Annotated in this window: 52 protein-coding genes (2 of these 52 only partly in view); 26 read left to right on the top strand and 26 right to left on the bottom strand. The window is 63.1% G+C overall.

The features are described 5' to 3' along the window. The 5 genes from SB822_RS21955 to SB822_RS21935 all read left to right on the top strand — a co-directional run. Positions 1-373, top strand: partial view of a hypothetical protein gene (locus tag SB822_RS21955; RefSeq protein ID WP_079501217.1) — the 3' portion only. Its footprint begins 299 nt before the window's first position; 373 of the gene's 672 nt are visible here — the last part of the coding sequence; the start codon falls outside the window, past its left edge; its stop codon occupies positions 371-373. Between the two features lie 241 nt (positions 374-614). After that, positions 615-1,445, top strand: coding sequence for an arylamine N-acetyltransferase family protein (locus SB822_RS21950; protein WP_410855631.1), 831 nt, complete (start codon positions 615-617; stop codon positions 1,443-1,445). A 10-nt stretch (positions 1,446-1,455) separates the two neighbouring features. Then, positions 1,456-2,133 carry a methyltransferase family protein gene (locus SB822_RS21945; RefSeq protein WP_410855630.1) on the top strand — a complete coding sequence of 226 codons (678 nt, stop codon included), beginning with the start codon at positions 1,456-1,458 and terminating at the stop codon, positions 2,131-2,133. Positions 2,134-3,072: 939 nt separating this feature from the next. Then, positions 3,073-4,794 carry a ubiquinone-dependent pyruvate dehydrogenase gene (gene poxB / locus SB822_RS21940; RefSeq protein WP_079489211.1) on the top strand — a complete coding sequence of 574 codons (1,722 nt, stop codon included), beginning with the start codon at positions 3,073-3,075 and terminating at the stop codon, positions 4,792-4,794. A 372-nt stretch (positions 4,795-5,166) separates the two neighbouring features. Continuing rightward, positions 5,167-5,424, top strand: a complete 258-nt coding sequence (locus SB822_RS21935; protein WP_039901257.1) for a hypothetical protein — start codon at positions 5,167-5,169, stop codon at positions 5,422-5,424. 86 nt (positions 5,425-5,510) lie between these two features. Here the strand turns inward: SB822_RS21935 and SB822_RS21930 are convergent, their stop codons facing one another. Next, positions 5,511-6,305: an alpha/beta hydrolase gene (locus SB822_RS21930; protein ID WP_007587155.1), complete on the bottom strand. Its 795-nt coding sequence runs from the start codon at positions 6,303-6,305 to the stop codon at positions 5,511-5,513. Positions 6,306-6,407: 102 nt separating this feature from the next. Then, positions 6,408-6,761: a DUF4148 domain-containing protein gene (locus SB822_RS21925; RefSeq protein ID WP_007744433.1), complete on the bottom strand. Its 354-nt coding sequence runs from the start codon at positions 6,759-6,761 to the stop codon at positions 6,408-6,410. A gap of 867 nt (positions 6,762-7,628) precedes the next feature. On the opposite strand from SB822_RS21925, the gene SB822_RS21920 reads away from it, so the two are divergent. The 6 genes from SB822_RS21920 to hutC (SB822_RS21895) all read left to right on the top strand — a co-directional run bounded on the left by SB822_RS21920 (position 7,629) and on the right by hutC (SB822_RS21895) (position 13,348). Further along, a complete protein-coding gene (locus SB822_RS21920) occupies positions 7,629-8,471 on the top strand; it encodes a transporter substrate-binding domain-containing protein (protein WP_042315471.1) in 843 nt (280 codons plus the stop codon). A gap of 100 nt (positions 8,472-8,571) precedes the next feature. Beyond that, on the top strand, positions 8,572-9,294 hold the full coding sequence (locus SB822_RS21915) for an ABC transporter permease (protein WP_410855629.1): 723 nt from the start codon (positions 8,572-8,574) through the stop codon (positions 9,292-9,294). A 15-nt stretch (positions 9,295-9,309) separates the two neighbouring features. Continuing rightward, positions 9,310-10,062, top strand: coding sequence for an ABC transporter permease (locus SB822_RS21910; RefSeq protein WP_007587163.1), 753 nt, complete (start codon positions 9,310-9,312; stop codon positions 10,060-10,062). A 21-nt stretch (positions 10,063-10,083) separates the two neighbouring features. Beyond that, positions 10,084-10,875, top strand: coding sequence for an ABC transporter ATP-binding protein (locus SB822_RS21905; protein ID WP_007587171.1), 792 nt, complete (start codon positions 10,084-10,086; stop codon positions 10,873-10,875). A 77-nt stretch (positions 10,876-10,952) separates the two neighbouring features. After that, the gene (hutH, locus tag SB822_RS21900; protein WP_114221650.1) at positions 10,953-12,560 is read left to right on the top strand and encodes a histidine ammonia-lyase; all 1,608 of its coding nucleotides are present in this window, start codon (positions 10,953-10,955) and stop codon (positions 12,558-12,560) included. A 32-nt stretch (positions 12,561-12,592) separates the two neighbouring features. Further along, positions 12,593-13,348: a histidine utilization repressor gene (hutC, locus tag SB822_RS21895; protein WP_007587173.1), complete on the top strand. Its 756-nt coding sequence runs from the start codon at positions 12,593-12,595 to the stop codon at positions 13,346-13,348. An 877-nt stretch (positions 13,349-14,225) separates the two neighbouring features. On the opposite strand, the gene hutC (SB822_RS21890) is transcribed toward hutC (SB822_RS21895), so the two are convergent. The 5 genes from hutC (SB822_RS21890) to SB822_RS21870 form a co-directional block, all read right to left on the bottom strand. After that, positions 14,226-14,972 carry a histidine utilization repressor gene (hutC, locus tag SB822_RS21890; RefSeq protein ID WP_410855646.1) on the bottom strand — a complete coding sequence of 249 codons (747 nt, stop codon included), beginning with the start codon at positions 14,970-14,972 and terminating at the stop codon, positions 14,226-14,228. A gap of 110 nt (positions 14,973-15,082) precedes the next feature. Then, positions 15,083-15,949 (bottom strand): amino acid ABC transporter ATP-binding protein, encoded by an 867-nt coding sequence (locus SB822_RS21885; protein WP_410855628.1) that lies wholly within the window; start codon positions 15,947-15,949, stop codon positions 15,083-15,085. 19 nt (positions 15,950-15,968) lie between these two features. After that, the gene (locus SB822_RS21880) at positions 15,969-16,631 is read right to left on the bottom strand and encodes an amino acid ABC transporter permease (protein WP_007589465.1); all 663 of its coding nucleotides are present in this window, start codon (positions 16,629-16,631) and stop codon (positions 15,969-15,971) included. A 10-nt stretch (positions 16,632-16,641) separates the two neighbouring features. After that, positions 16,642-17,292 carry an amino acid ABC transporter permease gene (locus SB822_RS21875; protein WP_007589463.1) on the bottom strand — a complete coding sequence of 217 codons (651 nt, stop codon included), beginning with the start codon at positions 17,290-17,292 and terminating at the stop codon, positions 16,642-16,644. 71 nt (positions 17,293-17,363) lie between these two features. Next, entirely contained in the window at positions 17,364-18,203 is an 840-nt protein-coding gene (locus tag SB822_RS21870; protein ID WP_007589462.1) for a transporter substrate-binding domain-containing protein, read from the bottom strand. Between the two features lie 306 nt (positions 18,204-18,509). Between SB822_RS21870 and SB822_RS21865 the strand changes: the two genes are divergently transcribed. Beyond that, the gene (locus tag SB822_RS21865; protein ID WP_007589461.1) at positions 18,510-19,493 is read left to right on the top strand and encodes an isopenicillin N synthase family dioxygenase; all 984 of its coding nucleotides are present in this window, start codon (positions 18,510-18,512) and stop codon (positions 19,491-19,493) included. Positions 19,494-19,501: 8 nt separating this feature from the next. Continuing rightward, positions 19,502-20,902, top strand: a complete 1,401-nt coding sequence (locus tag SB822_RS21860; protein WP_007589459.1) for an FAD-binding oxidoreductase — start codon at positions 19,502-19,504, stop codon at positions 20,900-20,902. Positions 20,903-20,967: 65 nt separating this feature from the next. Here the strand turns inward: SB822_RS21860 and SB822_RS21855 are convergent, their stop codons facing one another. Beyond that, positions 20,968-24,366: an alpha/beta fold hydrolase gene (locus SB822_RS21855; RefSeq protein WP_410855627.1), complete on the bottom strand. Its 3,399-nt coding sequence runs from the start codon at positions 24,364-24,366 to the stop codon at positions 20,968-20,970. Positions 24,367-24,717: 351 nt separating this feature from the next. Further along, positions 24,718-25,527, bottom strand: coding sequence for a hypothetical protein (locus SB822_RS21850; RefSeq protein ID WP_410855626.1), 810 nt, complete (start codon positions 25,525-25,527; stop codon positions 24,718-24,720). Between the two features lie 448 nt (positions 25,528-25,975). On the opposite strand from SB822_RS21850, the gene SB822_RS21845 reads away from it, so the two are divergent. Both SB822_RS21845 and SB822_RS21840 read left to right on the top strand, forming a co-directional pair. Next, positions 25,976-27,805 carry a hybrid sensor histidine kinase/response regulator gene (locus tag SB822_RS21845; protein ID WP_410855625.1) on the top strand — a complete coding sequence of 610 codons (1,830 nt, stop codon included), beginning with the start codon at positions 25,976-25,978 and terminating at the stop codon, positions 27,803-27,805. Positions 27,806-28,148: 343 nt separating this feature from the next. Next, positions 28,149-28,466, top strand: coding sequence for a hypothetical protein (locus SB822_RS21840; RefSeq protein ID WP_410855624.1), 318 nt, complete (start codon positions 28,149-28,151; stop codon positions 28,464-28,466). 78 nt (positions 28,467-28,544) lie between these two features. On the opposite strand, the gene SB822_RS21835 is transcribed toward SB822_RS21840, so the two are convergent. The 7 genes from SB822_RS21835 to SB822_RS21805 form a co-directional block, all read right to left on the bottom strand. After that, complete coding sequence (locus SB822_RS21835; protein ID WP_180723815.1) at positions 28,545-29,303, bottom strand: response regulator transcription factor; 759 nt, start codon at positions 29,301-29,303, stop codon at positions 28,545-28,547. Between the two features lie 649 nt (positions 29,304-29,952). Beyond that, entirely contained in the window at positions 29,953-30,120 is a 168-nt protein-coding gene (locus tag SB822_RS21830; protein WP_167307002.1) for a hypothetical protein, read from the bottom strand. Then, complete coding sequence (gene cydB, locus SB822_RS21825) at positions 30,098-31,099, bottom strand: cytochrome d ubiquinol oxidase subunit II (RefSeq protein WP_079489170.1); 1,002 nt, start codon at positions 31,097-31,099, stop codon at positions 30,098-30,100. Before cydB ends, SB822_RS21830 begins: the two co-directional genes overlap by 23 nt. A gap of 34 nt (positions 31,100-31,133) precedes the next feature. After that, complete coding sequence (locus tag SB822_RS21820) at positions 31,134-32,540, bottom strand: cytochrome ubiquinol oxidase subunit I (protein WP_410855623.1); 1,407 nt, start codon at positions 32,538-32,540, stop codon at positions 31,134-31,136. 1,259 nt (positions 32,541-33,799) lie between these two features. Beyond that, on the bottom strand, positions 33,800-33,988 hold the full coding sequence (locus tag SB822_RS21815) for a 4-oxalocrotonate tautomerase (RefSeq protein ID WP_410855622.1): 189 nt from the start codon (positions 33,986-33,988) through the stop codon (positions 33,800-33,802). 24 nt (positions 33,989-34,012) lie between these two features. Further along, positions 34,013-34,792, bottom strand: a complete 780-nt coding sequence (locus SB822_RS21810) for a class II aldolase/adducin family protein (protein ID WP_410855621.1) — start codon at positions 34,790-34,792, stop codon at positions 34,013-34,015. A 23-nt stretch (positions 34,793-34,815) separates the two neighbouring features. Next, positions 34,816-35,775, bottom strand: coding sequence for an urea transporter (locus tag SB822_RS21805; protein ID WP_410855620.1), 960 nt, complete (start codon positions 35,773-35,775; stop codon positions 34,816-34,818). A 247-nt stretch (positions 35,776-36,022) separates the two neighbouring features. Between SB822_RS21805 and SB822_RS21800 the strand changes: the two genes are divergently transcribed. Further along, positions 36,023-36,577 (top strand): putative glycolipid-binding domain-containing protein, encoded by a 555-nt coding sequence (locus SB822_RS21800; RefSeq protein WP_410855619.1) that lies wholly within the window; start codon positions 36,023-36,025, stop codon positions 36,575-36,577. A 115-nt stretch (positions 36,578-36,692) separates the two neighbouring features. Here SB822_RS21800 and SB822_RS21795 read toward each other — a convergent pair whose 3' ends face one another. Beyond that, positions 36,693-37,259, bottom strand: a complete 567-nt coding sequence (locus SB822_RS21795; protein ID WP_086919323.1) for a GNAT family N-acetyltransferase — start codon at positions 37,257-37,259, stop codon at positions 36,693-36,695. 265 nt (positions 37,260-37,524) lie between these two features. On the opposite strand from SB822_RS21795, the gene SB822_RS21790 reads away from it, so the two are divergent. Together SB822_RS21790 and SB822_RS21785 are read left to right on the top strand one after the other, a co-directional pair. Continuing rightward, on the top strand, positions 37,525-38,664 hold the full coding sequence (locus SB822_RS21790; RefSeq protein ID WP_410855618.1) for an aromatic acid exporter family protein: 1,140 nt from the start codon (positions 37,525-37,527) through the stop codon (positions 38,662-38,664). A gap of 93 nt (positions 38,665-38,757) precedes the next feature. After that, entirely contained in the window at positions 38,758-39,312 is a 555-nt protein-coding gene (locus SB822_RS21785) for an acyl-CoA thioesterase (protein WP_410855617.1), read from the top strand. A gap of 47 nt (positions 39,313-39,359) precedes the next feature. Here the strand turns inward: SB822_RS21785 and SB822_RS21780 are convergent, their stop codons facing one another. Further along, positions 39,360-39,557, bottom strand: coding sequence for a hypothetical protein (locus tag SB822_RS21780; protein ID WP_007743683.1), 198 nt, complete (start codon positions 39,555-39,557; stop codon positions 39,360-39,362). A 281-nt stretch (positions 39,558-39,838) separates the two neighbouring features. Continuing rightward, complete coding sequence (locus SB822_RS21775; RefSeq protein ID WP_410855616.1) at positions 39,839-40,573, bottom strand: CerR family C-terminal domain-containing protein; 735 nt, start codon at positions 40,571-40,573, stop codon at positions 39,839-39,841. Between the two features lie 178 nt (positions 40,574-40,751). Between SB822_RS21775 and SB822_RS21770 the strand changes: the two genes are divergently transcribed. From SB822_RS21770 to SB822_RS21760, 3 genes are all read left to right on the top strand, one after another. After that, positions 40,752-41,876 (top strand): HlyD family secretion protein, encoded by a 1,125-nt coding sequence (locus SB822_RS21770; RefSeq protein ID WP_007743681.1) that lies wholly within the window; start codon positions 40,752-40,754, stop codon positions 41,874-41,876. Continuing rightward, positions 41,869-43,437 carry an MDR family MFS transporter gene (locus SB822_RS21765; RefSeq protein ID WP_410855615.1) on the top strand — a complete coding sequence of 523 codons (1,569 nt, stop codon included), beginning with the start codon at positions 41,869-41,871 and terminating at the stop codon, positions 43,435-43,437. Before SB822_RS21770 ends, SB822_RS21765 begins: the two co-directional genes overlap by 8 nt. A 101-nt stretch (positions 43,438-43,538) precedes the next feature. Beyond that, positions 43,539-44,969 (top strand): efflux transporter outer membrane subunit, encoded by a 1,431-nt coding sequence (locus SB822_RS21760; protein ID WP_410855645.1) that lies wholly within the window; start codon positions 43,539-43,541, stop codon positions 44,967-44,969. A gap of 83 nt (positions 44,970-45,052) precedes the next feature. Here the strand turns inward: SB822_RS21760 and SB822_RS21755 are convergent, their stop codons facing one another. The 3 genes from SB822_RS21755 to SB822_RS21745 form a co-directional block, all read right to left on the bottom strand. Next, positions 45,053-46,156, bottom strand: coding sequence for a TAXI family TRAP transporter solute-binding subunit (locus SB822_RS21755; RefSeq protein WP_007588692.1), 1,104 nt, complete (start codon positions 46,154-46,156; stop codon positions 45,053-45,055). Positions 46,157-46,283: 127 nt separating this feature from the next. Continuing rightward, positions 46,284-47,306, bottom strand: a complete 1,023-nt coding sequence (locus tag SB822_RS21750; RefSeq protein WP_244196732.1) for a zinc ribbon domain-containing protein — start codon at positions 47,304-47,306, stop codon at positions 46,284-46,286. Positions 47,307-47,817: 511 nt separating this feature from the next. Beyond that, positions 47,818-49,326 (bottom strand): MDR family MFS transporter, encoded by a 1,509-nt coding sequence (locus SB822_RS21745; protein ID WP_410855614.1) that lies wholly within the window; start codon positions 49,324-49,326, stop codon positions 47,818-47,820. A gap of 84 nt (positions 49,327-49,410) precedes the next feature. Between SB822_RS21745 and SB822_RS21740 the strand changes: the two genes are divergently transcribed. Together SB822_RS21740 and SB822_RS21735 are read left to right on the top strand one after the other, a co-directional pair. Further along, entirely contained in the window at positions 49,411-50,157 is a 747-nt protein-coding gene (locus tag SB822_RS21740) for a TetR/AcrR family transcriptional regulator (protein WP_410855613.1), read from the top strand. Between the two features lie 394 nt (positions 50,158-50,551). Beyond that, positions 50,552-51,016, top strand: coding sequence for a response regulator (locus SB822_RS21735; RefSeq protein WP_007743670.1), 465 nt, complete (start codon positions 50,552-50,554; stop codon positions 51,014-51,016). 31 nt (positions 51,017-51,047) lie between these two features. On the opposite strand, the gene SB822_RS21730 is transcribed toward SB822_RS21735, so the two are convergent. Genes SB822_RS21730 through SB822_RS21720 form a run of 3 tightly spaced genes read right to left on the bottom strand, consistent with a single transcriptional unit; the run spans position 51,048 to position 52,904 of the window. Then, positions 51,048-51,629 (bottom strand): Fur family transcriptional regulator, encoded by a 582-nt coding sequence (locus tag SB822_RS21730; protein ID WP_079489123.1) that lies wholly within the window; start codon positions 51,627-51,629, stop codon positions 51,048-51,050. Positions 51,630-51,648: 19 nt separating this feature from the next. Further along, positions 51,649-52,275, bottom strand: coding sequence for a glutathione binding-like protein (locus SB822_RS21725; protein ID WP_007588684.1), 627 nt, complete (start codon positions 52,273-52,275; stop codon positions 51,649-51,651). Between the two features lie 2 nt (positions 52,276-52,277). Then, positions 52,278-52,904 carry a glutathione S-transferase family protein gene (locus SB822_RS21720; protein WP_410855644.1) on the bottom strand — a complete coding sequence of 209 codons (627 nt, stop codon included), beginning with the start codon at positions 52,902-52,904 and terminating at the stop codon, positions 52,278-52,280. Positions 52,905-53,059: 155 nt separating this feature from the next. Between SB822_RS21720 and SB822_RS21715 the strand changes: the two genes are divergently transcribed. Next, on the top strand, positions 53,060-54,733 hold the full coding sequence (locus SB822_RS21715) for an ATP-binding domain-containing protein (RefSeq protein WP_410855612.1): 1,674 nt from the start codon (positions 53,060-53,062) through the stop codon (positions 54,731-54,733). Positions 54,734-54,796: 63 nt separating this feature from the next. Here SB822_RS21715 and SB822_RS21710 read toward each other — a convergent pair whose 3' ends face one another. Continuing rightward, entirely contained in the window at positions 54,797-55,744 is a 948-nt protein-coding gene (locus tag SB822_RS21710; protein ID WP_079489117.1) for a phosphoribosyltransferase, read from the bottom strand. Positions 55,745-55,944: 200 nt separating this feature from the next. On the opposite strand from SB822_RS21710, the gene SB822_RS21705 reads away from it, so the two are divergent. Further along, entirely contained in the window at positions 55,945-56,493 is a 549-nt protein-coding gene (locus SB822_RS21705) for a molybdopterin-dependent oxidoreductase (RefSeq protein WP_079489114.1), read from the top strand. Continuing rightward, on the top strand, positions 56,463-57,074 hold the beginning of the coding sequence (locus tag SB822_RS21700) for a hybrid sensor histidine kinase/response regulator (RefSeq protein ID WP_410855611.1). The gene runs 1,242 nt beyond the window's last position; the window shows 612 of its 1,854 coding nt (coding positions 1-612); the start codon lies at positions 56,463-56,465; its stop codon lies off the right edge, out of view. Before SB822_RS21705 ends, SB822_RS21700 begins: the two co-directional genes overlap by 31 nt.

Raw genomic sequence — 57,074 nt, 5'->3', positions numbered from 1 at the left:
GTTGTCGCAGGTAGGCAGCACGCAGCAGTCGTTATCGCAGACGCTCACGCAGGCGTTCACGAGCCGCGCGTCGGACCCGTCGACGCCCGTCGACAAGCAGGCGTTCACCAACGGCCTCGCATCGCTCGGCCAGGGCGTGAGCCAGTATTCGAGCCTGCAGTCGAGTCTCGGCAGCGTCGGGCAGATGAATCCGTCGTCGTTGCTGCAAGCGGGCATGAATCCTCAGACGGCGCAGGCCGCGTCGTATATCGCGCAGTCCGCGCCGGGGCAGTTGCAGTCGCTCGCGTCGACGCTGAGCGCAGCTGTGCAGTTCGCGTCGAGCCATGGCATCAGCGTGCCGTCCATTGCGACCTCGGCGCTCAAAGGTTTCTGACGAGCGTTCATGATCCTCAGGCGACGCGTGATGCATTGCAGCGTCTTGCAATCCTTCATGCGTCGCCGCGCGCGATGCGATGATCGGCGCGCATCCGTTCGACCGTTCGTAAATGGGCCTTCGCATATGAGGGCTTCGCGCACGGCGCGGATCAATGACGGTACGCTGTCGCTGATCCCTACAGCGCGCATACAAGCAGGTAACCAGCGGCAACGCCACCCACGCTAACCAGGAGCACCGGATGTCCAGCACTCTTGATCTCGACCGCTATTTCAGGCGTATCGGCTATACGGGGCCGCAGGCCGCGACGCTCGATGTGTTGCGCGAGCTGCAACGCCTCCATCCGCTGTCGATCCCATTCGAAAACCTCGATCCGCTGACGGGCCGCCGCGTCGATCTGGATCTGCCTGCCGTTGTCGACAAGCTGATCGAGCGGCGGCGCGGCGGCTATTGTTTCGAGCAAAACGGGCTGTTCGCGCATGTGCTAATGCAACTCGGCTTCGACGTGACGCCGATGATCGCCCGCGTGCTGTGGGGCCGCGAACCGGACGCGATCACGCCGCGCACGCACATGCTGCTGCGCGTGACTGTCGACGATCAGCCGTGGATCGCCGACGTCGGTTTTGGCGCCGTCACATTGACCTCGCCGTTGCGGCTGCAAACGGGCGTCGCGCAACAGACCGCACACGAGCCATTCCGTCTCGTCGATGCGTCGCAGGGCGCGTTCGATCTCGAGGTGCAATCGGGCGAAACGTGGCTCAAGACGTATCGTTTCGACCTGCAACGCGCGGAATGGATCGATTACGAGGTATCGAACTGGTACACGTCGACGCATCCCACGTCGTTCTTCACGACGAGTCTCGTCGTATGCCGCGTGACACCGGAAGGGCGGCTGACGCTGTTCAACGACTGTCTTACCGCGCGTTCGATAGACGGCGAAGCGATCGAGCGCCGGATCGAAAGCGCGCACGAGCTTGAAATATGCTTGCGGGACACGTTCCTGATCGAGCTTGGCGATATCGATGTCGCGGATATTTACCGGCGCGTGTCGACGGAAGGCGCGCCTTCATAGGTCGAGCGTGATGATCGCGCGGCTGATCGTCCAGACGGTGTTGTGGCTTGCGGGCATGGGCGCCGTGCTGTTCGGCGCGGCGGGCACGCTCGCGTGGCCGGGGGCGTGGTGTTATCTGTTCGAAATGGGCGCGCTGGGGCTGTGGGTCGGGGTGTGGCTCGCGCGCCACGATCCGGCGTTGCTTGCGGAGCGGCTTGGTTCCTTCATTCAACGCGGGCAGGGCGCTTGGGACAAGTTCTTCATGGTGTGCGTTGCCATTGCGTGGTGCGGGTGGCTCGTGCTGATGGGATTCGATGCGCGGCGGTTTTATTGGTCGTCGATGCACCCATCGCTGCAGGTTGTGGGCGTGCTTGCTATTCTGGTTAGCATGATTGCTATGCGGTCGGTTTTTCGTGCCAATAGCTATGCGGCGCCTGTTGTGAAGATTATGGCCGAGCGTGGGCATAAGGTTAGCGATAGCGGGCCGTATGCGTATGTGCGGCATCCGATGTATGCGTGGGCTATTTTGTTTCTGTTCGGCACGCCGTTGTTGCTGGGCTCTTTTTGGGGGCTTGCTTGCGTGCCGCTGCTGGTCGTTGGGCTTGCTTATCGCGCAGTGCTCGAGGAGCGGATGTTGTGCGCGCAACTCGCTGGCTATGCTGAATATGTTGCGCGGGTTCGGTATCGGTTTGTGCCGTATGTGTGGTGATTTTGTTTGTCTGCGACGCTGGGTGGTTCGCTGTGCTTTGCGGTGGCATCCGGTTTGGTTTGCTTGTGAATGCGCTGGCATCCGCGTATTGCCTTCGTGCTTCAAGCGTCGCCCCTGTGCGGGGCGGCACCTACTTTTCTTTGCCGCCGCAAAGAAAAGTAGGCAAAAGAAAGCGGCTAACACCGCCAGTTCTTGTTTTTGCCTGAGGGCCCCCAGACGGTCCCACGCTTCACACGGCAGTGCCCTGGTTGGTGCTCGTTGCCAGCGCTTCGAATGAACGCCTCACCCGCTTCGAATACCCGTACTCGGGCAAGCGGCAGCGGATGGTATGTGCCGCCCAGGTGGCAAACTGTGTGTAGGTTGTCGCGTCGTATAGCTTGGCGCTCTTACAGGGTGGGACGCATGCGCTATCGGTCCGAAGTGAGGCGTGTGTGGTGCTACGACCTACACACAGTTTGCCACCTGGGCGGCAGTGGATTATCTGGCGCGGCATGTGGCGACGCGGGCGCATGAAGCGGGTGAGGCGCACCGCAAGAGCGTTGGCAACGAACATGGGTCACGTGATTGCCGTGTGAAGCGTAGGACCATTTGGGGGCCCTCAGGCAAACACAAGTGCTGGCGGTGTTAGCCGCTTTCTTTTGCCTACTTTTCTTTGCGGCGGCAAAGAAAAGTAGGTGCCGCCCCGCACAGGGGCGACGCTTGAACGGCAAACACCATAACGCGGATGCCAGCGCAGAGGCAAGCACACAACAGCAACGCTCGCGCCGCGAAGGCGCCAAACGAATACCCGCACAGGGGCGACGCTTGAAGCACGAAGGCAATACGCGGATGCCAGCGCAAGGGCAAACACCGTAACGCGGATACCAGCGCAAAAGCCAAAGCAAACCACCCAGCGTCGCAGACGAAAAAACCCCCAAAAACCCATTTCAAGGAACGCTCATGGCAAAGACCACAATCGCGGATTACCTTGCAAAAACCCTAGCCGCCGCAGGCGTAAAGCGCATATGGGGCGTCACAGGCGACAGTTTGAACGGCCTGGCGTTCAGCCTTGACCAGGTCGGCTCGATCCGCTGGATGCACACGCGTCATGAAGAAGCAGCCGCCTTCGCAGCAGGCGCCGACGCCGCATCGACCGGCCAGCTCGCCGTCTGCGCGGGCAGCTGCGGCCCAGGCAACCTGCACCTGATCAACGGCCTATACGACTGCCACCGCAACCAGCAACCTGTCCTCGCGATCGCCGCGCACATTCCATCGACGGAAATCGGCCTCGGCTACTTCCAGGAAACGCACCCCACTGAAATCTTCAAGGAGTGCAGCCACTTCGCCGAACTGATAGTGAACGCTTCACAGTTCCCCCGCGTGCTCGAACGCGCCATGCGCACCGCAATCGAGCAACGCGGCGTCGCCGTGATCGTGCTGCCCGGCGATATCGCTTTGAGCGAAGGGCCGTCGCTGTCGCCCGTCTGGAATCAGACCGCGCCGTCCGCGATCCTGCCGCCCGATAGCGAACTCACCAAACTCGCGACGATGCTCAACGACTGCGAAGCGGTGACGATCATGTGCGGCAGCGGCGTCGCGGGCGCCCACGACGAAGTGGTCAAACTCGCCGACACGCTCGGCGCGCCGATCGTCCACGCGCTGCGCGGCAAGCAGTTCATCGAGTACGACAATCCGTTCGACGTCGGCATGACCGGGCTGATCGGCTTCAGTTCGGGCTATCACGCGATGATGTCGTGCGACGTGCTGCTGCTGCTTGGCTGCGACTTTCCCTACCGGCCGTTCTATCCGCCCGACGCAAAGGTCGTGCAGATCGACTGGAAGGGCTCGCAGCTCGGCAAGCGCACGCCGCTCGCGATGGGCCTCGTCGGCACCGTGAAAGAGACCGTCGCCTCGCTGCTGCCGAAGCTCAAGCGCAAAGACGACCGCACGTTCGTCGATATGGCCACCGCGCACTATGAAGAAGCGCGCCGCGATCTCGACGAGCTCGCCACGCCTTCCGACCCCGGCGCGCCGATCCATCCGCAGTATCTGACGCGCATGATCGACGAAGCCGCCAGCGATGACGCAATCTTTACGGCCGACGTCGGCACGCCCACACTCTGGGCGGCGCGCTATCTGACGATGAACGGCAAGCGGCAGCTGCACGGCTCGTTCAATCATGGCTCGATGGCCAATGCGATGCCGCAGGCGCTCGGCGCGCAGGCGGCACATCCGGGGCGGCTGGTGGTGTCGCTATCGGGCGACGGCGGACTGTCGATGCTGCTCGGCGATCTGCTCACGGCGCGCCAGCTCGATCTGCCCATCAAGGTCATCGTGTACAACAACAGCCTGCTGGGTTTCGTTTCGATGGAACTGAAAGCGGGCGGCTATCTCGACACGAACGTCGACCTGAGCAAGACCGATTTTGCGCAGATCGCGAAAGGTGCGGGCATTTTTTCGCTTCGCGTCGAGGATTCCGAAGAACTGGAGGGCGCGCTGAAACAGGCATTCGCGCATCAGGGCCCGGCGCTCGTGGACGTCGTCACGGACAAACATGAACTCGCCATGCCGCCGACCATCGAGCTGTCGCAGGCCAAGGGCTTCAGCCTTTACATGCTGCGCGCGATTCTCAACGGCCGCGGCGACGAAATCGTCGAACTGGTGAAGACCAATTTGCGCTGATAGCCGCAAAACGACGAAGCGGCGCGTCTCGTCAGCCGATGCGCGCCGCGTTGCAGTGCAGCGAGGCGCCATTGCAGTCTCGTCGCAAAGGTCTATAACTGAAGCAGCAGTGCGGACCTCTCTGCGCAGCCGATAGTCAAACGATCAGAAACCGGCGTTTTCGCGCCGCGCTGCGCCGCCCGACAGACTCGGGGGCTTTGAGCCAATCAATCGCATATAGAACAAAAGCACGTTGCGGCGCGGGTGGCCGCTGCGCGCGATTTCACGCTTGCGGGCATCGGTCGAAACGATGCGGATGGCGCAGGCGTCGATGGGCGTCCGGCGAATCGTGATGCAGGGCGTGGCGATTCGTCTGCATGGAAGGAGTTCGACATGAAGATCCTGATGGCGTTACCCGTGGCGGGCGCATTGCTGATGGCCATGCCTGCCGCGACGATGGCCGATGACATCGCACAGAGCAGCGATGCATCGAAGGCCACGATGCAGAACAATGCGAATGCGTCGGCGCAAGCGACGACGGATATGTCGTATGGCGGCGCGATGGATACCCGCACTTCGTCGGGCAGAACGATGCAGTCTACGCGTAATTGCTCGACTGGTACGCAATGCAATATCTATTTCGGTAACTGATTCGATGAGCTGCAATACGCGCGCGGCGCGCCTTGTGGGCGCGCCGCTTCGCATTCAGCGCTCGCGTTTAGCGTGAGCGTCGACGGTTACTGCTGTGCGTGCTTCGCGGCATCCTCGATCACGGCCGCGACCTGCTGCGGACGCGATTCGTAGACCGAGTGGCTCGCGCCCGGAATCACCGTCGTGTGGCTATGCGCGCGCTCGTAGTACCAGCGCTCCAAATCGGGATTGATGATCTTGTCGCTGCCCGCGACGATGCCCCAGCTCGGCTTGGTCGTCCAGGCCGCAGCCGTCAGCGGCTGCGAGAACACTTTCGCGGCCGTCAGCATCTGCGATTGCGCTTCGAATTGCGCCTGCTTCAGCGGCAGATCCCCAGCGAAGTCCTTCGGGAACACGGACGGATTCAGATACGTATAGCCGTCATCTGTCTTTTCGATTGCGCCCGGCTGCTTCGACGTGTAGCTGGGCTTGCCCTTGCCGAGCGTGGCTTCGTCTTCGCCGACGTTCGGCGCATGGGCTGCGACATACACGAGACCGACCACATGCGGATCGACGCCTGCTTCCGTAATGATCGAGCCGCCGTAGCTGTGGCCGACGAGAATCGTCGGGCCGTTTTGCAGATCGAGGACACGCTTCGTTGCTGCGACGTCGTCGTCGAGCGAGGTCAGCGGTTCCTGCACTAGCGTGACGTGATAGCCGTCTTTGGTGAGGATGTCATAGACGGGCTTCCAGCCCGAACCGTCCACCCAGGCGCCATGAACCAGAACGATATTCTTGATGGGGGCGTGCGCGGGTTGGGCGTCCTGCGCCATCGCGCCCGAAGAGGCGAGAAGACCGGTCGACAACGCAAGGGCCGCAGCTACGTGCAACGAACTTTTCACAAGAGACTCCGTAAATCAGGAACAGAAACAGGAAACAGACCAGAAAGGGATGCGGCGCGACCCTGCGCCTGACAGTGGGGCGCAGGGTCATGTGCGCGCCATTTAGCTGCCGAAGAAAATGTTGCAGTAGCTGACGGGGCCGACACACGCGTTGCTGTTCGAAGCGGAACGCGAGGACTTGCCCGACGACGACGTACCCGTCATCGCGACGCCGCCAACTGCGTTGTTCGTCAGATTGTGGTTGTCCTGCGCAGCGATCTTCGCTTCGGCAGCCTGGATGTCGGACGGGTAGTTGATGTCCTCGCCGCGGCCCGGCTGATAGCCGGCCTGTTCGACGCGAACGAGATCGGCACGAACTTCGGCGCGCGTAACGGGGCCATTCGATTGAGCGAAGCTCAGAGCGGGAGCGGCGAGTGCGCCGGCTGCGACTGCGAGGCAAACAAAAATCTTCTTCATGATGTAACTCCAGAATGAGTGTGTTTAAACGTCCGGCTCATTCGCATGTCGAAAATATTGATTCGACATCCTGAACAAATTGTGTTCAATTCGAACGGGCCAATGAGCTTGAAAACGTCGTTAAAGCTTCTGCATCAACTGCTGTCGTACGGCTGTCTGGTCGTGCCCTTCTGTCAAACCTGTTTCGATGTCGCTTGCTACATAGAGGCAAACACGGCGACTTCGACTTTCATTCCCGGCAAGCCAAACTTTTTGTTGCGAAGCGGATGGGCCCGGTTGGATCAGCCCTTGTAGTCCGGCTCCTGCGCCAGCCATCAGATCGGCCAGCGGTGCATGTAATGTAGTGCGATGACGGTCTGCGCTCCAGCCGTACATACGAACGAGTCGGGACCTACTAACGTTGCGTCGCATGACCGTCTGGATGCTGAAAACACTGCCAGGTCATGCGCTTGTCTGACGCGATGCCGCTGCGCAGATGAGCGGATCAGGCCAAAGGTTCCAGCCCGCCATACCAACGTATGACTACGGCGCGGCTGCCCGAGAGTTGGCTTTCGCTTCTGCAAGGTTCCCTACCCACGGCTTTGGGTGCCAATCCGGTGCAAAGACGGCACCGTAATCGTCAACCTGTCTAGTCAGCTGCACCAGCGTGGCGCGGCTAAAAGGTCCTCTTGTTCGGTCGTTCGAGCCCGCGTGAATCCCTTTGTATAAGGGCTTACCCGAAGAATTCAATAATTTTTGAGAATTCCAGTTGCGATCATTTTTGACCTCATGCAGACTTGTCTATACATGTCCGGCACGCGACAAGCGAAGGGACCCGTTCAGACGAAAAGGAGATTCGACGTGAAGGTGAACAAGGCAAGCCGCACTATGTTGTCGAAAGTATTGATGGGCGCGGTCCTCGGCGCCGTGGCGCTCGCTGGCGCGCCCGCGCAGGCGAAGGAATGGAAGTCGGTGACGATCGCGCTGGAAGGCGGCTACGCGCCGTGGAACCTCACGTTGCCGGGCGGCAAGCTGGGCGGCTTCGAGCCGGAACTGGTCGCCAACCTGTGCGAGCGCATCAAGCTGCAGTGCAACCTGGTTGCACAAGACTGGGACGGCATGATTCCCGGCCTGCAGGCAGGCAAGTTCGACGTCTTGATGGACGCGATCTCGATCACGCCCGAGCGTGAAAAGATCATCGCGTTCTCGCGCCCCTATGCCGCGACGCCGGCCACCTTCGCCGTCTCCGATACGAAGGTCATCCCGAAGGCAACGCCGGGCGCACCCGTCGTCAAGCTGACGGGCGACCCGAAGACCGACAAGCCGACCGTCGACGCGCTGCGCAAGCAGTTGAAGGGCAAGACCATCGGCATCCAGTCGGGTACGGTCTACACTAAATTCATCAACGAAGGCTTCAAGGACATCGCGACGATCCGCGTGTACAAGACCTCGCCGGAACGCGATCTCGATCTGGCGAACGGCCGTATCGACGCATCGTTCGACGACGTCACGTACTACGCCGCCAACTCGGACAAGAAAGAGTCCGCGCAGATCTCGATGGCGGGACCGAAGATCGGCGGCCCGATCTGGGGTCCGGGCGAAGGCCTTGCGTTCCGCAAGCAGGACGCCGACCTGAAGGCGAAGTTCGACACGGCCATCGCCGACGCGCTGAAGGACGGCACTGTGAAGAAGCTCTCCGACAAGTGGTTCAAGACCGACGTCACGCCTTGATCGATAGCCGTATGCGCGCGCCGCAGTGGCGCGCGCTTGCTCGGACGACCTGTTTCAGCGAAGCAGGTCAATCAACGAAAGCAGGGATGAGGAGTAAGCCATGGCTCTGATCGAGACGCTCGGCTTCGGGCAGGAAGGCTGGGGCGGCGTGTTGCTGCTCGCAGCATTGATGACCGTCGCGTTGACGCTCGCGGCGCTCGCAGTCGGCGCCGTGTTCGGCGCGATCATCGCGGCCGCTAAGCTGTCGCGCTTTCGTACGGCGCGCGTGTTGGGCGATCTGTACACGACGGTGTTTCGAGGCGTGCCTGAACTGCTCGTCATCTATCTGTTCTACTTCGGCGGCTCGACGCTCGTGACCACAGTGGGCCAGTGGTTCGGCGCCGAAGGCTTCGTCGGCGTGCCGCCGTTCGTGATCGGCGCGCTGGCCGTCGGCATGATCTCGGGCGCGTATCAGGCGGAGGTGTATCGCTCGGCCGTGCTCGCGGTGTCGAAAGGCGAACTCGAAGCGGCGCGCTCGATCGGCATGCCGACCATGACGATGGCCCGCCGCATTCTGATTCCGCAGGTGCTGCGTTTCGCGCTGCCGGGTATCGGTAACGTGTGGCAGCTGAGCCTGAAAGACTCCGCGCTGATTTCGGTGACGGGTCTTGCCGAACTGCTGCGCGTCAGCCAGATCGCCGCCAGTTCGACGCACCAGTATTTCCTCTTCTTCGTCGTGGGCGGCGCGCTGTATCTGGTGATGACGGGTATCTCGAACCGCGTCTTCAACCGTGCCGAAGCACACGTGGGCAAATCCTTCCGGCGCAACTTCGCGCGTAACTGACGACGGAGCGCCAACATGTCTTTCGATTTCGACTTTTTGCTCGACACGCTGCGCCAACTGCTCGGCGCCGTGCCGACCACGCTGGGTCTGTTCTTCGCGTCGCTGGTGCTGGGCGGTTTGCTGTCGCTCGTGATCGTCACGATGCGCGTGTCGCCGCACTGGCTGCCGAACCGCTTTGCGCGTGCGTACATTCTGGTGTTTCGCGGTTCGCCGCTGCTGATCCAGATGTTTCTCGTCTACTACGGACTCGGCCAGTTTGGTGTGATCCGCGAGAGCTTTATGTGGCCCGTGCTGCGCGAGCCGTATGTCTGCGCGGTCCTGTCGCTTGCGCTGTGCACGGCGGGTTACACGGCGGAAATCATTCGCGGCGGTCTGATGGCCGTCCCCGTCGGACAGATCGAAGCGGGTTATTCGATCGGCCTGTCAGGCATTTCGCTTCTGCGCCGCATCATCGGTCCGATTGCATTGCGCCAATGTCTGCCCGCGTATTCGACGGAGGCCGTGCTGCTCGTCAAGTCGACGGCACTCGCGAGTCTCGTCACCGTGTGGGAAGTGACGGGCGTCGCGCAGCAGATCATCCAGCAGACGTACCGCACCACGGAAGTGTTCATCTGCGCTGCGCTGATCTATCTGTTCCTGAACTTTGTCGTCGTGCGCCTGCTCGGTTTGCTCGAACGGCGTCTGTCGCGCCATCTGCGCGCAGCGCCCGTGAACGCTGCGCCGCGCGCGATTCCGCCCGCTACCGAAGCACGTCGTGCCGCACCCTGACGGCCCATCCAGGAGAATCTCATGAACGCTACGGCACCCGTTGCACTGTCGGTCAAGAACATTCACAAGTCGTTCGGCGACCATCACGTTTTGAAGGGCATTTCGCTCGACGCGCATGAAGGCGACGTCATTTCGATTCTCGGCGCAAGCGGCTCGGGCAAGAGCACGTTCCTGCGCTGCCTGAATCTGCTCGAAACACCGGACGACGGCAGCGTCGCGCTCGCGGGCGAAACGCTGAAGATGAAACGCCGCAAGGACGGCAAGCTGCAGCCGGACGACCGCAAACAGGTCGACCGCATCCGCTCGCAGCTCGGCATGGTGTTTCAGAACTTCAATCTGTGGTCGCACATGACCGTGCTCGACAACCTGATCGAAGGGCCGATGCGCGTGCAAAAGCGCAGCCGCGCGGAGGCCGTGGAAGAAGCGGAAGCATTGCTCGCGAAGGTCGGCCTTGCAGAAAAGCGCGGCCACTATCCAGCGCATCTGTCGGGCGGTCAGCAGCAGCGCGTTGCGATTGCGCGCGCGCTCGCGATGCATCCCAAAGTCATGCTGTTCGACGAGCCGACGTCCGCGCTGGATCCCGAACTGGTCGGTGAAGTGCTGCGCGTGATGCGCTCGCTCGCGGAAGAAGGCCGCACTATGTTGGTCGTCACGCACGAAATGGGCTTTGCGCGGCATGTGTCGAACCGCGTGATGTTCCTGCATCAAGGGCAGACGGAATGCGACGGCACGCCCGACGAGGTATTCGGCGACCTGAAGTCGGAGCGCTTCAAGCAATTCGTGTCGAGCCATCATTCGCGCACCGCGAACTGAGTGAGTTCGCTCCGCTTGAGAACCTGAGACTCAACAAACATTAGAAAAGCAGTACACGTACCGAGAAAGGCAACATCATGGCAGTCATCCGATCCGACCGTCCTCTGAACTGGCGCGAACTGGCCGCGGTCGCGGCGGGCGAGCCGCTCGAACTCTCCGACGCGGCGCGCGCGCGCATCGCGGCCGCGCGTGTGCTCGTCGAGCAGATCGTCGAGCGCGGCATTCGCGCGTATGGCGTGAACACGGGCGTCGGCGCGCTGTGCGATGTGATCGTGTCGCCGTCGGAACAGCGCACGCTGTCGCGCAACATCCTGATGAGCCACGCGGTGGGCGTCGGCGCACCACTTGGCGTCGCGGAAACGCGCGCGATCATGGCCGCCGCGATCAACAACTTTGCGCACGGCCACTCGGGCATTCGTCTCGAGATCGCGGATCAGCTGGTCGCCTTGCTCGATGCAGGTTATATCCCCGAAGTGCCTGCGTTCGGCTCTGTCGGCTATCTGAGCCATATGGCGCATATCGCGCTGGTGTGCATCGGCGAAGGACATGTGCGGCACGGCAACGAACGGATCAGCGGACGCGAGGCGCTCAGGCAGCTCGAACGCGAGCCGCTCGTGCTCGAAGCGAAAGAAGGCTTGAGCCTCATCAACGGCACGCCTTGCGTGACGGGACTCGCGGCGCTGGCACTCGCGCGCGCCGAACGCGTGCTCGACTGGACCGATGCGATCGCGGCGATGAGCTTCGAAAATCTGCGCGGACAGCTTGCCGCATTCGATGCCGATTCGCTCGCGTTGCGTGTGTCGCCGGGATTGAATCTCGTCGGTGAGCGGATGCGCAATGCGCTTGCCGAGAGCGGCATTCTTGCGTCGGTAGTAGGTCAGCGCACCCAGGATCCTCTTTCGATGCGCACGATTCCGCACGTGCACGGCGCGGCGCGCGATGTGCTCGATGCGACCGTTGTCGTCGTGAACCGCGAACTCGCGTCGATCACCGATAATCCGATCGTCGCAGGGACGCCGGATGCGCCGCGAGTTTATTCGCAGGCACATGCAGTGGGCGCGTCGATCGCACTTGCGATGGACAGTCTCGCGACGGCCATCGCACAGGTCGCGGCAATGGCTGAGCGCCGTCTCGACCGGCTCGTGAATCCGCTCGTGAGCGGTTTGCCCGCGTTTCTCGCGGAGCCGGGCGGTACGTGCTCCGGCTTCATGATCGCGCAGTACACGGCCGCTTCGCTGGTCGCGCAGAACCGGCGGCTGGCCGCGCCCGCGAGCCTGGATGGCGGCATCACATCGGGCTTGCAGGAAGACCATCTGTGTCACGCGACGCCCGCCGCGCTGAAGGCATTGGAAATCATCGACAACACCGGCCGCATCATCGCAATCGAGTTGCTGGCGGCGGCGCAGGCATACGACCTGCAACCCATCGATGCGTCGCGCGCGCCGCACACGGACGCATTGTGGCGCAGGGTGCGCGCCGTCGTGCCGACGTATCGCGACGACCGTCCGCTGGCCGACGATATGGCCGTTGCGTTCCGCCTGATCGGCGAGGCAGCGCCGCCGTTGCCGCCCGCTTCGGGCAACTTGCCTTCGACGCCGGCACCCAGCGATCACACGGGCTTTGCCGCGCACGCCGCGAATGATCCGAAGGCTGCCGCGCAGCACGCGCCGCAATCCGCCGCATAAGAATGCGATCAACCCACGAGGTCGACGTGAACATGACGATAAACGGGCACCTGGAGACGGCAGAGGAACATTCCACTGGCGCGCGCACGACGCCTGCCAAAGCGATGCCCGCGTACGAGCAGATCAAGCGTTACGTGATCGCGCGGATCGAAGAGGGCGTCTGGAAGCCGGGCGGATTGATTCCGTCGGAAGCCGAACTGGTGAAGGAGTTCGGCGTCGCACGCATGACGGTATCGCGTGCGCTGCGCGAGTTGACGACGGAGCGCGTGCTGACGCGCGTGCAAGGCTCGGGCACGTATGTCGCGCCGCAACGCTATGAATCGACAGTGCTCGAAATCCGCAATATTGCCGATGAGATCACCGCGCGCGGTCACCGCCATTCGGCGCGTGTGCTAACGCTCGAAGCGAGCGACGATCCGCTCGCGCTCGATGCGCTGGTGCTCGCGAAAGGCCCCGTGTTCCATTCGCGCATCGTGCACAACGAAGAGAGCGAGCCGATCCAATACGAGGACCGCTATGTGAATCCGCGCGTGTTTCCGGATTATCTGGATCAGGACTTCACGATCGAAACGCCGAATCACTACATGGTGCGTCTCGCGCCGATCCAGCGTGCCGAGTTCCGCATCTACGCGCAGAAGCCCACCGCGCATGTGCGCCGCCATCTGATGATGGAGATTGGCGAGCCTTGCCTGATGCTGTGGCGCAGGACCTGGGTTGGGGAGCAGGTCGCGACGTCGGTGCAGCTATGGCATCCGGCATCGCGGTTTCATCTGGCGGGGAATGTGTAGGTTTTTTTGCTGAACTGGCATCCGCGATGCGGTATCTAGCTTCATGCGTTGCCCCTGTGCGAGGTGGCGCTTACTTTTGATTGTCTGCGACGCTGGGTGGTTTGTTTTGGTTTTGCGCGGGCATCCGCGAATTGTTTTGCCTGCTTCAAGCGTCGCCCCTGTGCGGGGCGGCACCTACTTTTCTTTGCCGCCGCAAAGAAAAGTAGGCAAAAGAAAGCGGCTAACACCGCCAACATTTTTTCCTGCCTGAGGGCCCCCACAGGTTCTTACGCTTCACACGGCAACTTTCCTGTACGCGTGCGTTGCCAACGCTCTCTCCATACGCCTCACCCGCTTCATGCGCCCGCGTCGCCGCACGCCGTGCCAGATATTCCACCGCCGCCCAGGTGGCAAACTGTGTGTAGGCCGTAGTACTGCACACGCCTTACTCCGGACCGATAGCGCAAGCGTCCCACCCTGTAAGAGCGCTAACGCATATGGCGCGACAACCTACACACAGTTTGCCACCTGGGCGGCGCATACCATTCGCTGCCGCTCGCCCATGTACGGGTATTCGAAGTGGGTGAGGCATTCATTCGAAGCGTTGGCAACGAGCACCGACCAGCGCACTGCCGTGTGAAGGATGGGGAAGTTGGGGGCCCGTGGATAAGAACAAGAATTGGCGGTGTTAGCCGCTTTCTTTTGCCTACTTTTCTTTGCGGCGGCAAAGAAAAGTAGGTGCTGCCCCGCACAGGGGCAACGCATGAAGCAAGCTAACGCATCGCGGATGCCAACTACAACCCCAAACCACCAACATCTGTGAGAGATTGGCCAGCGATTCAACGCGTAACGAGCGCAGAGAAGCCGAGAGGCAATTAAGGCGCCCAGCTTGCAAAGACTACCCCTGTCTCTGCGAAGTATCCGGCGCAAACCGGCATCCGAGTCTATAGCGCGATCCCGGATGCACGAAGCGCGCGAACGTCACCGCGACGCCGCTCGTCCACGTGCGCCGCATCAGCGTGAGGCAGGGCTCTTCGGGCGCGATCTGCAGCAACTCGGCTTCCGCGCGGCTCGGCAGTCCGGCGTCGACGACATGCTCGACGTCATGCGCCGGCACGACGCTGAACAGGTACTCGGAAGGACGCACGACCGCAAAATCCTGCTCGATGAAATCCGGTGCGATGGCGGGATTCACGTAACGGTCCTCGAGCTGCACGGGCAAACCGTTCTCGCGATGCACGCAGATCACATGAAACACCGACGCGCCCAACGGCAGCCCCAACGCATTCGACACATTGACAGGCGCCACCTCGCGCTGCATGAGCACGGTCTGATAGCTGTATTCATGGCCACGCGAGCGGATTTCGTCGCCGATGTGCGCGATCATTAGCAGCGTCGACTGCGGCTTGGATTCGGCGACGAACGTGCCGACACCCGACACACGCGTCAACAAGCCTTCGTTCGTGAGCTCGCGCAACGCTCGGTTGACCGTCATCCTCGATACGCCGAGCGACTCGACGAGATCGAGTTCCGATGGAATGCGATCACCCGCGCGTCGCTCGCCGGATTCGATCGTGTTGCGGATGTATTGCTTGACCTGTTCGTAGCGCGCGGTAGGGGCGCCGTTCGGCGCATCGGGCGCCATCGCGTGGGCATTCGGCCCGCGAGACTTGCGTGCTTTCGCAAGGGCTCGCGTGCGCAGCTTGTCGCGGATGGCGGGGGCGGGCATCGGCTTTTATCAGCTGAGGCGCGCGCTCATACCGGGTCCGCGCTGTCCGCGCCGCGCGACCAGAATGCGTTGCGGTCGAAGTAGTTTTGCAGGAACTGGCGCAGGCGCGGCTGATTCGCGTCGTGAAAGACATCTTGCGGCTTGCCTTGCACGGCGATGCGCCCCTGATCAATAAACACGACCTTGTCGGCAACCTGCGCCGCGAAGCCCATTTCATGCGTGACGACAGCCATCGTCATGCCGTCGCGCGCAAGCTGCTTCATCACCTGCAGCACTTCGCCGACGAGTTCGGGGTCAAGCGCGGAGGTCGGCTCATCGAACAGCATGATGTGCGGCTCCATCGCGAGCGCGCGTGCAATCGCGACGCGCTGCTGCTGACCGCCCGACAGCTTCGCCGGATACGCGTCGCCCTTGTGCGCGAGGCCGACCGTTTCGAGCATCGCATTGGCGCGTTTTTTCGCATCGTCGCGCGACAGATTCCGCACACGCAGCAGCGCTTCCATCACGTTGCCGAGCGCCGTCATATGCGGCCACAGATTGAACTGCTGGAACACCATGCCGACGTTGCGGCGCACGCGGTTGATCTCGCTCTGCGACGCGCGCACGCGCTTGCCGTTGCGTTCCGTATAACCGAGCAACTCGCCTTCGATACGCACGTCGCCGTGATCGTAAGTCTCCAGCGCGGCGAGGCAGCGCAGCAGCGTGCTCTTGCCCGAGCCCGACGGCCCGATGATGCACACCACTTCCGAGCGGTTGATGTCGAGATCGACGCCGCGCAGCACTTCGACGTCGCCGAAGCGCTTGCGCAGATCTCGCACATCGATCAGCGGCGCCTGGCCGGATTGCGTCATATCGAGCGTAGAAGAAGCGGGCATGTCGACGAGTGCATTCATGATGAACCTTGATTATCGATTACGCCATGAAGCGGGCAACGCGCGCTTCCGCCCACATGCCGGCGCGCGACGTGAGTTCGACGAGCGCGAGATAGCACACGCACAGCACGAGCAAGGTTTCGACGAACGCGAAAGTCGCGGAGCCGATGCCCGTCAGCACGAACGTCAACTCGGGCACGGTGACGATCGACAGCACGGCCGTTTCCTTGCTGAGCACGATGGTCAGGTTGGTGAGCGCGGGCACGATCAGCACCAGCATTTGCGGCACCTGGATGCGCAGCACCGCTTGCCAGCGCGTGAGGCCGAGACATGATGCGGCTTCGAGATGTCCGCGCGGTATCGACTGAAAACCGGAGCGGAATGCTTCCGCGAAATACGCGCTGCCGTACAGGCCGAGACCGAGCACGCCGGCCGTCAGCGGTTCGAGCGTCAAGCCGAACGACGGGCCGCCGTAGTAGAGCAAAAAGAGTTGCACGAGAAACGGCGTGCCGCGAAACAGTTCGATATACACGCGCAACACGCCGCGCACCCAGCGCCCGCAAAACAGTTGCAGCACGGCGATCAGGAAGCCGATCAGCAGGCCGAGCGCGACGCCGATGATCCATGTGCCGAGCGTCGTCGCGAGGCCAGCGGCGATGGGCTGCAGATTGTGCGTGATGACGGTGGGATCGAATTGCTGCATCGTTCGGTCCTCAGGTGTGTTGCAGACGATGCTCGGCGGTGTGCGCGACCAGCGCAAGCGCACCGCAGATCACGAAGTAGATCAATCCCGCCGCGACATAAGCTTCGAGCGGCCGGTACGTGCTGGCTGCGATGTTTTGCGCGGTGCGCGTGATTTCGGCCACGCCGACCACGGAGATCAGCGACGACGCCTTGATCAGCAGCACCATTTCGTTGACGAGCGAAGGCAGCGTCATGCGAAAGGCTTGCGGCACCTGAATGCGGCGCAGCATGTCGATGGGCGAGAGGCCGAGCATGCGCGCCGCTTCGATCTGGCCGGGCGGAATGTTCAGAAAGCCGCCGCGCAGTATCTCCGCGATATACGACGCGGAACAGAGCGACACCGCGCTGATCGCGGCGACGATGGGCGACACGTTGATGCCGACGAACGGCAATAGGTAATAGACGAGCAGCAGTTGCACGAGCATCGGCACGCCGCGAAAGAAGAACACATATGCGCCGCCGAAGCGTTGCGCAATTGCCTTCGACGACAATCGCGCCGAGCACACACCGATGCCGACGAAGAAGCCGATCACCAGCCCCGTCAGCGAAATGCCGATCGTTGCGAGCGCGGCTTGCAGCAGGAGTGGAAAACCTTGAGCGAAAACGTGGGCGCTGAACATGGCCTGTTGCCTGCAAGAACGGACATGTAAGCGGCGCGCCCGAGAGCGGGTGCGCCGCGCGATTCAGGGCATCAGTAGTTGGGCGTGGGCATCGTGGTGGGCGCGTCCATGGCCACGCCGAACCATTTCTTCTGCAACGATGCGAGACGGCCGTCGTTATGCATCTTGACCAGCGCGGCGTTGAACGCGTCGGCGAGCGGCTTGCTATCGGCATCCTTGCGCAGGCAGTAGGCGAAGTACACTTTCGCGCCGAACGGCGGCGTGACGACGGCGAACGCTTCGGGGCGCTGTTTCGCGACGTACGCGATGTTGGTCATCGAGTTGGCGACGGCAGCGATGCGGCCCGCTGCGAGATCCGCATACGCCTGATTGTTGTCGACGTATTCGCGCACTTCGGGCTGCTTCGGCAGTGTCGCGATGTAGGCCTTCAGCTGATCGAGCTGTGCGGAGCCTTTGCCCGCGCCGACAATCTTGCCGGCGATGTCCGATGATTGCTTGAGCGACGTATCGTTGGCGCGCTTGAGAAGCGCGTCGGTCGCGTCAGCGACGGGCAGCGTGTACGTATAGCGTTCCATGCGCGCCTTCGTCACCGTGAGCGGGCCGCCCACCATGTCGAACTTGCCCGCTTCGAGACCGGGCAGCACGCTCGGCCAGGGCAGATCGATGAAGCGCACTTTCACGCCGAGTTCTTTGCCGACTTCGGCGAACAGGTCCTTGTTGAAGCCGGCCTGCTGGCCGTTCTCGAGGAAGTCGAACGGCGCGAACTGCATCTCCGTGCCGACTACGAGTTCGCCTGCCTTCTTGACCTTCGCGAGTTGATCTTCCGCGTGCGCGCCGACGCTGGCTACGGACGCGGCGGCGCAGAACGCCACCATCGCGAGACGACACTTCCAGCCTGCAAAGATACCCATTGAGATTCTCCCGTTGGCAAAGTGTGTCGCGCTCGACGTAGCGGGGCGCGAATCATGCGAGGCAGTATATACCGCTGGTTTTGCACGAAAAAAATAATCGCATGCTGTCAAACCCTAATGCCGCTGGCGCATCTTCTGCAGATGATTGAAGCCAGGTGCAACGCAACTTGCGATTGCGCTTTTGGCGGTATATACAACGTGAAACTCTCGCTGATCCGCATGCGGTGTGCGCGGCGATGTATCGATGCATGGTTCGATGCATGTATCAAATAGTCAGTTCAATCTTCGTGATGAAGGAGTTCCGCAATGCAGCCAGCCACTCGCATTCCGATTGTCGATCTGGCCGGTGTGCGCGCCGGTGACCGCGACGCGCTCGCGCGCGCGGGCCGCGAGATACGCGATGCATGCACGACCATCGGCTTCTTCTACATCGTCAATCACGGCGTGCCGCAAGCGGTGATCGATCGTGCGGAACAGGCGGCGCGCGAGTTCTTTGCGTTTCCCGTCGAGACGAAACGGCGCGCGGCGGTGAATCATCGGCATCGCGGCTTCAATGCGCTGGGCGACGCGACGATGTATCAGGCAAAACGGCCCGATTACAAGGAGTTCTATAGCATCGGTCTGGAGTTGCCCGAGAGCGATCCCGACGTGCTCGCGGGCCAGGCGCTGCGCGGGCCGAACAACTGGCCGGACTTCATGCCGGCATTGCAGCCCGCGTTGTACGGCTATTACGAGGAGGTCGGTGCATGCGGCGCGGACTTGCTGCGCGCGGTGGCGACGGGCCTGGGCGTTCCTGAAGATTTCTTCGCGCCGCGCTATACGAAGCGGATGCAGCGCACGCAGATGGTCTACTATCCGCCGCAGCCGCCGCAATCCGATGATGACCAGTTCGGCGTCGCGCCGCATACCGATTACGGCTGCATCACGCTGCTGTGGCAGGATCAGGTTGGCGGGCTGCAGGTGCGCGAAATCGCGAATGAGACGTGGATCGAGGCGCCGCCCATTGAAGGCAGTTTCGTCGTGAATGTCGGCGATCTGCTGGCGCGCTGGACGAATGACCGCTTTCGCTCGACGCTGCATCGCGTGATCAACGGGTCGGGCCGCGAGCGCTATTCGATCGCGACGTTTTATGATCCGACTTATACGTCGAACGTCGATCCGCGCGATCTCGGCACGCCCGACGCCGACAGCAAATACGAACCCGTCGCTGCGGGCGACTATATTCTGGGCCGCATCAACAGTTCGATGGGGTATCGGAAGAAGCTCGCCGCAGAGCAAGGAACGACATAAGGAACCGCATGACAGTGAACGAACGGGCCGCGCTCGCATCGACCTTGGCCGCGTTGCGCGAAGCGTTGGGCGATGACGCGGTGCGCGTGGGCGATGAAATCGGCGAGCGCTCGATGACGGATTGGACGCGTCACGAACCCACACGTCCCGCCGCCTTGCTGCTGCCGCGCACGACGGAGCAGGTCGCACGCGCGTTGATGATCTGCAACGACGCTCGCCAGAGCATCGTGCCGCAGGGTGGAATGACGGGCCTTGCGGGCGGCTCGATTCCACGCGCGACGGATATTGCGTTGTCGCTGGACCGTCTTGCTGGCGTCGAGGAAATCGACAGCGCAGCGGCGACCCTCACCGTGCGCGCCGGCACGACCTTGCAGGCCGCACAGGAAGCGGCGACGCAAGCGGGCTTCGAACTTGCGCTCGATCTCGGCGCGCGCGGCTCGTGCCAGATCGGCGGCAATCTCGCAACGAACGCGGGCGGCAATCGCGTGATTCAATCGGGCACCGCGCGTGACCAGGTGCTCGGTCTCGAAGTCGTGCTGGCGAACGGCGCGGTGCTGAGTTCGCTGAACAAGATGGTGAAGAACAATACCGGCTATGACCTGAAGCACTGGTTCATCGGCTCGGAAGGGACGCTGGGCGTGATCACGCGCGCGGTGCTGAAGCTGCAGCCGCAGCGCGCGTCGCGTCATACGGCGCTCGTTGCGCTGAGTGATTACGATCAGGCCGTCAGTCTGCTGCGCCGGCTCTCGACGCGCTTCGGCAACGACATCGGCGCATTCGAGATCATGTGGCCGGACTTCTTTGACTTCGGCGTGAAGCTGACGGGCACGCGCTCGCCATTTGCCGAAGCGCATCCGTTATATGCATTGATCGAGCATGCGAGCTTCGATACCGATGACGACGGCTCGCGTTTTTCCGGCGTGCTGATGGAGGCGCTTGATGAAGCGGCGATCCGCGACGCCGTGATCGCGCAATCGGTTGCCGATACGCGCGCGCTGTGGGCGATCCGCGAATGCACGGCGGAATTTCCCGTCAAGCTCGATCCCATCAACTTCGACGTGAGTTTGCCGATTGGCGAGATCGGCGCATTCGTCGATCGTTGCCGCGCCGCGATCGACCGCGCCTGGCCGGGCAACGAGTCGTATTTCTTCGGGCATATCGGCGATTCGAATCTGCATGTGACCGTCGACGGGCATTCCGTGCCGGGCGTCGATCATCATGACGTATATGCGCTCGTCTATGACATGCTCGCGCCGCTGCGCGGGTCGGTGTCGGCGGAGCACGGCATCGGCTCGCTCAAGCGCGAGTTCCTGCCCGTGTCGCGTTCGGACGAAGAACTCGCCGTGATGAAAGCGATCAAGCATGCGCTCGATCCGAATGGGATTTTGAATCCGGGTAAGTTGTTCTAGTGTTTTTATGCCCACGACGGTTCGTCATGAATGCCGCAGCATCCATGACGAACCGTCATCTGCGCTCAATGCGCATCCAGATACCTGACGATCGTCGGAAACACATCGAGTGCCGCGCGCTTACCGAACACGCAATCGATATGTCCATATCCGTCGATCACATGTCGTTCGTAGTTCTCCGGCCCGAACTTTTCTACTAAAAGATCGTAGGTCATCTCCGTGCTGGTCGGCAGATAGCAGAGATTCTCCGAGCCGTGAATGAACGCGATAGGCAGCTTCATGCCTGCGATGTTCGGCATATACACATCGTTCCCGTTCGCATCGACCACATGCCCCGCGCGCACCATCGCCGCGAGCTGATTGAATAGCTCGACATCGTGGATGCCGAATAGCTCCTGCAGATTCGCGTGCAATTGCTCGTCGAGTTGCTCGTGCTCGTAGAGCAGGCCATACAGGAACGTCGCGCGATGGCACACGGCGCTGTTGCACGTTTCGTCGCGCTCGACAGGGAAGAACTTCAGCGCTTCATCGAGCAGGTTGTGCGGCCATTTCTCGTCCTGTGTATAAGCGGTCATATCCTTGATGCCCAGATGCTGAAGAATCTGCGGCGTGTGCAGTCCCGCCTTGACCCGCTGCAACAGTCCCGGCACGGGATGCGCCGACACCTGCGACATCACCGCGGATCGCACGCCCTTGAGTCCCGACATCAGCGACATGCTCAAGGCCAGCCCGCCCAGGCAATGCCCGATGACCTGAATCCCATCGACACCTGTCAACTCGCGCACCTTCGCGACAGCGGCGGGAATGTCGTAGCGTGCGATTTCATCGGCGGTAGTGCGTTCTGTCGCGCTCGGCAGTTCGATGCTCACACGCAGGTCGACGAGCCAGACGTCGTAATGCGCGGCGCACAGGAACTCGACGAGGTTCGTGCCGACCAGGTCCGTCGAGAAGATGCGGCTGGATACGCCTGAGCCGTGAATCAGCAGCAGCGGTCCCTTGGCGCCGCCGTGATAGCGGGCGAGCCGCAGCGTCTTGCCGTCCTCGGTATTGAAGTAGGTGATCTGCGGCGCGGGCGCGCGCAACGCGCGGCGCACGCGCGGCGGCGCGTCGGGATCGAAATATTGCAAGGGCGCCGCGACGCCACCGTATTCCGTGTACAGCACGCCCGCAAAAAAGCGGCCGAATTTCAGCGTATACGCAAGGCGGGTTTCGATATCGGGCGTATTCGTTACTTCGATCGTGCGCTGCTGCTTGAGGAAATTCTCCGGCGTGATGATGAGCGTCGCGTGACCGATGACGGGCGCGTCGTCGGCGTCGGATTCGTGGATCTTCGCGTAGAGCGTGTTCGTCTGCGTCCACAGTTCCGTCAGCGACGTGTGCGTGATGATCTTCTGACCAGTCAGATAGAAATGCTTGCCGTCGACGGTGTCGAGCGTCATCCGGTAGTTCATGTTGCGCCGTTCGACATTCGTTTCGTCGACGACGAACAGGTTGAAGATGCCGTCGTTGACGGTCATCGGTTGCGGCGACAAGGCGGTGCAGGTCAGCGTGCCGATCATATGCGCCTGATGCTGCGGGTTCGCGAGCATGTCGTCGAGATCGTCGGAGACGACGGTCACGGTGAAGCTGATGGGCGTGCCTTCCGCGCGGTCGTCTTGCTGGCCTTCGGGCTTGACGTCGCCCGTGTAGTACGTGCCGATCATCGTCTCGGTGAAGCGCAGGCCGATTTTCAGCGCGGGCGGCGGGGCGGTGTCGCCCGCCGCGTTGTAGTCGATGTTCCAGCCGCGCGACTGGGCAAGCTGCGCGCAATTGCGCTCGGCCAGCGCCGAGATCGTCAGCAACGGGTTCACGCCGAGCGAGAGCGGCATCACCGCGCCGTCCATCACGTATAGCCCCTCGTGCACCGCGTTGCCGTCCGTGCCGGAAAACACGCGACCCGCCTCATCGACGACGCCATGCGCGGCATCCTCCGCCATCCCGCACCCACCCAACGGATGCACGGTGACGGTGCGGTTCTGGAACAGATCGGCGGAAATCGGGTTGCGCACATACGTGCCGCCTAGCGCGCCCGTCGCTTCGATCAGCGTCTTTTCTACGGTTTCGTAGATCGGCTGCTTGCCCGCGTTCGGCCAGCTCACGCGCGGGCGGCCGCTTTCGACGGTGATCTGGCCGCTCTCGTCGTCGTGTGCCATCACGAGGTAGGTCTGCGTGTTGCGCATCGCGCCGTGATACGGGCCGCGCAGAATGCTCTCGGCGATGCGCGCTTCGTCCGCGAGCGGCGGGTCGCCTGCCGGGTCCGGCATTTCGACGCCTTTGGCAGGCGCCGCGAGGCCGAGCACGCCCATCAGGCCGAGGCCGATCGGCGCGGCAACTGATCCTTCCTCGATCACGAAGCCGTCCTTCACATCGGGCGTGTTGCGATGGTCGATGATGCCCGTGATGCACGGGCCGACAGGCGGAATGTCGCCAGCCGGATGCGTGCCCCAGCCGACGCCGTTGATCACCTTGTCGGTGTTGAACGCGAACGCGAGTACGTCGCCGTTGCCCGTGAAGTGCTGGCCGAGCTGGTTCGACACAGGCAGGCCCGCCTCCTGCGAGCGCAGCAGGATCGCCGTCGAGCCGAGCGTGCCCGCCGACAGGATCACGATGTCGGCCGTCACGAACAGTTCGGGCGCGTCGTACAGTTCGCGCTTCAGATCGGCGGGTTGATAGCGCACGCACCAGACGCCGCGCGCGTTGTCGCGCACCACCGAATGCACGGCCGCGCCCGTGAAAATCTGCGCGCCATGCGCGGCGGCGTCGGGCAGATAGTTCATGTGCGTCGAGTTCTTCGCGCCGTGATTGCAGCCCGAATTGCAGTCGCCACAGCCGATGCAGCGCTGCTGGTCGACGCCCGCCGCGTTCTTGCCGTCCTTGAACGTCACCGTGATGGGCGGGCGGTAGAAGCGGTCGCTCATGCCGAGCCGTTTCGCCGACAGCTCAAGCGCATCGAGTTTTGGCAGGTTGGGGTAGTCGTCGGGAACGGGCGTCGCGCCGAGCATCGTTTTGGCGCGCTCGTAGCAAACGTCGAGATTCGCCTGGTCCGCGCGCAAGGCGGCGGGCCAGCGCGGATCGTCCCACAGGCGCGCGTCGGGCTTGAGCGCGACGTTCGCGTTGATCAGCGACGTGCCGCCCAGTCCACAGCCGACCACCACGTTCACATCGGGATTCACGTGCACTTCGAGCAGCGCGAGCGGCGAGCCGATCTGCGCGACGCCCGTGTTGTACTGCATTTGCGCGACACCTTCGAGCGGCGTGGCGGGAAAGTCGCCCGCCATGAACTCGCGGCCACGTTCGAGCAGGCACACGCTGCGTTTCGCGCGGGCCATGCGGCTCGCGGCAATCGCGCCGCCATAGCCGGAACCTACGACCACGACCTCGTAATGGTCCTTCATCGCCGAAAGGGCGCTGGACAAGCGGTTCATTCGACCACCTCTTTATATTGGATGTGCGCCGGGCGGGGGAAACCCGGCGATATAGACGGCTGGCTGGCGCTCGCAGCCTCTTTATCCTGGACGTCGCGCAGCGAAATGCAAAGGGAAAACGCGCGTTTAGCGGCGTGATTCAAAAAATGCTGTGATTCAGGCGTGGAGTGCTTTCGTGCGGACGGGTGCCATCAGGCAGCGGTCGCGCGAACTGCACGCGGGATGAAGCGTAGAGACGGGCTCGTTCTGGTTCGCGACGCGTAATAAGCGCGCCGAATTGTCAAATTCGAATCGAAGGCGGCGATTGTTAAACGTTAAGTGGGTTACGGTTCAAGCGGCACACTCGGGTGCTCACGCCGCCGCTTCGATCATTTCGTCGTCGGACGCGGTGGCGGCTTCCGTTGCTTCCGCTGCGAGCAGGTTGAACACGACGAGGATCGCTTCGCGGTTTTCAGCGTGAATTGCAATGCCGAGCTCGTCGCGCAGCCACTGGCCGATCTTCGTGTTGGAAAACTGCGCGGCGTCGTCCGTCTTCTTCATCGTGACACCGAGCTTGACGGCACGATAGTGATAGGAGGGCACCCGATGCTGCGCGGCCACCGCCGACAGACCGCCTTTCGCTTCCGAGCACCAGCCGAGGCTGCCCGCGAGCACGATGCGCTCGGGCGAATCGAGCGACGCGATGAACTCGCGCGCGGCCTGGCGCACGCCGCGTTCGCTCAGGCCGTATTGCAGCAGCACGCTTTCGACGGGATCTTCGAGCGCCTGCGCGCGCAGATCGATCTCCTGCATCATGCCTTCGTTTTCCATCGACACATTGCGCTGATGGCTCGCGCTCCTCAGGCAGTCGATCAGATAGCGGCGGAAGTAAGCGCAGATCGCGTAGCTGTTGGACGGCGCGCTTTCCGGCGTCGCCTTCGATTCGACGTGGTTTGGCGCAAGACGCAGCACCTTCGTATAGATGAACTGATGCACGAGCTCTTCCTTGTCTTCGCCGAGCGCGTGCAATTCGAGCGGGTGGTAGGTGCGCAACGCACGCTTCACGAGGTCGTACATCGACATCATTTCGTCGTCCGTGAGCTGCGTGCGGCGGCGCCACAGGTCGGGAAGAACGGCTTCGTCGAGAGTGCGTGCGAAAACCTGGCTCGGAACTGCGCCCATGAAGGCCTCCATCGGTAAGGGGCAAGGAGCGCGGTGGCAGCGGGGGATGCCGCCAGTAGAGCCTCGACAAACAGGCATGAAACAGGTCGTGAAGCTGAACCTTCAGAGGCTGTTGGCCGCGCTTGAATGTTGAATCGTTGAACCCAGTATGCTTTTTGCACGCGGCGCCGCCTATATGGATTAAGTGATAGCTGAAGGGTAAACCGCCGGCAAGACGGGTAAACTATCTTTAGACTGTACCGGGTGCTCTTTATAGGACGCGTGAGGCCCGGGTTTTATTCCCAATCTGGTGCAATCGGCGGCGGTTTGACAGAAAACGAAACGACCAGCGAATCTCGTACAGTACGGGAGCGATCCAAAGTACTCGTTCCCGCCGACCGAATAATCAATTGAATGGACGGGAGCGACGCGCCCAGGCGCCAGCTCCTGCCGACAAGGAGACCGCACGATGCGGGCCGATCCCATCCAGCGCGCGATCGACGAAGACCTCGTGCGCGTGCTGTACGCGCAGGACCCGATTGCTTTCTTCACGCACTGGTTCTCGATTGCGGTGCTGGTGGCGATCTACTGGAATAACATCCCGCATCCGCATCTTTTCGCGGCCTGCTTCATCTTCTATGGCTTCGCCAACTGCGCGAGCCTCGCGCTGTGGATGTGCAACCGGCGCTGGGCCGAGTCCGTGACGCCACGTACCTGGATCAACCTGCATGCCGCGCGCGGCGCGCTGCTCTACAGCGCGCCTGGACTCGCAATCTGGTTCGCGTTCCAGAGCCCGCACACGGATCTCCCCATCCTGCACACGGTGATGCTCGTCACGCTGGCGGCGGGCGTGTTCATGTCGAACGGTTTCGACGTCGCCAACTTCGTGACGGCGATCCCGTTCCTGCTGCTGCCCGCGATCGTGCTGCACTTCGGCACCCACACGTTCGACCGCACGATCCTCGCGATCGTCCTCGCGTTCTTCTTCTGCGCGATCAACGTCTACGCGCTGAGCTACCGCAAGCTGTTCCAGCGCGTCGTGCAGGCACGCGTCGACCAGCAGGCGCTCGCCGAATCGCTCGCCGCGCAAAAGCTCGTCGCCGAGGAAGCGAGCCTCGCGAAGACGCGCTTCTTCGCCGCCGCGAGTCACGATCTGCGCCAGCCGCTGCATGCGATCGGGCTGCTCGCGGCGTCGCTGAACGACACGTCGGCGACGCCCGTGCAGCACGCGAAGACGGCCAATAACATCGCCAACAATGTCGAGGCGCTGAACCAGCTGTTCAATCAGGTGCTCGACCTGGCGCGGCTCGAAAGCGGCGTCACGCAGGTCATCAGGCTGCATTTCCGGCTGTCCGAACTGTTCGATCGCGTCGGCAACCAATATTGGCCGCAGGCGGCCGCGAAAGGGCTCGCGCTGCGCATCGCGCCGACGGACACCGTGATTCACGACGACCCCGTGCTGCTGGAGCGGATCCTGAGCAACCTGCTGTCGAACGCGGTGCGCTATACGGAAAGCGGCGCGATCTGGATGGGTTTTCGGCGCGCGGGGCGGAGCGAGGGCGGCTATATCGAAGTGCGCGACTCGGGCATCGGTATTCCGCGGGCCGAGCAAGGGCGGATCTTCGAAGAGTTCTATCAGGTCGCCAATCCGCAGCGCGACGCGCGGCAAGGGCATGGACTCGGGCTGCCGACCGTCAAGCGGCTCGTCGAAATGCTGGGCGGGCAGTTGCAATTGCGCTCGGCGCCGGGGCGTGGCTCGGTGTTCCGGTTCCCGGTGCAGGCGGGCGATCCGGCGCGGATCGTCGCCGGGCTGAACGATTCCGTCGCGAGCGGAGGGGCGGCGCCCGGGCGCCACGTGCTGTGCATCGACGACGAGCCGGCGATCCTCGAAGGCATACAGAGCCTGCTGGGCCGCTGGGGATGTATCGTGCGCGGCGTGCCTGACGAGCGTCTCGCGCTGCTGGCCATCGACGAAGGCTTCATGCCCGATGCCGTGCTCTGCGACTATCAGCTGGCGAACCACCGGACGGGCGCGCAGGCGCTCGGCGCGGTGCGCGACGCGCTCCGAAGGCGTGGCCGCGAGCGCGTGGTGACGCTGCTGATCACGGGCGATATGGCGTCGGTCGAACTGGAGGCGCTGGCGATGCAGGGCATCCCCGTGTTGCACAAGCCCGTGACGCCCGCGCGGCTGCGCCGTACGCTGGAGATGCTGTGGCAGCAGCCGGGCGCGGTGGCAGACAAGCCGGACAATCGCGCGGAATCTGTGACTTCTGAACAGCCGTTGACGACCCGCGGCTGACTCTCTCCGGCGGCGACACGCCAGGCTTTTCTGTCTGGCTTCCCGTTAACGTCAAGGGCTCGCGTCATGACGCGCGCGATATCGCGACCTTCGACAATCCATTTCCTGCTCCCAACGGCGCCGTATAGCGCCGTTGCGCTTCCGTTTACCGCCTGCGCCACCTCGCCCCTGCCCGTTCGTCAGCATTTTTGAGAGGTGTCTGATCGACCGGAGCCATGCCTGGCTGCTGAAATAAGCCGTTTCGCGATAACAGCGGCTCCCCAAGCCGCCGCGAACTTTTTCCGGCAACCCTCGCGTCCGGCCGGACAGTCGGGCGCGGCTTTCGATTCAATGAGGTGTAGAAGTGAACGGACATCCATCCGACAAGCTCGTCGCAGGCGTGCTGGCGGGCGCGCTGCTGACGACCGTTTTCGTGGTCGGCATGTTGTATCTCGGCATTCCCGCCGAGCACCACGCGAACATGGCAATGCGCCTGGGCGCGCCCGTCGCGCTGTCGTGCGCGTTGCTGTTTCCCATGCCGCTGCTGCATCGCACGGTCATGCGTGAGCGCCGCAGCGAGTTCCTCCTCGACGAGGACCTCAACGCGATGCTGCTCGGCCGCGCGATCGGCGTGATTGGCGGCGTTGCGCTAGGCATCACGCTGGCGACGGAAATGCTCTGACGGGCATGTATCAAGTGCGGCTGCAAAGGCCGCATCCTGCCGAAGGTGACGTTCTGTCGCCTTCTTTTTTATCCCCATTCAAAGCGTCTTTCCCGCTTCGAGCCAGCCGTTGATCACGGCAATGGCGGTCGCGCGGTTGTGCACGCCGAGCGCGCGGAAGATCACCGAAAGATGGACCTTGATCGTGCCTTCGGCGACGCCGAGATCGCGCGCGATCATCTTGTTGGTCCAGCCGCGATGCACGAGCCGCATGATTTCCTGCTGACGCGGCGACAGGTTCTCCAGCAGATGCTGCTGATGCGGCTGCAGCGCCTCGATGCGAACGGGTGCCGCTTCTGGCGGCGCGGCCGTCGTCTGCCCGGCGATGGCTGTTGCGCTCGCCGTCGTGGCGGCTTCCGCCGTGGCAGTCGCGGTAGCCGTATCCGCGCTGCGTGAGCCGAGCAGGCTGAGCGCTTCCATCGGCACATACGCGCCGCCCGACAGCACCAGCTCGATTGCCTTGAGCATCACGCTGGCCGGCTGGCGCTTCGGCACGAAACCGAGCGCGCCCGCCGCGAGCACGGCGCGCATCTCATCCGGCGATTCCTCCGCCGATAGCACGACCACGGGCAGCGCCGGATTGGCTTTCAGCAGGGCGTGCAATGAAGAGGCACCTGTCATGCCTGGCATGTGAAGATCGACGATGGCGAGATCGTGGTTGGCGTCGGGCCTTGCGGCGGCGGCCAGCGTTTCCCAGGTGTCGGCTTCGTCGAATACGGCGTCGGGATCGAGTCCGCGTAGCAGACCCTTGACGCCCTGGCGGATCAGTTCATGATCGTCGGCTACAAGAAACTTCATGATGTCTCCGCTGTGGACCAGAGTTGGCGCTTTAGCGCGTTCCTCTCGTCCCATGCAGGCGCTCGGCCCTGCCGGTGTTGTGCCATGTTGTCGGTCGGGACGAGGGCGGAGCGCGCGCTCCCCGTTGCGCGCGCTCTGTCCGCAAGGCCGCGACGCACCCGGGCGTGAACGCCCGCTGCGCATCGCAACCCGCTGCATTCCCTGCGGCCCGACCAGCGGTGGGCCGTCCATGCAGCAACAGCTTGTTTTGCTTCCCAAGCCGCGATCATATGCCGGATCGCCGGATGGGTCATGCTTGTCGCCCGGCTGCGCCGGCCTTGCGGCCAGCGCGCTGCCGCGCTTCATTGTTCGCGTCGGTCGTCTGGAAAGCAACGGCGCCGGCGTGGTTTTATCAGTTGCTCTGGTCTCGCTCGCGCAGCCGCTGCGGCCTCGCCGGAAAGTCCGGCGCGGTCATCGCGGTTTGGGCGCGTGTGGTTTTCCCTGGTTTGTACGGCACTGCATCGGAGGCCAGGAGGATGGTGCTCTCGCGGCCTGCTACGTAGACGAGCTTCGCGGAAGGATTTTGAAGGCAAGCGGGCGGCCTCGACGGGCCGCCCGGCAGGTTATGCGCGGCGGATGCGCGCAAGCGTGTTTGGCTGTCGTCAGCCGATCAGGTAATCGCGAACAGCGTCGCGTTCATCAGCGCCTTGAACGCATAGCCGACGATCATCGCGCCGCCCACGCCGCCGCACCACAGTGCGACGAACCAGAGCCAGCCGGGCAGCCGCACCCGGCGCGAGCGGGAGCGAGCGGGCTTAGTGGTAATGGGCGTCGCCATGGCGCACCTTGCCGCGGAAAACCCAGTAGCCCATCGTCGTATAGCCGATGATGATGGGGATGATGATGGCTGCGCCGACCAGCGTGAACATCTGGCTCGAACGCGGAGCGGCCGCTTCCCAGAGCGTGAGACTCGACGGAATCGCGTACGGCCACAGGCTCACGAGCAACCCGACGTAGCCGAGCAGCACGAGACCGAGCGCCATCATGAACGGCGTGTTGTGATGCCGGTCGCGCACCGCGCGGCGCATGAAGAACGTGCAGATTGCGACGAGGAACGGCACCGGCAGCAGGCGCCAGAAGATGCCGGCGTCGAACCAGCGTTGCGCGATCTCGGGTTCTTGCAGCGGCGTCCACAGGCTGACGACGACGATGAAGCCGAGCAGCACGATCGTCAGCGGCCACACGACGCGATGCAGGCGTCGTTGCAGATCGCCTTCCGTCTTCGCGACGAGCCAGCAGCAGCCGAGCAGCGCGTACGTGACGACGAGGCCGAGACCCGTCAGCAGCGAGAACGGCGTGAGCCAGCCGAATGCGTCGCCTGCGAAGCTGCCGCCGACGACGGGAATGCCTTGCAAAAACGCGCCGAGCGCGATGCCCTGGAAGAATGCCGCGCCCGTCGAGCCGCCGATGAACGCGAGATCCCAAAGATGCTTCGTGCGATTCGCCTTGGCGCGAATTTCGAACGACACACCGCGGAAAATCAGGCACACGAGCATGAAGACGAGGGGTAGATAGAGCGCGGAAAGCACCGTCGAATAGACGATGGGAAACGCCGCGAACAGGCCAGCGCCGCCGAGCACGAGCCATGTCTCGTTGCCGTCCCAGACGGGCGCGACGGTGTTCATCATCAGGTCGCGTTCTTTTTCGTCGGGGAAGAACGGAAACACGATGCCGATGCCCAGATCGAAACCGTCCAGCACGACGTATATGAATAGGCCCAGTGCGATGATCGCGGCCCAGACTATGGTTACATCCATTTTTCTCTCGGCTATCGAAGATTGGAAGGTTGGATCAGGCGTCGATCATCTGGTCGACGGTGGATAGCGGGCGGCGCGCGCCGCGCCTGGGCGCGTCGGGGATGCCATCCGGTGTGTGACCGGGCAACGCTGGGCCGGAGCGCATCAGCTTGAACATGTAGTAGATGCCCGTGCCGAACACGAGAAAGTAGATGACGACGAACGCCATCAACGAAATGCCGACCTGTTGCGCGGAGAGCGGCGACACGGCTTCGACGGTGCGCTTGACGCCATACACGACCCACGGCTGACGGCCGACTTCCGTCGTCACCCACCCGGCGAGCAGCGACAGAAAGCCCGTCGGTCCCATCGCGATCGCGATGCGGTGGAACCACTTCGCGTCGTACAGCTTGCCGCGCCGGCGCAGCGCCCATGCGGCGAGTGCGAAGGCGATCATCGCGACGCCGAGGCCCGCCATCACGCGGAAGCTCCAGAACACGACGGTCGAATTCGGGCGGTCTTCTTTGGGGAAACTCTTCAACCCGCGGATTTCGCCGTCCCAGGTATGCGTGAGGATCAGGCTGCCGAGGTGGGGAATCGACACGGCGTACTTCGTGGTTTCCGCCTGCATGTCGGGGATGCCGAACAGGTTCAGCGCAGTGCCGCCTTTCTCCGTGTCCCACAGACCTTCGATCGCCGCGATCTTCGCGGGCTGGTGTTCGCGCGTGTTCAGTCCATGCGCGTCGCCGACGAAGGCCTGAACGGGCGCGAGGACCAGCAGCATCCACAGCGCCATCGAGAACATCTTTTTGACTGCGTTGTCGCGCCGTCCCTTGAGCAGATGCCATGCACCGACGGCCGCGACGACGAGCGCCGTGACGATGAAGGCGGCGATCGCCATGTGCGCGAGGCGGTAGGGGAACGACGGATTGAAGATGATCTTGAACCAGTCGACGGGGACGACGTGGTTATCGACGATATCGAAGCCTTGCGGCGTCTGCATCCAGCTATTGGACGCGAGAATCCAGAACGTCGAGATCAACGTGCCGATCGCGACCATCAGCGTCGCGCCGAAGTGCGCGCGCGGGCTGACGCGTTGCCAGCCGAACAGCATGATGCCGAGAAAGCCTGCTTCGAGGAAGAACGCGGTCATCACCTCGTACATCAGCAGCGGGCCGGTGACGGGGCCGGCGAACGACGAGAAGCCCGACCAGTTCGTACCGAACTCGTAGCTCATGACGACGCCGGAGACGACGCCCATGCCGAAGGCCACGGCGAAGATCTTCGACCAGAACAGACAAAGATCTTTGTAGTAGGCCTTACCAGTTTTGAGCCAGCGCCATTCGAGGACGGCGATGAAGCTGGCGAGCCCGATGCTGAGCGCGGGAAAGATGATGTGAAACGAGACCGTGAACGCGAACTGCATGCGGGCCAGGTCGAAGGCGGAGATTGCGGTGGTCATGTGTCCGAATCCGGGTGACAACGCGCGTCGACTGGTGTTGGCGCGCACTGCGTTTCGTGCAGATGACCGCAAGCGTAGGGGAATGTGGGTTGTTTTGCTGCGGCGCTTTGTGTGGCGATTTGGCGCAGATCGGCGTTTCTGTGGGCGTGATTTTTTGCTGTAAGCAGTTGATCTGGATCAGGATTTGGATTTGCTGGTCTGCGCGGCGGTCGCATGCATTCGCGAGGGAAGTGCGGCAATCGACCGCGTCGCAGCACGCTGTTTGTCGATGTCGCGCGACGCGGTTGTGCGGTGGGATGTCGCAGTGGGTTTTGTTTTTGTCTGCGACGCTGGGTGGTCCGATTTGTTTTGCGCGGGCCTCCGCGATGCGTTTGGCTTTTATGCCTCTGTGGTGACATCCGCGTCACGGTGATTGCTGTTCACACGTTGCACCTGTGCGGCGCGGCAGCTACTTTGTCTGCGACGGCGGCTGGTTGGTTTGCTCGTGTTTTCGCTGGCATCCGCGTTATGGTGTTTGCCGTTCAAGCGTCGCCCCTGTGCGGGGCGGCACCTACTTTTCTTTGCCGCCGCAAAGAAAAGTAGGCAAAAGAAAGCGGCTAACACCGCCAACATTTCTTCTTGCCTGAGGGCCCCCAACCGGTCCTACGCTTCACACGGCAACGTCCTTGTTCGCGTGCGTTGCAAACGCGCTGAACGAGCGCCTCACCCGCTTCGAATTCCAACACACGGGCTAGCGGCAGCGAATGGTATGTGCCGCCCAGGTGGCAAACTGTGTGTAGGTTGCCGCGGCGTATAGCTTGGCGCTCTTACACGGTGGAACACGTGCGCTATCGGTCCGAAGTGAGGCATGTGTAGCGCTACGGCCTACACACAGTTTGCCACCTGGGCGGCGGTGGAATATCTGGCACGGCATGCTGCGACGCGGGCGCGTGAAGTGGGTGAGACGCACCGCAAGAGCGCTGGCAACAAGCATGAGTCACGTGATTGCCGTGTGAAGCGTGGGACCGGTTGGGGGCCCTCAGGCAAGAAGAAATGTTGGCGGTGTTAGCCGCTTTCTTTTGCCTACTTTTCTTTGCGGCGGCAAAGAAAAGTAGGTGCCGCCCCGCACAGGGGCGACGCTTGAACGGCAAACACCATAACGCGGATGCCAGCTAAAAAGCAGACACACCCCGGAAAACGCGCGTGCCCAGGTAAGTCACACCGCGGATGCCAGCGCAATGCAAACCGGACCCCCCAGCGTCGCAGACAACAAAAACCCCTTACCCAACATCAGACCAAAGCTTCCCACCCGTAGCCCAATTCTCCCGTTTGACATCAATAAGCACAATATCAACAGAATTCGGCTCGACACTCAGCGACTCGCACGTCGCCTTCGTGATGGCCTCAACGAACTGGCGCTTCTGCTCAACGGTACGACCTTCAAAAAGCTCGATATGAAAAGTAGGCATGTCTCGTATCCCTTAGAAAAAAATTCAATCCTTATACGAAGCATCGATGCGATCAAGCTTGCGCAACAACGCCGGCCATTCAATGGCACCTTCAACAGCGCCCCCATCGTAAAGCTGTTCAGCCGTGCGCTCAGCCACGGCCTCCGATGGCAACACCAGCGCGCCGCCGCCCGCCTGCGCAAGCAATTGAATCTCGCAAGCCTTGATGAGTGTCGCCATCAGCACATACGCTTCCGCAACCGTGCGGCCTGTCGTCAGCGTACCGTGATTACGCAATAGCATCGCCGGCTTGTCGGCGAGATCCGCAACGAGGCGCCCGCCCTCCGCCGGCGTGAACGCAAGGCCCTCGTAATCGTGATACGCAAGATACCCATGAAAACGCAGCGCATGCTGCGAGCCCGGCAAGAGCCCATCCTTTTGCAGCGACACGGCAATGCCCGCCGTATTGTGCAGATGCATCACGCAAAACGCGTCGGCGCGCGCCGCGTGAACAGCCGCGTGCAACGCAAAGCCTGTCGCGTTCACCGGGTGCTCGCTCGCACCGACGATGTTGCCCGCGATATCGATCTTCACCAGATTCGACGCGCACACTTCATCGAACGAAAGGCCGAACGGATTGATCAGAAAATGACCGGGCTCGTCGGGCACGCTCGCGGAAATATGCGTGTAGACGAGATCGTCCCAGCCGTTGAGCGCCGCAAGCCGGTACGCGGCCGCGAGTTCGACGCGCGTGCGCTGCTCCGCCTCCGACATGAGCTTCGACTGCGCAATGCGGCCCGCAGGCGTATGAGCGAACGACGACATGACGTCTCCTGTTGCTGGCCGCTTCAGCCCTCGGGCGAAACGGCACGGGTTGTTTTCTCTCGACGCCCTAAGCCCGCAGATCTCTCAATCGCGGAATCAGGAGCGCGGTTCGGGTTGCTAGCGCTTGTGCGGCGAGTATCGCGCATCAGCAAGCGCATCGTCCACGTCGCGACGACGAACGGCGCCGTCATCGCCGGCAGGCCCGACACAATGGCAGCCTGCTGCATCGCGACGGATACGCCCACGCCAGCGAGCGCCGCCAGTACGCCGCAATCGGCCAGAGCGAGCGCGGTGAGCGCGCCATTGAATCCTAACAGGCCCGCCGCGAGCGATGCACTATCCACGCCGATCAGCCAGTGCGCCGATGTCGCGAGCGCCGCGCCTGCGAGCGCAAACAGCGCGGAGCGCATCGATGACAGTGCAATGCCGCCAAGTATCAACACGCCCGCCAGCGCGCTGCACGCAAACGATGTCTGCGCAACACCCGTCAGCAAGCCGCGCATGGGATCGAACCACGAATCCGCGTCGCTCGCGACAACGTGCGCCGGCGCCAGATAAACAAGCGGCAGCCACGCCCACGTCACAAGCAGGCAAGGACTCGAATAAAAGCCAAGGCCGCGCGAGCGCAATAACCGCGTCCACGGTCCGAGCAGCCATGCAGCCGCCGTCGCCGCGAGTATCGCAACGGCCATCGCGGTGGCGTCGTCGGCGATGAAGGTGAACGCGGCGAGTCCCGCGAGCGCGCCGTTGAAGCCGTGCAGTCCGTCGCGCGTATCGGCGGGATCGTAGCCGCGCAACACGGCGCCGACGTTCGCCGCGATCGCGCCCGTCAGCGCGGCGCATGCGAGGCGCGCATCGCTGACGAGCCACGCGGCCAGCACGCACGCGCCCGTCGCCGCGTTCCGTTGCAGGACGATCTGGCCGAAGCTGCGCAACAGCGTGCGCAATGCATCGAATGGTTCTTCCTGGAGCGCTGCGGACATGGGGCGATACCGTTTCAACTGACGTGACGAAGACGTGACAAAGCCGCGCGAGGCGGAACTCACGCGGCGCTTTCGATTCGAAGCAGACGAAACGCGAGCATAGGGCAGGCGAGGCGCGAGCGGCATGCGCGCGCGTTGATAGCGGCTATTTGAGCGAGGCGGTCGGGCGACTCACCAGGCGCGTGGCGCGTTACGATGTCATCCATGGGCGCGTCATTCCTGGCGACCCCACACAGGAGACAGATTCATGCGTGAAGTGCGTTGGACCCCGGAAGAGGGCGAAGGCGTCGAGCATCTCGCATTCGACGCGCGCGTCGACGGCTTTTACGCCGAAAGCGTGCTGGTCGGCGAGCGCGATGACCGCGCGTACGGTCTCATGTACCGCGTGAAATGCGATCCGCAATGGCGCACGCTGCATGCGTGGCTGAAGGTGACGGGCGGCCCCGAACTCGAATTGCACGGTGACGGCGATGGCAACTGGCGCGATGGACATGGGCTCGTATTGCCGTCGCTGGCGGGCTGCATCGATATCGACATCGCCGCCACGCCGTTCACGAACACGCTGCCGATCCGCCGCCTGAAACTGGCTAAGGGCGCGCGCGAGCCGATTGGCGTCGTGTTCATTTCGACGCCCGATTTGCAGGTCTCGCGCGTCGAGCAGGCGTACACGTGCATCGAGCCGGACAGCGAGTATCGCTACGAAGGCATCGACACCGGCTTCGCGGCGGAATTAAAAGTGGACGAGGACGGACTCGTCATCGACTATCCGATGATGTTCACGCGCACGTTGCCGCTAGTCTGACGCGACGCTTCACGCTCGCCGATGAATGCGTCGATGCTGGCCGCGACGCGCGCCGGTTCGCGCAGCACGCTCCTTCAAACGTTTCGGTGCAGTGCGTGCAGCCGCTTCAGCCGCTTCAGTCGCTGGTGGCTTCGGCGTCGGCGGGCAGTGCCTCGCTGCCCTGTCCGAGCGTGCGCTGCATCACCGTCGAGTCGAGCCATCGGCCATGCTTGAAGCCGACCGCCTTCAACGTGCCGACCAGTTCGAACCCGGCGTTACGGTGCAGCGACAGCGAGCCGCCGCGTCCGCCATCGGCGATGACGGCGATCATCTGGCGCCACGGGCCTTGTTCGCATCGCTCGATGAGCTCCGCGAGCAGCGCGCGTCCGACGCCGCGGCCACGGTACGCATCGTCGATATAGATCGAGTCTTCGATCGTAAAGCGATACGCGATTCGCGGACGATAGAGCGTCGCATACGCGTACCCCGCGAGCTTGCCGTCGACAATCGCCACGATATACGGCAAGCCATGCGAAAGCACGGCGGCGCGGCGCTGCCTCAAATCGTCGACGGACGGCGGCGTCTCTTCGAACGAAGCGACGCCTGTCAGAACGTGGTGCGCGTAGATGGCCTGGATGGAGTGGAAGTCGGCGTCGGTGGCGTCGCGGATGACGGGCGCGGCGGCCGGGGAGGTCTCGCTCATTGTGTCGGGCTTACTGTGTCGAGGCTGGAAAGCTCTCACTATGCCTGCGGCGTGCGAGGAAATGAAGCGGGTCAAAAATGGCGGCGGTGTGCGCCAGGGGAGCCGATGACGGTGAGCCGATCCAGGATGGTGAGTAAATCCAGGATGGTGAGCCAATCCAGGAGCAACAACTTTCGCTCGTCAGCGTTCATCGACGCGCCGGTACAATTCGAACCAGCCATGCCGATGCCACACATAGAGTGCCTTCCCGCTTGCAGGAGCAACCATGTCGACCGCTTCGTACGCCCACAAGCCGCTGACGCCGTTTCACCGCGCGCTCGCGCGCTTCTCGCTTTCGGAAAACGCCAAGTACGTGAAGCTCGCGCTCGGGCTGTGGATCGGCTTCTGGATTCCCTATAGCCTCGGTTATCCCGAAGCGGCCGTCGCGCTCGCCAGTTCGACGATGCTCACGCTCGCGCTCGGCAGCTCGATCTCCGCCGCGCGCGGCTACTTCTATCGACGCGTGATGTCGAACGTCGTCGCGATGCCGATCGCCACGCTCGTGATCTGGCTCACGGCGCCGCATCTGTTGCTCGGCACGCTGCTGCTGCCGCTCGTGATCTTCGCGATCGTGCGCCTGAGGCCGTCGCTGTTCCAGATGACGAGCATCACGATTCCGATGACGCTCGTGCTCTACACGGGCGAACATATTCCGCTGCTCGAACAGCGCCTGATCGGCGTCGTGCTGGGCATGCTGCTCGGCTTCATCATCCAGCAGATCGTCTTTCCTCCCGATCACGGCTTCTGGGCGAATCGTCTCGTCAACGATGGCAACGAACAGGCGTTGCAAGCGCTCGGCCAACTCGCGTCGGGCCAGCACGATTCGGCGCAACTGAAAACGATCATCGGCCAGTTGCGCAAGTCGAGCACCGACCTGAAAGAATCGCACGGCCTGCTCAAGCTCGATCTGGAGCAGGCGTGGATGTCGCCTCATCTGCAGCGTAATCGCGACCGGCTGCCGCTGTTCTGGTGTTATCACGAACTGTTCGACTCGCTCGTCAACTTCCTGGAGACGCTCGATACGTTTCACGAGCAGTTCACAGCGCTCGATCCCCGCTGGCGCGAAGCGTTTCTCGCCGGGCTCGCCAGACTGCTCGACGCGCACGGCAAGCTCGCGCTGGTGGCCGATCTGCGTGTCGAACGCGCGGCGCTCGAAGCGAAGCCCTTGCAGATGGATGCATTGCGCGACATCGTCGATACCTTGCCCGCCCGGCGTATTCACGAGCGTCTATCTGGGCCATCTGACGGGTTACGGCATTCTGCTGTGCCGGCTGAGCGACATGCATACGCAGCATCTGGCGGCCGCGCAGCCATCGACTGCGACGTGAGGCGCGTCGCAAAAGACGCGTCGACAAGCGGCATGTGAAGAAGCCCTCTATACCACGGGCCGCCCGCGTACCGAACTGTCGATTAACATGCGTGCTTTTGCAACGTTAGCCTCGCCTCTGCGAGCTTTGTCATGAACCTGCTGTTACGTCTGTTCCTCACTTTCATGTTGAGTCCGCGTCGCGGACATCTGCACGTGCTCGATACCTGCGTCACGCCGTTTCGCGTGTGGCCCAACGATCTCGACGTGCTGCGCCATATGACGAACGGCCGTTACTTCACGATCCTCGATCTGGCGCGCGTCGACCTGATGATCCGCTCGCGCGTATGGCCGCAGATCAAACAGCAGGGCTGGTATCCCGTCGTCACGCTGGAGACGATGCGCTTTCATCGCTCACTGGAGCTATGGGACCGCTACGACGTGGCGACGCGCGTGATCGGCTGGGACGAGCGGCATGTGTTCCTCGAGCAGGCGTTTATCCGCGATGGCGTGCAGGTTGCGCTGGGCGTCGTGCGTACGCGCTTTCTGAAGCGCAGCGGCGGCACCGTGCCGACGGGCGAGCTGCTCGGGCTGGCGGGCGTCACGCAGGCGTCGCCCGCGTTGCCCGATTGGGTCGTGCAGTGGAGCGCGGCGGAAGGCGGGATGACGCCGCCCGCCGCACCGCGCGAGATGTCCGCGCGGGGTTGAACGGCACGCGACGCGCTCGCTGAGATGCGCGTCGCGCCAAGCCAAGGTCAGGCGCGTGCCGTTGCATGCGGCACGACGACCGCGCCATGCGGTCCATCGCCCCCCGGTCCACCGCCAGGACCACCGCCGCCGGGCCCACCACCGTGGCCCGGCCCGCCGCCCCAGCCAGGCCCCGGTCCCCACCAGCATCCGGACAACGTGGCGGTCAATGCGGCCATGACGGCCAGAATCGCGAGCTTGCGCATCGATTGCTCCTTCAATGAGTTGTGCGTGTCGCTGCACCGCTGCGAGCATGCGCGGCGCAGTGCGAAGCCGCACCTTACCCATCCTGGGCCAATCGCGTTTAACAGCCTCGTTACAGAATCAACAGAAGTTTTCGAGCCGCGGCGTGCTCGACATGCAGTGGAAGGTCGCGTGAAGGCCCGCCACGCATAGGGTTCCGCGTTTTCGCTGCGCGCCGACACCCGTCACGCTTTGTCTGACTTTGTAAGGAGCGTTAAGGCATTCGCAGGCGAGCCACGTCGCCTTACTTCTTCTTGCGCCGCTTGCTGTTCGCCTCGCGCCATTCGATCATCGCGCGCAGCAGCACGACGCTCTGCTCATCGATGATCGCGCAGAGCTGCTTCAGCCGTTCACCATCGATCGACTTCCACTGCAATGCCGCCAATGCCGTGCAGCGTGTCAGATGAAAGGACACGAGCTGTCCGTTGATCGCCAGCAGCCGGATCACCGTTTCGGGATCTTCAGCAGGTCTTCCCAGCAGGCGCCCGACGATCTCCGAACTCACGCTCAGAAGCGGCTTGCGCATGCGCTCGTTCAGGCGTTCGGCGGCGAACGCCGGGCCGAGTCCCGCCTGCTCGCGCGCCATGAACAGCCGCCAGGTGGCAGGCGTCTCCGTCGTGAACAGATAACTGGCGACGCGCGTCTGAATCGCGCGAAACGCGTCGATCAGTGCGTCGTCGGAAGGGGTCGCGTCGAGCACGGCCTGCGCGGCCTCGACGGCATCCGCGAAATAGTCCGCCACGTTCGCCATGATGTATTCGACGCAGGCCTGATAGACGCCTTCCTTGTTGTCGAAGTAATACACGAGCGCGGGCGCGTTGACGCCCGCATGCTCGGCGATGTCGCGCGTGGATGCGCCTTCGAAGCCGCGTTCGCCGAACAGGCTCAGCGCCGCTTCGATGATCTTCGCGCGGGTCTCTTCGCCGCGCTGGTAGCCGCCTTCCGCTGCGGGGCGGTGTCTCGGTGTGCGTGTCGTCACGTTGCTTTAGCTTTGCATGGGACTGGGGTAGGCGCTAAAGGGCCAACCCCAGTCGACAGGAAATGAGTAGGTGATGAGCGGAAAGGTAAAAGGTAAGGATCGTAAAAACAATACTGTTGACTAAATTGTATCAACTGGAATAATTATAACGATCGGTATAAATTTATCTGAGGTCAACATGTCAGCCACTTTGCCCGTCGAAGAATCGGTGCGCGCCACGAGCGCGCAACGGTCCAGAAAGAAGGGCGTATTTCTCATCATCGGCGGCGTCGCCGTGCTTGGCGCGATGGCGTGGGGCGCGCACTGGTGGACGGTGGGGCGCTTCATCGAAAGCACTGACGACGCGTATCTGCAAGCCGACGGCATGACCGTCGCGCCGAAGGTGTCGGGCTACGTGGCCGACGTGCTGGTCGGCGACAACCAGACTGTCAAACGCGGCCAGCCGCTCGTGCGGCTCGATAGCCGCCAGTACGACGCGGTGCTCGAACAGGCGAACGCGACCATCGCCGCGCGCCGCGCCGACATCCTGCGTGGCGAAGCGGAACTCTCGCAGCAGCAGGCGGCCATCGCGCAAGCCCGCGCGCAACTCGACGGCGCGAGCGCGAACGAGGCCCACGCCGCCGATCAGGTCAAGCGCTATGAGCCGCTCGCCGCGACGGGCGCCGAAACGGGCGAACGCGTCGCCGAGCTGCGCAACACGCAGCGTCAGGCGAGCGCCACACGCGCCGCGGATGCCGCCGCGCTGCAAAGCGCTGAACGCCAGATCGCGACCACGCACGCCGCGATCGAACAGGCGCGCGCGCAACTGACCGCCGCCGAGGCAAGCGCACGCCAGGCGCAACTCGACACGCAGGACACGGTGCTCAAGAGTCCCATCGACGGACGCGTCGGCGACCGCAGCGTGCGCGTCGGTCAATACGCGCAGCCGGGCTCGCGCTTCATGACGATCGTGCCCGTGCAGGATGTGTATCTCGTCGCGAACTTCAAGGAAACGCAGATCGGCATGATGCGTGTCGGCCAGCCGGTGACGCTGCGCGTCGATGCGTTGCCGGGTACGAAGCTGCACGGCAAGATCGACAGCTTCTCGCCGGGCACGGGTTCGCAGTTCGCATTGCTGCCCGCTCAGAACGCGACGGGCAATTTCACGAAGATCGTGCAGCGCGTGCCCGTGCGCATCCGGCTCGACGTTGGGCAGGAAACGCGCAAGGTGCTGCTGCCGGGTTTGTCGGTGAACGTCGACGTGGACACGCGCGGCGCGCGCGACAACGAAGCGCGCATCGAACGCGAGAACGGCCGTGGCTGAGCACGCGGCCGCAAACGCGGCCAACGCCACGGCCGCCGACTGGATAGCCGTGGCCGCGGGCGCGCTCGGCGCGCTGATGGCGACGCTCGACATCTCGATCACGAACTCCGCCTTGCCGCAGATTCAAGGGCAGATCGGCGCGACGGGCACCGAGGGCACATGGATATCGACGGGCTATCTGATGTCCGAGATCGTGATGATTCCGCTCGCCGCGTGGCTCACGCGCGTGTTCGGGCTGCGCAATTTCCTGCTTGGCAACGCAACGCTCTTTACGCTGTTTTCGATTCTCTGCGGGATGTCGCACAGCCTGCCGCAGATGATCGTCGGGCGGATCGGCCAGGGGTTCGCCGGCGGCGCGATGATTCCGACCGCGCAGACCATTGTCGCGACGCGGCTGCCGCGTCATCAGATGCCGATCGGCATGACGATGTTCGGACTGATCGTGCTGCTCGGGCCGTTGCTTGGGCCCGTGGTCGGCGGCTGGCTTGCGGAGAATATCGACTGGAGCTGGTGTTTCTTTCTCAACCTGCCGGTGGGCGTTGCGCTCGTCGTGCTGCTCGTCGCCGGGCTGGATAACGCGCGCACCAACTGGCAGCAGTTCGTGCGCGCGGACTGGCTCGGTATCGTCGGGATGGCGGCGGGTCTGAGTTCGCTGACCGTGGTGCTCGAAGAAGGGCAGCGCGAGCGCTGGTTCGAATCGCCGATGATCGTGTGGCTGAGCGTGGTCGCGGCTGCCGGCATCGTGCTGCTGCTCGCGGCGCAGTTCGTCTCGAAGCAGCCGATCGTGCGTCTGAAGCTGCTGACCAACGCGCGCTATGCGAGCGTGATCTTCATCGTCTTCACGGTCGGCGCGGGGCTGTACTGCGTGTCGTATCTGCTGCCGCAGTTTCTCTCCGGCGTGGCGGGCTATAACGCGCAGCAGTCGGGCGCTGTGATGCTGATGTCGGGTCTGCCCGCGTTTCTGATGATGCCCGTGCTGCCGCGTCTGATGGGACGCGTCGATACGCGTCTGCTCGTGATGGCGGGCCTCGCGTGTTTCGCGGGCAGTTGCATGCTCGACATTTCGCTGACGGCGCAAAGCGCGGGCGACGACTTCACGTGGTCGCAACTGCTGCGCGGCGTCGGCCAGGTGCTCGCGATGATGCCGCTGAACCAGGCATCGATGGCGGCCGTGCCGCGCGAACAGGCGGGCGACGCTGCGGGTCTCTACAACATGGCGCGCAACCTGGGCGGCTCGGTGGGGCTCGCGCTGCTCGGCACGTTCATCGACCGGCGCAATACGTTTCATGACGACATGATCCGCGAGTCGGTGACGGCGAATTCGCTGATCGGTCAGGAGCACGTCACGCAGAGCGCAGCGGGCTTCTTCGCGCAGCATGGCGACATGGCCTACGCGAAGATGCAGGCGCTCGGCCAGCTCGCGGCGCAGACGCAGTTGCAGGCGAGCGTGATCACGTTTTCAGAGACGTTCTACGTGCTCGCCGTCGCGCTGCTGCTGTGCATTCCTCTCGCTTTTCTTCTCAAGAAGCCGGCACCGGGCACGCCGTCGGCCGGACATTGAAACCTGTGATGAAGCCATTTGATTTTGCCGCTCAGCGCGGCGCTGCTGCCGCGCGCTCCGATTCCCGTTTTGTGTCGCGTCGCGTTTCGGTTGTCGCGGCGATGTTTTCGCCCGTCGCGGCTGCACTGACGTTGCTGCTCGCGGGCTGCACGGTCGGCCCCGACTACAAGGGCGCGCCCACCACGACCAACGCCAGCAGCTTCAAGCGTGCGCCCGACGGCGTCGTAGCGACTGCGCCGGGCGTCGCCGCGTGGTGGGTCGCGCTCAACGATCCGCAATTGACCGCGCTGATCGAAGCGGGGATCGGTAACAGCCCGGACCTGCGCGCGGCGCAGGCGCGCGTGCGCCAGGCGCGCGCCGGGCTGACGCAGCAGCAACGCAACGCGTTGCCGAAAGTCGGCGCGAGCGCGGCGTATCTGCGCATGCGCGAGCCCGATCTGTCGTCGCTGAGCGGCGATGGTTCCGGCTCGTCGGGCGGGCGTGGTCCCGTCGCGCTGTATCTGGCGGGCTTCGATGCGAGCTGGGAGCTCGATCTGTTTGGCGGCACGCGTCGCGCGGTCGAAGCGGCGTCGGCGGAAGCGGACGCGTCCGAAGCCGACCTCGCCGATACGCACGTGCAACTCGCCGCGGAAATCGGCAGTGCGTATGTCGGCTTGCGCGATCAGCAGCAGCGCATCGCGATCGTGCGCAAATCGGTGGAGCTCGAAGAGCATGTGCTGTCGCTGACCGAGCAGCGGCGCGAGCGCGGCGTCTCATCGCAAGTGGACGTTGAACGCGTACGCACGCAAGTCGAGAACACGCGCAACGCGCTCATTCCCCTCGATGCGCAGATCGCCGAATCGCTCGATGAACTCGCGCTTCTGACAGGCCGCGAGCCGGGCGCGCTCGACGACATGCTGAATCAACCCGCGCCGCTGCCCGCGTTGCCGCAGACGGTTGCCGTTGGCGACCCGGCGCAATTGCTGCGGCGGCGTCCCGATGTGCGCGCGGCCGAGCGGCGGCTCGCGTCACAGAGCGCGCAGATCGGCGAACGCGAAGCGGACTGGTTTCCGAAAGTCACGCTGTTCGGCAGCCTGAGCTTCAGCGCCGCGGACCCGGGCCATCTGGTGCGCAAGGACAACCTCACGTGGCTCGGGGTGCCATATCTGCAATGGAACGCTTTCGACTTCGGCCGCACGAAAGCGAAAGTCGATCAGGCACGTGCGTCGTTCGACGAAGCGCAGGCGAAGTACGAAAGCACAGTGCTCGGCGCGCTGCGCGATGCCGATGTCGCGCTGTCGCGTTACGGGCATGAGCGCGAGAACGTGGTCAGCCTGCGCACGGTCGAAGGGTCCGCGACGCGCGCAGCGACCTTGACCGAGCAGCGCTATCGCGCGGGCACGGCGACGGCGCTCGACTGGATCGACACGGAACGCACGCGCTATACAGCCGAGCAGAATCGCGTACAGAGCGACGCGCAGCTGATCAAGGACTACGTCGCGTTGCAGAAGAGCCTGGGGCTTGGCTGGGAAGGTATCGCGTCTGCGCAGTAGTCGTGCGAGAGGACGAAAAGAAAAAACGCCACTGCGTGATATGCGCAGTGGCGTTTTTTTGTGCTCGTCGCATCAACGCGATTTCACTTTCCGCACAACAGCAGCAGACGCTCCTGATCGGAGCACGGACGTTTGTTCACTTTCGGCGCGGCAGGTTGCTGCTGCACCGCTGCCGTCGCGCCGCCCGCCGGCATCGACGCCCGGCGCGCAATGCACGAGCGCAAATGCCGCTCGATAGGCGGATAGTATTGCCAGCCTTTCGTGAGCGGCGGCAGTTCGAGCTTTACCTGCTTCCACTTCGGATGGCCCTTTTCCTGCAACACGTCGAAGTTCTCGCACAGTGAATCAGCGAAGCGGTTCAGGTTGCTCACCGTGTCGCGCAGGCCGTAGTCATAGGTGACGAGAAAGGCTTTCACGGTGAGCGTCGGCACGTCGTCCTTCAGCCAGTTCGGATAGCTGCTCTGGCGGATCGTCGCCGGGAAATACGTTTCCCTTGCGCGCGTGGTTTCGGACGCGTTGGGATCGGCGCGCAAGATGCGGATCTGCGCGAGCAGATCGGGATTCATATCGGTGAAGAGCTTGGCCGGCTGTCCCGCGACGATCACGGCCACGTCGATCTTCTTCACGACGAGCGCGGCAATCGCGTCTTCGTTGGAAAGACTCTGGACGTTCTGCTCGGGAATCGGCTGATTGAACATCAGGTGGTAGAGCGTGGTCGACGATTGCGCCGTGCCGCTGCCGATTGGACCGATGCTGATGACCTTGTCCTTGATCTCGTTGATCGTTTTCATCGACGAGTCGTCGCGCACGACGAAATAGATCTCCTCGTTGTAGAGCGGCATGATGAGGCGCAGCGGGCGGATCGTCGTGCCCGCGTCGGCATTGCCGGAATTGGCCATGTCGATATACGCCTGATACACATCCGATTGCACGAGCGCAAGCTTCACGCCCGGCTCGAAACGCATACGCTGCACGTTCTCCGCGGAGCCTTTCGACGGCATCACTTCGAGGTCGATGCCCGCGGGCTGCGCGACATACTTCGCGAGATCGGCGCCGATCTGGATGTACGTGCCGCGCTCCTGTCCGGTGACGATCTTGTAGTGCGCGCTGACCCCGGCCGCGACGGCCAACGACGCGATCATCAAGCACACCAGTCCCGTCAATCCCGTCAGCATTTTTTTGAGCATGGTCTACCTACCTTATGGTGTGTTGAACAGCATGCGCCAACGGCTGACGCGCATGTTCCGTTACATCAGGCATTGCAATGCGTTAAGTAGCTTCGTTTTCTCGATTGCGTGACGTGCTCTTCTTGCTCTACTGTTTGTTCGCTGACGGCGCCTTTTTCCAGCCCGATTCGCGGATCGCGCGCATTTGCGCTTCGATGCTGCTGGCGGCCGTGTTCGTTGCTGGGGGAGTGGCTGCGTTGTTCGTCGTTGCCGCGTTGTTCGTGGGCATGGTGGGCGCCGGCGCTGCGTTCGCGTTGGCTTGCGGCGTCGTGGCGCGCGGCGCGGCCGCGGTTGCGCCCGACAGCGGTTTCCAGCCCGTCGTAAGAATCACGCGTTCGAGCAGCGCCTGCGCATCGACGCTGCTGACGTCGATCGCGAGCGCTTGCGCTGCGCGCTCGCGCACGCAACCCCATAACTTGTCTTTCGCACAGGTGGTCGCAACGCCGAGCGCAACGTCACGTTTGTTCTCGCGATCCTTCAGATCGCTTTGCATCTGCATCGCTTCCGCATTGCTCGCCTCGACAGACAGTGCGTCTGATAGCGCAGACTGCGCTTCGGCGAGGTTGTTGTGCGTGAGCGCGGCGCGCGCCGCGCGCAATGCATCGGGCACGTCCCGGTAGTGCTGGGCCACGCGCGGGCGCGGCGGCGCGATGGGCGCGAGCGGCGTCTTCGCGGCGGGCACGTTGGTCACGTTGGCGGTCGGTGTGTTGCGCGCACTTTGCGGCGCGGCGTACGGTGAAATCGATCCGCCCGACGTGCTTGCGCTGTTCGTCGCTTCGTCCGTGGCCGTGTCCTGCCTGTGGTTGTCGCCGAGCAGCAGATAGCCCGCGTAGCCGAGCGCGACGATGAAGAGCAGCAGCACGACGCCCTTCGTGGCGAGCCAGCGGCCGGCCGATTGCCGTAGCGGTGGCGGCCCCTCGATCGGCGGAACGGGAAGATCGGGCGAGGCGAGCGACGGGAGGCCGGCTGCCTCAGGGGTATGGACTTCGTCAGGAGCGGGCGGTTGTGTGTCGACGGCTCTCAGTTGCGTGCCGTTGCGTTTGCGCTGGGTTCGTTCGAGAGGATGATCGGCGCCGCAGTACGGGCAGAATTCGACATGCTGATACAGCACACCCCCGCACCGTGTGCACGGCGTTGGGAAACCCTGGGCAGGTGACGTTTCAGCAGACATGCTTAACCCCAACCAGTTGTAGGCGATGCCATTTCGGCATGCTCAGGATCGAAGTTGAAGCAAACTCGCAGTTGGCGGAACTCGCGATCCACATGCGCTGGGTAGCGGCCGGCCCAGTCCTTTCGTTACGGGGCCGCTGTGTGTGCCAATATGGTTTCTTTCGCTCGTCGCGTCAATCGACGTTGTTACCTACCGAACACAAACGTGTCGTGATTTCAGGGGGAAAACGAACGCGCATCAGGGTTTTTGCATAGACGCGAATACAACGTGGCGCGTCACTGATTAATCATAGGAAACACATCGTTCAGATCAAAGGCCGGCGTGCAAAGCGGCCGGCCCATGTATGTGAAAACTGCAGAGCATGTCGAATGAATGCTGCACGACTTTTGTGCGTGATGTTGAGCGTGAGTGTGCTTCTGTTTGCTAGCGTTTGTCCGTTTTCGCCAGAGCGTTACTGCTTGCGCAGCGGATGATCTCTCAACAGCCATGCAAGCGCGAACGCGAGCACTACCACACACGCCGCGACGATATACACCGTATGCAATGCGCTTGCGAACGCCTGCAGATAATCGTCGCGCAACACGGCAGGCAAGTGATGAATCGCAGTGGGGCCGAGCGCGTGCGGCAGTTCGGTGTCGGGCGGAATCAGCGCTTGCAGGCGCGAAGCGAGTCCGTTCGAAAAGATCGCGCCGAATGCCGCGACGCCGACCGAGCCGCCAATCGAACGGAACAGCGTCGCGCCCGACGTCGCCGTGCCGAGATGCTTGAACGGCACGGCATTCTGCACGGCGAGAATCAGTACTTGCATCACCATGCCGAGACCGCAGCCGAGCACGCCCATGTACGCATACATGACGTGAACGGGTGTCTCGAGCTTGAGCGTGGTCAGCAGAACCATTGCTACGCCGACGAGGAACGTGCCCATGATCGGGAACATCCGGTACTTGCCGATCCGGCTGATGATGCGGCCCGTGATGATCGACATCAGCAGCACGCCGCCCATCATCGGCAGCATCTGCATGCCTGCTTCCGATGGCGTCGAATTTTTCACCACCTGCAGATACATCGGCAGGAACGTCACCGAGCCGAATAGCGACACGCCGACGATGAACCCGATCGCGCTCGACAGCAGGAACGTGCGGTCGCGAAACAGGTCGAGTGGCATGATCGGCTCGACGGCGAGACGCTCTTCATAGATGAATCCGCCGATGCAGATGAACGCGAGCAGCAGCGTGCACCAGAGTTGCGGCGATGTCCACGGCAGCACCGTGCCGCCCTGGCTCGTGAACAGGATCAGGCAGGTGAGGGCGCCGGCGAGAAAGACCGCGCCCATGTAGTCGATGGTGTGCTTTACATGCGCGACGCGTGGCTTGAACACAGCGCCGATCACGAGCAGCGCGACGATGCCGAGCGGCACGTTGATATAGAAAATCCAGCGCCACGACAGATGGTCGACGAGAAAGCCGCCCATCATCGGACCGATCACGGTCGCCAGACCGAATACGCCGCCGAACACGCCCTGAAAGCGGCCGCGCTCCGCAGGCGGAATCACGTCGCCGATCGCCGCCATCGTGATCACCAGTAGTCCGCCGCCGCCCAGCCCTTGCAACGCGCGCAGCAGGATCAGTTGCGTCATGTTCTGCGCGACGCCGCAGAGTGCCGAGCCGATCAGAAACAGCACGATGGCCGTCTGCAGCACGACCTTGCGGCCGAACAGGTCGCCGAACTTGCCATACAGCGGCACGACGATCGTCGACGTCAGCAGGTATGCAGTGACGACCCACGACAGGCTGTCCAGCCCGCCAAGCTCGCCGACGATAGTAGGCAGCGCCGTCGACACGATGGTCTGGTCGAGCGCGGCAAGCAGCATCACCAGCAGCAGCACCGGAAACAGCACGCGAAGAGACGGGCGCTCGATGGCTGCGGGCGCCGCTTCGGCAGGAAGAGTGGGGCTCTGCATCTGGGCTTCCATGGCGTTCAAGATGCCTTGAAATTAATTAACATGAAGATTAATATATGACGTATTCCAGCGTTCGTCAAATTCATGGTCATGGCAACAAAATCGGCAGCGGTAGCGGGTTCGGATCAGGCTGAGCAGGCGTTTCAGGCGCGGGGCGGCGACGACGCAAGCGCACAAGGCGCGCCCGCTGGGCGCCGGCCCGGCCGTCCTTCCGGCAGCGGGCGCGGACCGGAGCAGCGCGCCCGTCTGCTGGACGCGGCGCTCGCGCTGTTCGCGCGGCAGGGCATCGTCGATACGACGCTCGGCCAGGTCGCGCGCGAGGCCGGTTTCACGCCCGCGATGATGCATTACTACTTCAAGACGCGTGATCAACTGCTCGACGTGTTGATCGACGAGCGCTTCCTGCCGTTGCGCGCGAAGCTAAGTGGCTCTTTTCAGACGCATCCCGACGACCCCATCGCAGGGATCACGCTGCTCGCGCAGCGGCTCGTCGAAGTGGCGGGCGATTATCCGTGGTTCCCGTCGCTGTGGATCCGCGAAGTGATCAGCGAAGGCGGCCTGCTCAAGCAGCGCATGCACGAGCGCTTCGGTAACGCGAACCAGAAAAGCGGCATCGAGTTCATCGAGAAATGGCAGAAGGAAGGCAAGCTCAATCGGGAGCTGGAGCCGTCGCTGGTTTTTCTGTCGGTGATCGGACTCACGATCTTGCCGCTCGCGACGTCGTCGATGTGGCGCAACGACCCGGTGCGCCGCAAGCTGACAGCCGACGACATCGCGCGTCATGCGGTCGCGCTGCTTACACACGGCGTCACCCCGCCTGCTGCAGCGTGAACGGCGTTGGATCAAAATAGCGGAAGGCGCCTGGGCACCGAGTCCGGCGCGGCACGCTACGTGCTTCATGCTATGCGTTTCGCAAGTCTGCTTTCGGACGGTCACGCAAGCGCCTTGCGCAATCGTCACCATGGCGCGGTGTGTTCTGCCGTCAAGCTATATGCCGAAGCGGACAAGCGCACAGTCGCTTGCAACTCGTTCGGTAAAATTGAGTCCGACTGAACGATATGCGCCGCGCGACGGCACGCGCAGTCACGAATTTGCGAAACAGGGGAGTTTGTCGGACGAACAGCGCGTCCGTCACTCGTTGGTAAGAACGTGCATACGAGAGTAGAAACGTTGAACCGTTTTCCGCTGCCGGCGCTGGCGCGGTACACATTGCGTTAGATACATCATGGCCACGTCAGAGTGCATAACCAGCTTTTCAAGCCATAACATCAAGATGAACGGAGTATTGAGGCTCGATCAGGCCACGATCGTGCTCGTGGAAGACGATCCGCAGAACAGGGAATCGTTGAAGATTTTGCTCGAATCGGAAGGCGCCCACGTCATCGCCGTGGCGGATGCGGAAGAGGGTGTCGAGGCGGCCGTGCGGGCGTTGCCCGATGCGGTCGTCTGCGATCTCGATCTGCCCGCTATGGACGGCTTCTATCTGATTCAGCGTGTACGGGATCACGAGATTCGCGGCGATCATTCACCTTCGGTCGCAGTGGCCCTGACGGGCCATACCGATGAAGCCTACCGGCTGCGCAGCATCGGCGAAGGATTCCAGCATTTCATGACGAAGCCGGCGCCGCCCGAGGCGCTGGTGACGCTATTGCATGACGCGATAGGCGCGCGCGCCGCCGGTTTGACCTGACGCTCGAACCGCGGCGCTTTGACGGGTGTGTTCAGCTGCCGGCGGCTTGCGCCGCCTGGCACGCGGAACACAACCCTTTCAGCTCGATTCCATCACCGGCGAGCCGGTATCCTGCGTTTTCGATTTGCGCGACGAGTGCTTCGCGCAGCGCCGGCTGATGCAGTTCGGTGACGTTGCCGCATTGCTGGCACACCACCAGAATGCCGTGCTGGCATTGCGTGAGATCGTGGCAGACGGCGAACGCGTTGATCGACTCGATCTTGTGCACGAGCCCGGCGGACAGCAGGAAATCCAGCGCGCGATACACGGTGGGCGGCGCGGAGCCAGGGTGAATCTGACGCATGTCGTCGAGCAGCGAATACGCCTTGGTGGCGCGGCCCGACGTCAACAGCAACTCCAGCACCTTGCGGCGGATCGGCGTGAGCTTTTCGCCGCGCTCGCGGCAGTATTCTTCGGCCAGCGCGAGCGCCGCCTCGGCCGAGGCAGGCGTGCCGTGCGCGTGATCGTGATGCGGGTCGTCCGCGTGCGAATGCACGTGATCTGCGGCATGCGCGTGATGCGAATGACCCGGCGTGGATGCAGCGTCGGCAGCGGTTGGCTTGGCGTTTTTCATCCGCTGATTATACGGTGCGTCAATCGAGCTTCACGTCGAACCCGCGCTTCACGCCCGGACGTGCGAACAGCGTCTCGTACCAGCGCTTCACGTTCGGAAACTCGGCGAGATCGACCTTGTGGCGCTCGTGCCGCCACGCCCAGCCGAGAATCGCGAAGTCGGCGATCGACAGGTCGCCCGCCACGTATTCGCTTTTGGCAAGGCGCGCGTCGAGCACTTTGTACAAGCGCCGCGTTTCGGTGGAAAAGCGCTTGAGGCCGTAGCGCTTGTCGTCTTCGGAAGCGAGCGCCGCGAAGTGATGCACCTGGCCCGGCATCGGGCCGAAGCCGCCCATTTGCCACATCAGCCATTCGAGTACGGGCACCCGGTCGCGCAGGCTCTGCGGCAGGAATTTGCCCGTCTTTTCGCCGAGATACAGCAGGATCGCGCCCGATTCGAACACGCTGATCGGCTTGCCGTCCGGTCCGTCGGGATCCACGATCGCGGGAATCTTGTTGTTCGGGCTGATCGCGAGAAAGTCCGGGTCGAACTGCTCGTCCTTCGTGATGTTGATCAGCTTGACGGCGTACGGCAGTGCCATTTCTTCGAGGGCGACGCTGATCTTGCGGCCGTTCGGCGTGCCCCATGCATAAAGCGAGATAGTCATATTCAGGTCAGATCGAAGTCGACGTATAGCTTGAAGCCGGAGCGGGTCGACAGCCGCTGATACCAGCGTTCGAGATTCGGCAGCGACGCACGCTCGACGCCCGGCAGCCCGAACCAGCGCTTCGCATACGCGCCCAGCACGATGTCCGCCAGCGTGAACTTCTCGCCTTCGATGAAGAAGCGCCCTTGCAGGTGCGCATCGAGCATCTTCCACAGCTTCGCGACGTTGTCGATGTCGGCGGCGAGCTTCGCGTTGTCGCGCTCGGCCTCGGGCGTGCGCACGATGGCCCAGAACACGGGACGCTCGGCGGGCTGCAGCGTGGACAGCGACCAGTCGAGCCAGCGGTCGATGCTGGCGCGCGCCTTCGGTTCATCGGGGTAGAGTACGCTCGATTCGCCGTACTGCATGACGAGATAGCGCAGGATCGAATTCGATTCCCACAGCGTGTAGTCGCCGTCGACGAGCGTCGGCACCTTGCCCGTTGGGTTTATCGCGAGATATTCGGGTTCGTCGTTACGGCCGAACTGCAGGCCGGCGTCGATGCGGTTGTAGGGCAAGACCAGCTCGTCGCACACCCACAGGATCTTCTGCACATTGACCGAGTTGGCGCGTCCCCAGACTGTAATCATCCGGTAATCCTCTTTCGTCTTCTTGATTGGCAAGCCGCGCTGCGCGCGGCGTTCAACCAGCAACGATACACGAAGCGGCCTTTTTCTTCTGGCGGCGGGCAATGCCCCTACACGCGTTGCGTACAATGGGCGCACCCCATTTTGACGAGGCGCGCATGGCCCGCATTGTCCCCGACGACTGGAAGAGTCTCGCCGCCACGGGCGCTGCCTCGCGCGAGCGCGAAACGCTGGCGCTGCTCGAAGAAGCGCTGCCGCGCGAGTACACGGTCTATCACGGCGTGCACTGGACACGGTTGCACGAAGGCTTTTCGGTGTTCGGCGAGGCGGACTTCGTGATCGTCAGTCCGGCGGGGCGGGTGATGATCGTCGAGCAGAAAACGGGCTTCCTGCGCGAGACGCCGAAAGGGCTGGTCAAGGTCTACATGCAGACCGAGCGCAATGTCGCGATTGCGCTCGCGCGCACGATCGAAGGGCTGCACCGGCGCTTCACGGCGGCGTTCGGCGCGGGCACGTATTTCATCGAAGAACTGCTGTACTGTCCGGATCACATCGTCAAGGACGCGGCAATCTCAGGCGTGAACCCGGCGCGCATCGTCGACGCGACGCGCAAGGACAAGCTCGTCAGCATCATCCGCGAGGCGCTGCCCGAGGACGAGCCGCGTCTGCCGTGCGCGTCGAAGATTCATCATTTCCTCGCCGACGAACTGGCGCTCGCGCCCGACGCGAGCGCGCTGGTCGGCCAAGCGGGCACGCTCGTCACCCGGCTCGCGGGCGGCCTGGCCACATGGGCGCGGCGGCTCGAATTCGCGCCGTTCCGGCTGCGCGTGATCGGCACGGCGGGCTCCGGCAAGACGCAACTCGCGGTGCAGGTGATGAGAGACGCCGTCGCGCGCGGCGCGCGTCCGTTGTATGTGTGCTTCAACCGGCCGCTTGCGGATCACATTGCGCGTGTCGCGCCGCCCGAGGCGAAGGTCGCGAACTATCACCAGTTGTGCGACGAGATCGTGCGGGATAGCGGCCGCGCGCCGGATTTCCAGAGCAGCGACGTGTTCGAGCAACTCGAAAGCGCATTCGCCGACACGCCGATCGACGCGCGCTTCCAGTACGACGTGCTGATCGTCGACGAAGGCCAGGACTTCCAGCAGCCGTGGGTGCCCGCGCTCGAACGGCTGCTGAAGCCGGGCGGTGCATGGTGGTGGCTCGAAGACCCGCTGCAGAACCTGTATATGCGCGAGAGCGTCGCGTTGCCCGGCTGGACGGTGCTGCGCGAATCGACCAACTATCGCAGCCCGCGCGACATCCTCGACTATCTGCGCGGCGTGGTCGGTGCAACGGTGCCGCTGGCGGCGGGCCTCGCGGCGGGCAGTCCGTTCGACGGCTCCGATATTTCGCTGTCCACCTACGACGAAACCCAGCTGCCCGAAAGCTGTATCGACGCGACCAAGCGCGCGATCACCCAGGCGCTGGCGCTTGGCTTTCGCAAGCAGGACATCGCGGTGCTGTCGTTTCGCGGACGCGAAGGCTCGGTGCTGTGGCCGCTCGATCATCTCGGCCCGCACCGGCTGCGCAGCTTCACGGGTAAATACGATCTGTTCGGCAATCCCGCGTATCGGGAAGGCGATGTGCTGCTCGACTCGATCTACCGCTTCAAGGGGCAGTCGGCGCCGTGCGTGATCCTGAGCGAGGTAGATTTCGACGCGTTCGACGAGCGCAACGCGCGCAAGCTCTTCGTCGGCGCGACCCGCGCGACGATGAAGTTGATCGTCGTCGCGTCGCAGCGTGCCGCGCGGCATCTGCAACTTGGGGACACGAAGGAGCAGGCGGACTGAGGAATCGCTAGCGCGGCGGCGCGGGAAAGCTCAGCGCCGCGAGCGTGGCGCGCCTCGGAAATCTCAGCGCCAGGCCGACGCGCTGATCAGCGTGCCTGTGTGCTTGAGCGCGTCCCACCAGATCACGCGCAGCAGCGGCGCGAGCTTCGCGATGAGGAGCGCCTGCACGGGATCGCTTTCGATGAAATGCGTGACGCCGCAGCTCAACGCCGCGGCCGCCTTGTGCGCGGCGGCACCTTCAGGCGTTTCGTCATGCGCGTCGGGCGTGCGCATCACCAGTTCGAGATGACCGAAACCGTGCCGTTCGAGCCACGCGCGCGTGCGCTCCAGGTCGGCGTGCGGCCGGCCCGTGATGACCGCGCGCACTTTCTGCAGATCGACGTCGGGCAAGACCTCGTACGGCAACAGCGCGTCGCGCTCGTTCAAAGCGGCGGCGAGATCTTCGTCATACCGTGACAGTGGCACGTCGGGCAGCAGGATGCCGTCCAGATCGATCGCATAGGTCGCGTATTCGTGGTCATCCGCCATTTTCCCGGCCGAACCGGACTCGACTTTCAGCCAGTCGTCGCGATAGTCGTCCGTATAGGCCTGGCGTTCCCACGGGAACAGCGCGAAGAAGCCCGACGCGTCGTTCGCGAAGTCCGGGCGGATGCGGCTGATTTCGTCGAAGGCGGCCGTCAGCGTCTTGACTATCAGGCCGTGCTGTTCGAGAAACGCAATGCAATCGACCAGCGTGAAGCCACGGCCCGCGATGTCCTCGCACAGCAGCACCTTCGAGCCGGGCGGCGGCAGTGGCTGGGCCGAGTCCCACGTGACGTGGCGCGCCCTGCGGTCATAGCTGAGAAACGCGACAGGCACGCCGATCGCATGCGAAGCCATCAACGCGAGCGGTGCGCCGCCCCGTAGAATGCCGACAGCGGCTGCGAAGCGCTCTTCGAGCAGTGTGGGCTGCAACGATTCGATCCAGTGGTCGAGCTGTTCGTAGGTCAACGGTAGAACCGGCTTTTTCATGACGGATGTTGCGCTTGTGGTGGGCCGGATGAACGTGCGTCGGCGAAGCGGCTTTTTTTGAGATGGAGCCGATATTATGCACGCCATGTAAAGATTCTGTGTCGGGGCAGGTCCGGCCGCGCTGTAGTTATCGTCTGATGACGTTGTCAGGCACAATGCGGGCACGACTAACAACAAGACCACACTAGAGGGACCTGAAAGTGCACTACAAGAAATGCGGCGGGTTGCGTGCGTTCGCGCTGATGTCCGCGCTGGTCACCGCGCTGCTCACCGTCTTCGCGCTGGCGTTCGCTTCGTTCGGAGCGTCGGCCGCGCCGCTGACGACCACGCTCGCGCTCGACGTCAAAGGCAAGATAGCGAAGACCAACGACGACGATCACACCGTTTTTCACTTTTCCGAAGCCCAGTTGCTCGCGCTGCCCGTCCATAGCATTTCGACATCGACGACATGGACGGCAAAATCCACCTTCACGGGGCCGCTGCTCGCGGATATCCTGAAGACCGTGGGCGCGTACGGCGATCAGATCGAAATCCATACGCTGGATGACTACACGTACACCGTTCCCGTGTCGGACACGAGCCGTTATGGCGTGATCGTCGCGTACAGCATGAACGGCAAGCGCCTGCAGGTCAGCGACTTCGGGCCGCTGTTTCTCATCTATCCGCGCGACCAGTTTCCCGGCGAGCTGGCGGGGGCGTCGGCGGACGCGAAATTCGTATGGCAGATCAAGGCTCTCATCGTCAAATAGGACGGCGCCCACTGCGCCGTGTGGTGCTCGTCGTCATCTGGATCGCCGCGCTCGCGGCGCCGACTGCGGCGATCAGCTATCTGCTGTACTCGGCCCTTCTCAATCCGCGCGCCACCCAGCAGCTGACGGGCACCTACGACGGCTTCTACTGGGACGCCGCGCAACTCCAGATCGCCTACGCGCGGCTCGAAAGCCAGCTGCTGCAATACGAGACGGGCGTCGATAGCGACTATCAGCGGCTCACGCTGCATTTCCAGGTGCTGCAATCGAAGCTGCGCGTGATGGCTGGCTCGACGCAGCGCATGGCCGCGCAGACAGAAGCCGTGCAGCGCCAGCAGGAAGAGATCGTGCGGCTCTCGGAGATGCTGGTCGCGATGCAGCCTTCGCTCGACGCGCTGCCTGATTCGCCCGCGCTCGCGTCGCGGATGGTCGACGAACTGCGCAAGCACTGGAAGGAAGTCAACGATCTCGCGCTGAGCCGGCGCTACGTCGACCTGCAGGACCGCGAGGCGATGAATTCGGATTTCATCGCAAAGCGCCAGATGCTGTTCGCGGGCGGGCTGGTGCTGCTGTTGCTGTCG

It is taken from the genome of Paraburkholderia sp. SIMBA_054 (assembly GCF_046534875.1).
Classification (GTDB): Bacteria; Pseudomonadota; Gammaproteobacteria; order Burkholderiales; family Burkholderiaceae; genus Paraburkholderia; species Paraburkholderia hospita.
This window is presented reverse-complemented; position numbering and strand designations above follow the sequence as displayed.

Excerpts from the sequence above, each read along its gene's own strand:
- SB822_RS21950 (WP_410855631.1), top strand. The coding sequence starts at position 615 with ATGTCCAGCACTCTTGATCTCGACCGCTATTTCAGGCGTATCGGCTAT.
- SB822_RS21945 (WP_410855630.1), top strand. The coding sequence starts at position 1,456 with ATGATCGCGCGGCTGATCGTCCAGACGGTGTTGTGGCTTGCGGGCATG.
- poxB (WP_079489211.1), top strand. The coding sequence starts at position 3,073 with ATGGCAAAGACCACAATCGCGGATTACCTTGCAAAAACCCTAGCCGCC.
- SB822_RS21935 (WP_039901257.1), top strand. The coding sequence starts at position 5,167 with ATGAAGATCCTGATGGCGTTACCCGTGGCGGGCGCATTGCTGATGGCC.
- SB822_RS21925 (WP_007744433.1), bottom strand. The coding sequence starts at position 6,761 with ATGAAGAAGATTTTTGTTTGCCTCGCAGTCGCAGCCGGCGCACTCGCC.
- SB822_RS21920 (WP_042315471.1), top strand. The coding sequence starts at position 7,629 with ATGTTGTCGAAAGTATTGATGGGCGCGGTCCTCGGCGCCGTGGCGCTC.
- SB822_RS21915 (WP_410855629.1), top strand. The coding sequence starts at position 8,572 with ATGGCTCTGATCGAGACGCTCGGCTTCGGGCAGGAAGGCTGGGGCGGC.
- SB822_RS21910 (WP_007587163.1), top strand. The coding sequence starts at position 9,310 with ATGTCTTTCGATTTCGACTTTTTGCTCGACACGCTGCGCCAACTGCTC.
- SB822_RS21905 (WP_007587171.1), top strand. The coding sequence starts at position 10,084 with ATGAACGCTACGGCACCCGTTGCACTGTCGGTCAAGAACATTCACAAG.
- hutH (WP_114221650.1), top strand. The coding sequence starts at position 10,953 with ATGGCAGTCATCCGATCCGACCGTCCTCTGAACTGGCGCGAACTGGCC.
- hutC (WP_007587173.1), top strand. The coding sequence starts at position 12,593 with ATGACGATAAACGGGCACCTGGAGACGGCAGAGGAACATTCCACTGGC.
- hutC (WP_410855646.1), bottom strand. The coding sequence starts at position 14,972 with ATGGCGCCCGATGCGCCGAACGGCGCCCCTACCGCGCGCTACGAACAG.
- SB822_RS21885 (WP_410855628.1), bottom strand. The coding sequence starts at position 15,949 with ATGAATGCACTCGTCGACATGCCCGCTTCTTCTACGCTCGATATGACG.
- SB822_RS21880 (WP_007589465.1), bottom strand. The coding sequence starts at position 16,631 with ATGCAGCAATTCGATCCCACCGTCATCACGCACAATCTGCAGCCCATC.
- SB822_RS21875 (WP_007589463.1), bottom strand. The coding sequence starts at position 17,292 with ATGTTCAGCGCCCACGTTTTCGCTCAAGGTTTTCCACTCCTGCTGCAA.
- SB822_RS21870 (WP_007589462.1), bottom strand. The coding sequence starts at position 18,203 with ATGGGTATCTTTGCAGGCTGGAAGTGTCGTCTCGCGATGGTGGCGTTC.
- SB822_RS21865 (WP_007589461.1), top strand. The coding sequence starts at position 18,510 with ATGCAGCCAGCCACTCGCATTCCGATTGTCGATCTGGCCGGTGTGCGC.
- SB822_RS21860 (WP_007589459.1), top strand. The coding sequence starts at position 19,502 with ATGACAGTGAACGAACGGGCCGCGCTCGCATCGACCTTGGCCGCGTTG.
- SB822_RS21855 (WP_410855627.1), bottom strand. The coding sequence starts at position 24,366 with ATGAACCGCTTGTCCAGCGCCCTTTCGGCGATGAAGGACCATTACGAG.
- SB822_RS21850 (WP_410855626.1), bottom strand. The coding sequence starts at position 25,527 with ATGGGCGCAGTTCCGAGCCAGGTTTTCGCACGCACTCTCGACGAAGCC.
- SB822_RS21845 (WP_410855625.1), top strand. The coding sequence starts at position 25,976 with ATGCGGGCCGATCCCATCCAGCGCGCGATCGACGAAGACCTCGTGCGC.
- SB822_RS21835 (WP_180723815.1), bottom strand. The coding sequence starts at position 29,303 with ATGAAGTTTCTTGTAGCCGACGATCATGAACTGATCCGCCAGGGCGTC.
- SB822_RS21830 (WP_167307002.1), bottom strand. The coding sequence starts at position 30,120 with ATGGCGACGCCCATTACCACTAAGCCCGCTCGCTCCCGCTCGCGCCGG.
- cydB (WP_079489170.1), bottom strand. The coding sequence starts at position 31,099 with ATGGATGTAACCATAGTCTGGGCCGCGATCATCGCACTGGGCCTATTC.
- SB822_RS21820 (WP_410855623.1), bottom strand. The coding sequence starts at position 32,540 with ATGACCACCGCAATCTCCGCCTTCGACCTGGCCCGCATGCAGTTCGCG.
- SB822_RS21815 (WP_410855622.1), bottom strand. The coding sequence starts at position 33,988 with ATGCCTACTTTTCATATCGAGCTTTTTGAAGGTCGTACCGTTGAGCAG.
- SB822_RS21810 (WP_410855621.1), bottom strand. The coding sequence starts at position 34,792 with ATGTCGTCGTTCGCTCATACGCCTGCGGGCCGCATTGCGCAGTCGAAG.
- SB822_RS21805 (WP_410855620.1), bottom strand. The coding sequence starts at position 35,775 with ATGTCCGCAGCGCTCCAGGAAGAACCATTCGATGCATTGCGCACGCTG.
- SB822_RS21800 (WP_410855619.1), top strand. The coding sequence starts at position 36,023 with ATGCGTGAAGTGCGTTGGACCCCGGAAGAGGGCGAAGGCGTCGAGCAT.
- SB822_RS21795 (WP_086919323.1), bottom strand. The coding sequence starts at position 37,259 with ATGAGCGAGACCTCCCCGGCCGCCGCGCCCGTCATCCGCGACGCCACC.
- SB822_RS21790 (WP_410855618.1), top strand. The coding sequence starts at position 37,525 with ATGTCGACCGCTTCGTACGCCCACAAGCCGCTGACGCCGTTTCACCGC.
- SB822_RS21785 (WP_410855617.1), top strand. The coding sequence starts at position 38,758 with ATGAACCTGCTGTTACGTCTGTTCCTCACTTTCATGTTGAGTCCGCGT.
- SB822_RS21780 (WP_007743683.1), bottom strand. The coding sequence starts at position 39,557 with ATGCGCAAGCTCGCGATTCTGGCCGTCATGGCCGCATTGACCGCCACG.
- SB822_RS21770 (WP_007743681.1), top strand. The coding sequence starts at position 40,752 with ATGTCAGCCACTTTGCCCGTCGAAGAATCGGTGCGCGCCACGAGCGCG.
- SB822_RS21760 (WP_410855645.1), top strand. The coding sequence starts at position 43,539 with ATGTTTTCGCCCGTCGCGGCTGCACTGACGTTGCTGCTCGCGGGCTGC.
- SB822_RS21755 (WP_007588692.1), bottom strand. The coding sequence starts at position 46,156 with ATGCTCAAAAAAATGCTGACGGGATTGACGGGACTGGTGTGCTTGATG.
- SB822_RS21745 (WP_410855614.1), bottom strand. The coding sequence starts at position 49,326 with ATGCAGAGCCCCACTCTTCCTGCCGAAGCGGCGCCCGCAGCCATCGAG.
- SB822_RS21740 (WP_410855613.1), top strand. The coding sequence starts at position 49,411 with ATGGTCATGGCAACAAAATCGGCAGCGGTAGCGGGTTCGGATCAGGCT.
- SB822_RS21735 (WP_007743670.1), top strand. The coding sequence starts at position 50,552 with ATGGCCACGTCAGAGTGCATAACCAGCTTTTCAAGCCATAACATCAAG.
- SB822_RS21730 (WP_079489123.1), bottom strand. The coding sequence starts at position 51,629 with ATGAAAAACGCCAAGCCAACCGCTGCCGACGCTGCATCCACGCCGGGT.
- SB822_RS21725 (WP_007588684.1), bottom strand. The coding sequence starts at position 52,275 with ATGACTATCTCGCTTTATGCATGGGGCACGCCGAACGGCCGCAAGATC.
- SB822_RS21720 (WP_410855644.1), bottom strand. The coding sequence starts at position 52,904 with ATGATTACAGTCTGGGGACGCGCCAACTCGGTCAATGTGCAGAAGATC.
- SB822_RS21715 (WP_410855612.1), top strand. The coding sequence starts at position 53,060 with ATGGCCCGCATTGTCCCCGACGACTGGAAGAGTCTCGCCGCCACGGGC.
- SB822_RS21710 (WP_079489117.1), bottom strand. The coding sequence starts at position 55,744 with ATGAAAAAGCCGGTTCTACCGTTGACCTACGAACAGCTCGACCACTGG.